General features: G+C 53.1%; 63 protein-coding genes, 2 pseudogenes and 1 riboswitch (1 of these 66 running past the window's edge). Of the genes and pseudogenes, 17 read left to right on the forward strand and 48 right to left on the reverse strand.

What is annotated here, in order from left to right; translation table 11 throughout:
* From JMF85_RS19920 to JMF85_RS19995, 16 genes and pseudogenes are all read right to left on the reverse strand, one after another.
* On the reverse strand, positions 1–387 hold a 387-nt coding region (locus JMF85_RS19920), incomplete at its 3' end, for a nucleoside recognition domain-containing protein (RefSeq protein ID WP_305781549.1).
* A 53-nt stretch (positions 388–440) separates the two neighbouring features.
* Complete coding sequence (locus JMF85_RS19925; protein ID WP_372812969.1) at positions 441–1,616, reverse strand: D-alanyl-D-alanine carboxypeptidase family protein; 1,176 nt, start codon at positions 1,614–1,616, stop codon at positions 441–443.
* A 192-nt stretch (positions 1,617–1,808) separates the two neighbouring features.
* A complete protein-coding gene (locus JMF85_RS19930; RefSeq protein ID WP_054798541.1) occupies positions 1,809–2,495 on the reverse strand; it encodes an SOS response-associated peptidase in 687 nt (228 codons plus the stop codon).
* Positions 2,496–2,695: 200 nt separating this feature from the next.
* Positions 2,696–3,187, reverse strand: a complete 492-nt coding sequence (gene ytfJ / locus JMF85_RS19935; RefSeq protein WP_127607931.1) for a GerW family sporulation protein — start codon at positions 3,185–3,187, stop codon at positions 2,696–2,698.
* A gap of 108 nt (positions 3,188–3,295) precedes the next feature.
* Complete coding sequence (locus JMF85_RS19940) at positions 3,296–3,973, reverse strand: DUF2953 domain-containing protein (protein WP_164751816.1); 678 nt, start codon at positions 3,971–3,973, stop codon at positions 3,296–3,298.
* 121 nt (positions 3,974–4,094) lie between these two features.
* The gene (gene scpB, locus JMF85_RS19945) at positions 4,095–4,712 is read right to left on the reverse strand and encodes an SMC-Scp complex subunit ScpB (protein ID WP_054798543.1); all 618 of its coding nucleotides are present in this window, start codon (positions 4,710–4,712) and stop codon (positions 4,095–4,097) included.
* Positions 4,681–5,466 carry a segregation and condensation protein A gene (locus tag JMF85_RS19950; protein WP_201318788.1) on the reverse strand — a complete coding sequence of 262 codons (786 nt, stop codon included), beginning with the start codon at positions 5,464–5,466 and terminating at the stop codon, positions 4,681–4,683. The genes scpB and JMF85_RS19950 overlap by 32 nt, the downstream gene beginning before the upstream one ends.
* Before the next feature lie 82 nt (positions 5,467–5,548).
* On the reverse strand, positions 5,549–6,016 hold the full coding sequence (gene ribH / locus JMF85_RS19955; protein ID WP_054798535.1) for a 6,7-dimethyl-8-ribityllumazine synthase: 468 nt from the start codon (positions 6,014–6,016) through the stop codon (positions 5,549–5,551).
* 59 nt (positions 6,017–6,075) lie between these two features.
* The gene (locus JMF85_RS19960) at positions 6,076–7,293 is read right to left on the reverse strand and encodes a bifunctional 3,4-dihydroxy-2-butanone-4-phosphate synthase/GTP cyclohydrolase II (RefSeq protein ID WP_127607928.1); all 1,218 of its coding nucleotides are present in this window, start codon (positions 7,291–7,293) and stop codon (positions 6,076–6,078) included.
* A gap of 26 nt (positions 7,294–7,319) precedes the next feature.
* A complete protein-coding gene (ribE, locus tag JMF85_RS19965) occupies positions 7,320–7,988 on the reverse strand; it encodes a riboflavin synthase (RefSeq protein WP_127607927.1) in 669 nt (222 codons plus the stop codon).
* A 4-nt stretch (positions 7,989–7,992) separates the two neighbouring features.
* Positions 7,993–9,111 carry a bifunctional diaminohydroxyphosphoribosylaminopyrimidine deaminase/5-amino-6-(5-phosphoribosylamino)uracil reductase RibD gene (gene ribD, locus JMF85_RS19970; protein WP_201318789.1) on the reverse strand — a complete coding sequence of 373 codons (1,119 nt, stop codon included), beginning with the start codon at positions 9,109–9,111 and terminating at the stop codon, positions 7,993–7,995.
* Between the two features lie 365 nt (positions 9,112–9,476).
* Positions 9,477–9,633: riboswitch (FMN riboswitch) on the reverse strand.
* Between the two features lie 73 nt (positions 9,634–9,706).
* On the reverse strand, positions 9,707–10,138 hold the full coding sequence (locus JMF85_RS19975) for a peptidylprolyl isomerase (RefSeq protein WP_054795164.1): 432 nt from the start codon (positions 10,136–10,138) through the stop codon (positions 9,707–9,709).
* 327 nt (positions 10,139–10,465) lie between these two features.
* The gene (gene lysA, locus JMF85_RS19980; protein ID WP_054795165.1) at positions 10,466–11,797 is read right to left on the reverse strand and encodes a diaminopimelate decarboxylase; all 1,332 of its coding nucleotides are present in this window, start codon (positions 11,795–11,797) and stop codon (positions 10,466–10,468) included.
* 167 nt (positions 11,798–11,964) lie between these two features.
* A complete protein-coding gene (locus JMF85_RS19985) occupies positions 11,965–13,764 on the reverse strand; it encodes a spore germination protein (RefSeq protein WP_201318790.1) in 1,800 nt (599 codons plus the stop codon).
* 63 nt (positions 13,765–13,827) lie between these two features.
* Positions 13,828–14,253 (reverse strand): stage V sporulation protein AB, encoded by a 426-nt coding sequence (locus tag JMF85_RS19990; protein ID WP_201318791.1) that lies wholly within the window; start codon positions 14,251–14,253, stop codon positions 13,828–13,830.
* Positions 14,250–14,905: pseudogene (locus tag JMF85_RS19995) on the reverse strand (stage V sporulation protein AA). Before JMF85_RS19995 ends, JMF85_RS19990 begins: the two are co-directional and overlap by 4 nt.
* Before the next feature lie 183 nt (positions 14,906–15,088).
* On the opposite strand from JMF85_RS19995, the gene JMF85_RS20000 reads away from it, so the two are divergent.
* Positions 15,089–15,301 (forward strand): DUF378 domain-containing protein, encoded by a 213-nt coding sequence (locus tag JMF85_RS20000; RefSeq protein ID WP_054795166.1) that lies wholly within the window; start codon positions 15,089–15,091, stop codon positions 15,299–15,301.
* Positions 15,302–15,728: 427 nt separating this feature from the next.
* Here the strand turns inward: JMF85_RS20000 and JMF85_RS20005 are convergent, their stop codons facing one another.
* A complete protein-coding gene (locus JMF85_RS20005) occupies positions 15,729–17,687 on the reverse strand; it encodes a sigma-54-dependent Fis family transcriptional regulator (protein ID WP_201318792.1) in 1,959 nt (652 codons plus the stop codon).
* 522 nt (positions 17,688–18,209) lie between these two features.
* Between JMF85_RS20005 and JMF85_RS20010 the strand changes: the two genes are divergently transcribed.
* The 3 genes from JMF85_RS20010 to JMF85_RS20020 are packed head-to-tail and all read left to right on the forward strand — an operon-like array spanning position 18,210 to position 20,476.
* Positions 18,210–18,761, forward strand: coding sequence for a DJ-1/PfpI family protein (locus JMF85_RS20010; RefSeq protein ID WP_127605422.1), 552 nt, complete (start codon positions 18,210–18,212; stop codon positions 18,759–18,761).
* Positions 18,762–18,811: 50 nt separating this feature from the next.
* Positions 18,812–19,837, forward strand: a complete 1,026-nt coding sequence (locus JMF85_RS20015) for an amidohydrolase family protein (RefSeq protein ID WP_127605424.1) — start codon at positions 18,812–18,814, stop codon at positions 19,835–19,837.
* A 15-nt stretch (positions 19,838–19,852) separates the two neighbouring features.
* Positions 19,853–20,476: an iron-sulfur cluster assembly protein gene (locus JMF85_RS20020; protein WP_201318793.1), complete on the forward strand. Its 624-nt coding sequence runs from the start codon at positions 19,853–19,855 to the stop codon at positions 20,474–20,476.
* A 145-nt stretch (positions 20,477–20,621) separates the two neighbouring features.
* Here the strand turns inward: JMF85_RS20020 and sigF are convergent, their stop codons facing one another.
* The 17 genes from sigF to JMF85_RS20105 form a co-directional block, all read right to left on the reverse strand.
* Positions 20,622–21,377, reverse strand: coding sequence for an RNA polymerase sporulation sigma factor SigF (sigF, locus tag JMF85_RS20025; protein ID WP_054795171.1), 756 nt, complete (start codon positions 21,375–21,377; stop codon positions 20,622–20,624).
* Positions 21,378–21,389: 12 nt separating this feature from the next.
* Positions 21,390–21,836, reverse strand: coding sequence for an anti-sigma F factor (gene spoIIAB / locus JMF85_RS20030; protein ID WP_127605428.1), 447 nt, complete (start codon positions 21,834–21,836; stop codon positions 21,390–21,392).
* A complete protein-coding gene (gene spoIIAA, locus JMF85_RS20035) occupies positions 21,833–22,186 on the reverse strand; it encodes an anti-sigma F factor antagonist (RefSeq protein ID WP_054795173.1) in 354 nt (117 codons plus the stop codon). Before spoIIAA ends, spoIIAB begins: the two co-directional genes overlap by 4 nt.
* Positions 22,187–22,380: 194 nt before the next feature.
* Positions 22,381–23,559 carry a D-alanyl-D-alanine carboxypeptidase family protein gene (locus tag JMF85_RS20040; RefSeq protein WP_127605430.1) on the reverse strand — a complete coding sequence of 393 codons (1,179 nt, stop codon included), beginning with the start codon at positions 23,557–23,559 and terminating at the stop codon, positions 22,381–22,383.
* Positions 23,560–23,755: 196 nt separating this feature from the next.
* Positions 23,756–25,087 (reverse strand): pyrimidine-nucleoside phosphorylase, encoded by a 1,332-nt coding sequence (locus JMF85_RS20045; RefSeq protein WP_155614823.1) that lies wholly within the window; start codon positions 25,085–25,087, stop codon positions 23,756–23,758.
* A gap of 129 nt (positions 25,088–25,216) precedes the next feature.
* Positions 25,217–25,594 (reverse strand): cupredoxin domain-containing protein, encoded by a 378-nt coding sequence (locus JMF85_RS20050; RefSeq protein ID WP_054795174.1) that lies wholly within the window; start codon positions 25,592–25,594, stop codon positions 25,217–25,219.
* 239 nt (positions 25,595–25,833) lie between these two features.
* Positions 25,834–26,241: a flagellar protein gene (locus JMF85_RS20055; RefSeq protein ID WP_201318794.1), complete on the reverse strand. Its 408-nt coding sequence runs from the start codon at positions 26,239–26,241 to the stop codon at positions 25,834–25,836.
* 394 nt (positions 26,242–26,635) lie between these two features.
* Entirely contained in the window at positions 26,636–27,490 is an 855-nt protein-coding gene (locus tag JMF85_RS20060; protein WP_201318795.1) for a purine-nucleoside phosphorylase, read from the reverse strand.
* Positions 27,491–27,534: 44 nt separating this feature from the next.
* Positions 27,535–28,362: a purine-nucleoside phosphorylase gene (locus JMF85_RS20065; protein WP_127605438.1), complete on the reverse strand. Its 828-nt coding sequence runs from the start codon at positions 28,360–28,362 to the stop codon at positions 27,535–27,537.
* A gap of 49 nt (positions 28,363–28,411) precedes the next feature.
* Positions 28,412–29,587: a phosphopentomutase gene (gene deoB / locus JMF85_RS20070; RefSeq protein ID WP_054795177.1), complete on the reverse strand. Its 1,176-nt coding sequence runs from the start codon at positions 29,585–29,587 to the stop codon at positions 28,412–28,414.
* 118 nt (positions 29,588–29,705) lie between these two features.
* A complete protein-coding gene (gene xerD / locus JMF85_RS20075; protein ID WP_201318797.1) occupies positions 29,706–30,605 on the reverse strand; it encodes a site-specific tyrosine recombinase XerD in 900 nt (299 codons plus the stop codon).
* Positions 30,606–30,779: 174 nt separating this feature from the next.
* Positions 30,780–31,022 carry a DUF4227 family protein gene (locus tag JMF85_RS20080; protein WP_127605444.1) on the reverse strand — a complete coding sequence of 81 codons (243 nt, stop codon included), beginning with the start codon at positions 31,020–31,022 and terminating at the stop codon, positions 30,780–30,782.
* A 121-nt stretch (positions 31,023–31,143) separates the two neighbouring features.
* Entirely contained in the window at positions 31,144–32,268 is a 1,125-nt protein-coding gene (gene ald / locus JMF85_RS20085) for an alanine dehydrogenase (protein ID WP_201318798.1), read from the reverse strand.
* A gap of 120 nt (positions 32,269–32,388) precedes the next feature.
* Complete coding sequence (gene fur, locus JMF85_RS20090) at positions 32,389–32,838, reverse strand: ferric iron uptake transcriptional regulator (protein ID WP_127605449.1); 450 nt, start codon at positions 32,836–32,838, stop codon at positions 32,389–32,391.
* Positions 32,839–32,957: 119 nt separating this feature from the next.
* On the reverse strand, positions 32,958–33,605 hold the full coding sequence (gene spoIIM, locus JMF85_RS20095; protein ID WP_127605451.1) for a stage II sporulation protein M: 648 nt from the start codon (positions 33,603–33,605) through the stop codon (positions 32,958–32,960).
* Between the two features lie 62 nt (positions 33,606–33,667).
* A complete protein-coding gene (locus tag JMF85_RS20100) occupies positions 33,668–34,852 on the reverse strand; it encodes an endonuclease Q family protein (protein WP_141333977.1) in 1,185 nt (394 codons plus the stop codon).
* 1 nt (position 34,853) lies between these two features.
* Entirely contained in the window at positions 34,854–35,420 is a 567-nt protein-coding gene (locus JMF85_RS20105; protein WP_201318840.1) for an NUDIX hydrolase, read from the reverse strand.
* Between the two features lie 152 nt (positions 35,421–35,572).
* Here JMF85_RS20105 and mciZ point away from each other — a divergent pair, with 152 nt between their 5' ends.
* The gene (gene mciZ, locus JMF85_RS20110) at positions 35,573–35,791 is read left to right on the forward strand and encodes a Z-ring formation inhibitor MciZ (protein ID WP_201318799.1); all 219 of its coding nucleotides are present in this window, start codon (positions 35,573–35,575) and stop codon (positions 35,789–35,791) included.
* A 122-nt stretch (positions 35,792–35,913) separates the two neighbouring features.
* Here mciZ and JMF85_RS20115 read toward each other — a convergent pair whose 3' ends face one another.
* Positions 35,914–37,050 (reverse strand): M20/M25/M40 family metallo-hydrolase, encoded by a 1,137-nt coding sequence (locus JMF85_RS20115; RefSeq protein ID WP_201318800.1) that lies wholly within the window; start codon positions 37,048–37,050, stop codon positions 35,914–35,916.
* Positions 37,051–37,122: 72 nt separating this feature from the next.
* Here JMF85_RS20115 and prli42 point away from each other — a divergent pair, with 72 nt between their 5' ends.
* Positions 37,123–37,218 (forward strand): stressosome-associated protein Prli42, encoded by a 96-nt coding sequence (gene prli42, locus JMF85_RS20120; protein ID WP_155614814.1) that lies wholly within the window; start codon positions 37,123–37,125, stop codon positions 37,216–37,218.
* 3 nt (positions 37,219–37,221) lie between these two features.
* Here prli42 and JMF85_RS20125 read toward each other — a convergent pair whose 3' ends face one another.
* The 4 genes and pseudogenes from JMF85_RS20125 to lpdA form a co-directional block, all read right to left on the reverse strand.
* A complete protein-coding gene (locus tag JMF85_RS20125) occupies positions 37,222–38,604 on the reverse strand; it encodes a dihydrolipoamide acetyltransferase family protein (RefSeq protein ID WP_201318801.1) in 1,383 nt (460 codons plus the stop codon).
* A 72-nt stretch (positions 38,605–38,676) separates the two neighbouring features.
* On the reverse strand, positions 38,677–39,657 hold the full coding sequence (locus tag JMF85_RS20130) for an alpha-ketoacid dehydrogenase subunit beta (protein WP_201318802.1): 981 nt from the start codon (positions 39,655–39,657) through the stop codon (positions 38,677–38,679).
* Positions 39,657–40,670 carry a thiamine pyrophosphate-dependent dehydrogenase E1 component subunit alpha gene (locus JMF85_RS20135; RefSeq protein WP_054795182.1) on the reverse strand — a complete coding sequence of 338 codons (1,014 nt, stop codon included), beginning with the start codon at positions 40,668–40,670 and terminating at the stop codon, positions 39,657–39,659. Before JMF85_RS20135 ends, JMF85_RS20130 begins: the two co-directional genes overlap by 1 nt.
* Before the next feature lie 140 nt (positions 40,671–40,810).
* Positions 40,811–42,231 (reverse strand): annotated as a pseudogene (gene lpdA, locus JMF85_RS20140) (dihydrolipoyl dehydrogenase).
* Positions 42,232–42,376: 145 nt separating this feature from the next.
* On the opposite strand from lpdA, the gene JMF85_RS20145 reads away from it, so the two are divergent.
* Entirely contained in the window at positions 42,377–42,646 is a 270-nt protein-coding gene (locus JMF85_RS20145) for a DUF2627 domain-containing protein (protein ID WP_127605467.1), read from the forward strand.
* A 133-nt stretch (positions 42,647–42,779) separates the two neighbouring features.
* On the opposite strand, the gene JMF85_RS20150 is transcribed toward JMF85_RS20145, so the two are convergent.
* Positions 42,780–43,136, reverse strand: coding sequence for a carboxymuconolactone decarboxylase family protein (locus JMF85_RS20150; protein WP_054795183.1), 357 nt, complete (start codon positions 43,134–43,136; stop codon positions 42,780–42,782).
* A 213-nt stretch (positions 43,137–43,349) separates the two neighbouring features.
* Between JMF85_RS20150 and JMF85_RS20155 the strand changes: the two genes are divergently transcribed.
* Both JMF85_RS20155 and JMF85_RS20160 read left to right on the forward strand, forming a co-directional pair.
* Positions 43,350–43,679, forward strand: coding sequence for a hypothetical protein (locus JMF85_RS20155; RefSeq protein WP_127605469.1), 330 nt, complete (start codon positions 43,350–43,352; stop codon positions 43,677–43,679).
* 90 nt (positions 43,680–43,769) lie between these two features.
* Positions 43,770–43,955 (forward strand): hypothetical protein, encoded by a 186-nt coding sequence (locus JMF85_RS20160; RefSeq protein WP_054799655.1) that lies wholly within the window; start codon positions 43,770–43,772, stop codon positions 43,953–43,955.
* A 295-nt stretch (positions 43,956–44,250) separates the two neighbouring features.
* Here the strand turns inward: JMF85_RS20160 and JMF85_RS20165 are convergent, their stop codons facing one another.
* The gene (locus tag JMF85_RS20165) at positions 44,251–44,727 is read right to left on the reverse strand and encodes an S-layer homology domain-containing protein (protein WP_127605471.1); all 477 of its coding nucleotides are present in this window, start codon (positions 44,725–44,727) and stop codon (positions 44,251–44,253) included.
* A 236-nt stretch (positions 44,728–44,963) separates the two neighbouring features.
* Here JMF85_RS20165 and JMF85_RS20170 point away from each other — a divergent pair, with 236 nt between their 5' ends.
* The 7 genes from JMF85_RS20170 (at position 44,964) to JMF85_RS20200 (ending at position 48,988) form a co-directional block, all read left to right on the forward strand.
* On the forward strand, positions 44,964–45,500 hold the full coding sequence (locus JMF85_RS20170) for a GNAT family N-acetyltransferase (RefSeq protein ID WP_127605473.1): 537 nt from the start codon (positions 44,964–44,966) through the stop codon (positions 45,498–45,500).
* A gap of 293 nt (positions 45,501–45,793) precedes the next feature.
* Complete coding sequence (locus tag JMF85_RS20175) at positions 45,794–46,165, forward strand: iron chaperone (RefSeq protein WP_201318803.1); 372 nt, start codon at positions 45,794–45,796, stop codon at positions 46,163–46,165.
* Positions 46,166–46,428: 263 nt separating this feature from the next.
* Positions 46,429–46,812 (forward strand): VOC family protein, encoded by a 384-nt coding sequence (locus JMF85_RS20180; RefSeq protein WP_062495003.1) that lies wholly within the window; start codon positions 46,429–46,431, stop codon positions 46,810–46,812.
* A 420-nt stretch (positions 46,813–47,232) separates the two neighbouring features.
* Positions 47,233–47,769, forward strand: coding sequence for a dihydrofolate reductase family protein (locus tag JMF85_RS20185; protein ID WP_054795186.1), 537 nt, complete (start codon positions 47,233–47,235; stop codon positions 47,767–47,769).
* Positions 47,770–47,933: 164 nt separating this feature from the next.
* Positions 47,934–48,215, forward strand: a complete 282-nt coding sequence (locus JMF85_RS20190; RefSeq protein WP_201318804.1) for a GrpB family protein — start codon at positions 47,934–47,936, stop codon at positions 48,213–48,215.
* A gap of 55 nt (positions 48,216–48,270) precedes the next feature.
* Positions 48,271–48,753, forward strand: coding sequence for a DUF2975 domain-containing protein (locus tag JMF85_RS20195; RefSeq protein WP_201318805.1), 483 nt, complete (start codon positions 48,271–48,273; stop codon positions 48,751–48,753).
* 10 nt (positions 48,754–48,763) lie between these two features.
* Positions 48,764–48,988 (forward strand): helix-turn-helix domain-containing protein, encoded by a 225-nt coding sequence (locus JMF85_RS20200; RefSeq protein ID WP_201318806.1) that lies wholly within the window; start codon positions 48,764–48,766, stop codon positions 48,986–48,988.
* 491 nt (positions 48,989–49,479) lie between these two features.
* Here the strand turns inward: JMF85_RS20200 and JMF85_RS20205 are convergent, their stop codons facing one another.
* On the reverse strand, positions 49,480–49,695 hold the full coding sequence (locus tag JMF85_RS20205; RefSeq protein ID WP_236595934.1) for a cold-inducible protein YdjO-related protein: 216 nt from the start codon (positions 49,693–49,695) through the stop codon (positions 49,480–49,482).
* A gap of 229 nt (positions 49,696–49,924) precedes the next feature.
* Between JMF85_RS20205 and JMF85_RS20210 the strand changes: the two genes are divergently transcribed.
* On the forward strand, positions 49,925–50,140 hold the full coding sequence (locus tag JMF85_RS20210) for a hypothetical protein (RefSeq protein WP_201318807.1): 216 nt from the start codon (positions 49,925–49,927) through the stop codon (positions 50,138–50,140).
* Between the two features lie 191 nt (positions 50,141–50,331).
* Here JMF85_RS20210 and spo0A read toward each other — a convergent pair whose 3' ends face one another.
* The 6 genes from spo0A to JMF85_RS20240 all read right to left on the reverse strand — a co-directional run.
* Entirely contained in the window at positions 50,332–51,135 is an 804-nt protein-coding gene (gene spo0A / locus JMF85_RS20215) for a sporulation transcription factor Spo0A (RefSeq protein WP_127605485.1), read from the reverse strand.
* Between the two features lie 263 nt (positions 51,136–51,398).
* Positions 51,399–52,757 carry a SpoIVB peptidase gene (gene spoIVB, locus JMF85_RS20220; RefSeq protein ID WP_155614863.1) on the reverse strand — a complete coding sequence of 453 codons (1,359 nt, stop codon included), beginning with the start codon at positions 52,755–52,757 and terminating at the stop codon, positions 51,399–51,401.
* A 187-nt stretch (positions 52,758–52,944) separates the two neighbouring features.
* Complete coding sequence (recN, locus tag JMF85_RS20225; protein WP_127605489.1) at positions 52,945–54,645, reverse strand: DNA repair protein RecN; 1,701 nt, start codon at positions 54,643–54,645, stop codon at positions 52,945–52,947.
* 22 nt (positions 54,646–54,667) lie between these two features.
* On the reverse strand, positions 54,668–55,117 hold the full coding sequence (gene ahrC / locus JMF85_RS20230; RefSeq protein WP_054795192.1) for a transcriptional regulator AhrC/ArgR: 450 nt from the start codon (positions 55,115–55,117) through the stop codon (positions 54,668–54,670).
* A gap of 40 nt (positions 55,118–55,157) precedes the next feature.
* The gene (locus JMF85_RS20235; RefSeq protein WP_054795193.1) at positions 55,158–55,634 is read right to left on the reverse strand and encodes a hypothetical protein; all 477 of its coding nucleotides are present in this window, start codon (positions 55,632–55,634) and stop codon (positions 55,158–55,160) included.
* A 138-nt stretch (positions 55,635–55,772) separates the two neighbouring features.
* Positions 55,773–56,549, reverse strand: the 3' portion of a protein-coding gene (locus tag JMF85_RS20240) for a TlyA family RNA methyltransferase (RefSeq protein WP_127605491.1). It continues 66 nt past the right edge of the window; only the last 777 of its 843 coding nucleotides appear in the window; the start codon falls outside the window, past its right edge — the gene reads right to left on this strand; its stop codon occupies positions 55,773–55,775.

Genomic DNA, 56,549 nt, shown 5'->3' on the forward strand with positions numbered 1-56,549 from the left:
ACTTGCGATTTCCTTGTGCGGATTCAGCTTCTGCAGCTCCTGCATCGCTTTGATGCCCATCGGCGTAGCCGCATTCCCGAGTCCGAAAATGTTCGCGCTCATGTTCGACATGATGTATCCGAGCGCCGGATGATCCTTCGGGACACCGGGAAACAGCATGCGGACGACGGGGCTGAGCAGTCTGGCCATCGTTCGCAGCAGGCCTGCATCCTCGGCGATCCGCATCATCCCGAGCCAGAACACCATGATGCTGATCAGGCCGAAACAAACGGTGACGCCGCTTTTCGCGCCTTCAAAAACGGCCTCGGTCACCAAATCGATTCTTCCCTGAAATGCGGCGACGATGAATCCGGCAACGATAAAGAACAACCAAATAAAGTTGACCATAACTAGGCATGCCCCTTCCCTCCCATGATCGGACTGGAACCCTTGTCGTACGATTAATCGGTTTGTCCTGTGAACATCACCCGGGTGAATGCGCTTAAAATGTATAACCATCTATCCGAAAGCCGCCAACCGTCCGCATCCGACTCGGAGAATGCGAACGTTGACCGGTCCGTTGCGGAAAGCCGGGGACTATCCTTGGCTACAAGCGGTACGTTACCGATGGCTCTGCCGTTCAACGTAAACTCGATCCGTCCCTTCAAGCCCAGCTTGTAATCAGTGGAAGTGACGTCGTTCAATATCAGCTTGCGCTCGAATTTTCCGTTCTCCGCCTGCTCGGCCGGATATCGGAAAGGTGCCCCAGCCACGAATTCCGTGCCTTCAACCGGCTCCGCTTTGCCGATCAGCGTCGTGAGCGGGTAGTGCTCGAAGCCGTAATCGAGCAGCTGCGTATGATCGATCCAGTCATTCGGATCGTTCAGCGTGACAACGGCTAATTGTTGCCCGCCCCGCGTCGCGGAAGAGACCAGGCAGCGCTTGGCCAGCTTCGTGTACCCGGTCTTCACGCCGTCCGCCCCGTCGTACAGCGACAGCATTTTATTTTTATTGACCCAAGAGTAATCCCAGGATTCATTCGGATTCGGCACTTTTTTGACTTTCGTTTTGACGATTTCCTGGAAGACCGGGTTTTTCAATGCATAAGCAGTCAGTTTGGCCATATCGCTCGCCGTAGAGTAATGGCCTTCTTCATCCAAGCCGGACGGGTTTTTGAAGCTGGAGCGCGTCATTCCGATCATTCTCGCCTTCTCATTCATCATATAGGCGAAGCCCTCGACGCTGCCCCCCACATGCTCCGCTATCGTGGTTGCGGCGTCGTTGCCGGAACGAAGCATAAGTCCGTACAGCAAGTCTTTCAAATTCATCTCTTCATTCAGCTTTAAATAAATCGAGGAGCCTTCTTTGCCGAAGGCGTTCTTGCTGACTTTCGCCAAATCCGTCAGCTTGCCGTTCTCGATGGCCACGATCGCCGTCATGATCTTCGTCAAGCTGGCGATACGCATCTGTTTGTCCCCTTTGACGCTGTACAGCAGCCTGCCTGAGGTGACGTCGATCAGCGCCGCGCCTTCCGCGCTGGTGCTTATTCCCGGAGCCGCCTGCGCGGTCGGAATACCGCCGAAGCCGGCGGCGACAAGCCATAAGGCCAACAACAGAAACCATAGTCTTCTCATCATGATCCTCCCACCAAAACGTTCCTGTATCACCGGCGGACGAATTGCCCCGACACAAACAAACGATCGAAGGACAAGTTCGGCCTACTTGTACATGTATATGCGAATCGGACCTGGTTATGTATGCATGCGGACGGTACACAAAAAACCGGCAAGGCGCAAATTCACCTTGACGGTCTTCGTTCTTGCAAGCTTTTAGGCTAATGGCCGGATGCAGTCCGGCTCGTCATAGGCAACGCGCCCGACTTCGGGCCGCACCTCGTAATAATCCATCCGCTCCGCCGGGAACGGTTCGAGCAGCGGCAGCAGCTCCGCCTGTTCGCGGACGCTGCGGTCGAGCCACACCTTCTCCCGCTCCCGGGTCAAAATGACCGGCATCCGTTCGTGGACTTCCGCAACTAATCCGTTGGCCGCAGTCGTCACAATCGTGCACGTATGCAGCTTGTCGCCGTCCTCCCCGACCCACGTATCGTAAAGCGCCGCCATCCCGAATAAGCCTCCGTCTTTCAGCACGAATCGCACCGGCTGTTTCCCCCCGCCGGTCTTCTTCCATTCGTAGAAGCCATCGGCAGGAATGAGGCAGCGCTTACGCGACAGCAGCGTTCGGAACGACGGCTTCTCCGCAACCGTTTCGGCTCTTGCGTTCATCATGCGCGCACCCGACTTGGCGTCTTGCGCCCATGAAGGTACAAGCCCCCAGCGGAGCTCCCCGAGACGGTTCGCCGCACGTTCGCCAAAGCCCGGTTCGCCGCCGAGAATCGCGGGGATCCACTGGCCGGGGGCGGCATTGTACCGCGGCTGGTATTTACCCGGTCTTCCATCCAGCAAAAAGCGCATCATCAGCTCATCCCACGAAACCGTAATCGTATACCGTCCGCACACGAGGCATAACTCCTTACTTATTGTTCCATTCGTCGCCTTTGCCGCAAAGCAAGCAAAAGCAGTCTACATCAACTATATTCCTTAGACCCGGAAAGAGCAATACCGCTTGATGGAACATGCAGCGGGGGTTATCCTTTTTCGAGCGGACAGCGGAATCGCATAAAGAAAGCTGCCCTGGACCGGGCAGCTTCTCGATAAAGTTAAACGATGAAATTTTGGTTCTCGATGTTGTTCGTTACGGATGTCGACTCTGTCTCCATAGTGGAGCCGGCTTTGCCGCCGTTTTTGATCATCGATTGAATGCGGTCGACCACTTGCGGCGCTGAATCGATAATTCGTTCCAGCAAGTGCGTTTGATTGTCGAGCGGCACGATCTTGACCCCTTGTTTGCCGACAACCAAAAATGCGATCGGGGTAATCGACACCCCGCCGCCGCTGCCTCCGCCGAACGGAAGCGCAACCGAAGCGTTCATCGCATCATGGCGGTTACCGCCGTTCCCATTCGCATGCTCTTCCGCCGTGACGAACTCGCTGCCCCCTGCCGCGAAGCCAAAACCGACTTTGCTGATCGGCATAATGATGCTGCCGTCCGGCGTTTCGACCGGGTCGCCTACAATCGTATTGACGTCGACCATTTCTTTAATATTTTCCATGGCCGTCTTCATTAACCCTTGAATCGGATGCTCTGCCAACGTGGAAACCTCCTGTCTGAAGTCGGATTAAAGAACAGTTTTAGCTTAACCGGAGTACCTCCAGACTATGTAGGGGAAACAGAATCCGAAGTCGCGTCGCTTCGTTATTCAGGACGTCGGCATCAGCACACGGCGCCAAGCTTGCAGGCCGCCTTCCGTCTTGCGGATGCGCATCAGGAGCTGAACGCCTCCGGAAAGCAAATGCCAGATCCGGATACGAATCGTACAATCCCCTTCGGTCAAGAACATCATTTGATTAAAAACCGGCGTCACCTGCAGCTGCGGCTGGGTTTCCAAACGAATGTACCGGCATACAAACCCGAGCAGCGACGACTTCACCCCCCAGAGCGTCCCGACCAGAAAGGCTGTCTCAGGCGCATCCCCAATGCCGACCGACGTTTTCCAATTCAGCTTCGTACAATGGACATGCCGAAGCATCCGGCTCAGCCACTCGTTGAAATCGAAACAATGCGTCAGCAGTATCCGTACATCCTCGAACATCTGCTTGATTTTATCCGCGTTGATCGTTTCTTTCCGATCGGCAATCAAGCGCCCTGCCCCGGCGTTGACTTGTTCGGATTTCACTTCCAGCCCGGCGCGAAGACCCTTGAAACGGAGGGTCGGCACTTCATAGCGAAAACGGACGAGACCTAGCAGCGCCCTGACTTCAACGGAAATCTCGTCGTTCTTATCCTGATGGGTGAAGGCGAGTCGAATGTTCACCCGGCTTCCCAAGAGGAGAAGCAGCACGAAGAGCAGTCCCGCGGCCATCCAAACCCAAACCATGCTAATCTCCTCCCGCACGGCAAAATTCTGGGGAAAACACAAAAAACTCCCGGTACCGGAAGCTTGCCGCTTCATTTCCTCAGGAGTTAGTATGGCTTTACCTTGGTAAAACATGCACGTTTCAGAAGTCGTTCGACTTCGAAGACACGTCTTCGAACGTCATTTGCTCCCCTTCCAGCTTCTCGAACAACAAGCGCGTTTCCTCTTCCAGGTTGTCGTCGTTCTCGAACAAACTCGTTTCCGGCAAATCGGTCAAACTGCCCAATCCAAAATAGTCGAGAAACGATTTGGTCGTCCCGTATAAAATCGGTCTTCCCGGCGCATCCGCCCGGTCCACCTCTTGAATCAAATCCTTGGCCACCAGCGTCTGCAGCGCCCGGTCCGCCTTCACGCCGCGGATTTCCTCGATCTCGATACGCGTAATCGGCTGCCGATACGCAACAATCGCGAGCGTCTCCAGAGCCGCTTGCGAAAGCGACGTTCGAGAAGGGGAATACGCCAAGCGTTCGAAGAACGGCGCATGCTCCGGCACCGTGGACAACTGATACGTCCCCGCCAGCTCCACGATTTGAATGCCCCGCCCTTGCCGCTTCAATTCGCTTTGCAGGTCCAGCACGAGGTCGGTGACAAAAGCGGCATCTTGCTCCAGCACTTCGGCCAGCTGCTTGGCGTCGAGCCCTTCGTCTCCCGCCACGAACAGCAAACCCTCAATAACTGATTTCATCTGCCCAGAATCCATCTGCCGTTCCATCCTCCCGCACCTTTATCACGATATCGTCGAATAATTGATGTTGAAAACATACGATCTTCTTCACCTTCATCAGTTCCAGCAATGCCAGGAAGGTGACCACGATTGAATCCCTTGTCCGCTCCTGATCCAGGAGTTTGGAGAACAGAAGCTTCCCTCCGTGCTGCTCGAGCGCGCCAATGACCTGAAACATCCGATCCTTGACGGAAATTTCGTCTTTGCGGATTTTGGCAACCGCATTGCGGCTCTGCATCCGGCGCATCGCTTTGCGGAACGCCTGAACCAGATCGGAGACATGCAGACCTTTGACCGGATTATCCACAACGACGGGGACATAAGGCGTCAAGTCCTCGGGTTCGCGCGTATAAATCAAGCTGCGCTCCACTTCCTTGTCACGCAGATGATCGGCGATCGCTTTGTATTTGCGGTATTCGATCAGTTTGGCCACAAGCTCGGCACGCGGATCGTATTCTTCGTCCATCAAATAATCGTCGAAATCCAGATCAAGGACCGGAGGTTTCGGCAGCAGCATCTTGCTTTTGATCGAAAGCAGCGTCGCCGCCATCACCAAAAACTCGCTCGTGAATTCGAGCTCCAGCTCCGTCATGGCGTCCAGGTATTCCATGTATTGATCCGTAATGTCTTTAATCGGAATATCATAGATATCGACTTCCGCTTTATCGATCAAGTGAAGCAGCAAATCAAGGGGGCCTTCAAACGTTTCGAGCTTTACCGTGACCTTCATGTCGCTTGTTCCCCCTTGTTCCCCACTTCCCGCTAGTTTCTGCCCGCCCGCTGTAGATCTTAGCTGTATGGTTCGTTATTGTTTATTTAAACTGCTTAACCAGATTGGCCATCTCGATCGCTGTAACCGCGGCTTCCCAGCCTTTGTTGCCCGCCTTCGTGCCTGCCCGCTCGACCGCTTGCTCGATCGAATCGGTCGTCAGAACGCCGAACACCGTCGGCACGCCCGTTTTCAGCCCGACTGCAGCCACTCCTTTGGCCGCTTCGTTGCACACGTAGTCGAAATGCGGCGTTGATCCGCGGATGACCGCCCCCAGCGTAATGACTGCGTCGTAACGGCCGCTCTCTGCCATTTTCTGGGCGATCAATGAAATTTCAAAAGCGCCCGGCACCCAAGCCAGCTCGATCTCGTCTTCTTCCACGCCGTGACGTTTCAACGCATCCAGTGCGCCTCCGACCAGCTTGCTCGTAATAAATTCATTAAAACGGCCTGCTACGATCCCGTATTTCAGACCTTTCGACACTAAATGACCTTCGTATACTTTCGCCATAATCTCACAACTTCCTTCCGAATTCAATATTTTTTTTGATGCGGCCAAGCCCGCCATGCTTAATCTTGTGCAAAATTGAGCAAATGACCGAGCTTCGCTTGTTTCGTATGCAAATAGTGGGTGTTGTCTTCGTTCTCATCCATCTGAATCGGTATGCGTTCGATGACCTCCAGCCCGTAGCCTTCGAGTCCGCGAATTTTACGCGGATTGTTCGTGAGCAAACGGATTTTCCTGATGCCGAGATCCTTCAATATTTGCGCTCCAATGCCGTAGTCGCGCAGATCCGCGTCGAAGCCGAGCTTCAGGTTCGCATCGACCGTATCGAATCCCTCTTCCTGCAGCTTATACGCCTTCAGCTTGTTGATCAAGCCGATGCCGCGGCCTTCCTGACGCATATAGAGCAGCACGCCGGAGCCCGCTTCATCGATCTGCTTCAGCGCCGCGGCGAGCTGCGGACCGCAATCGCAGCGGTGCGAATGAAACACGTCGCCGGTCAAGCATTCCGAGTGAACGCGCACCAGCGTCGGCGTGTCGGTGTCGATGTTCCCTTTGACAAGCGCCACATGCTCCTTCTGGTCGACGACATTCGAATACGCAATGGCCGTGAAGCTGCCGAAGTCGGTCGGCATCCGCACTTCCACTTCGCGGTTAATGAGTTTTTCTTTATAATTGCGGTATTTGATCATATCTTGAATCGTGATAATTTTCAAATCATGCTTTTGCGCGATTTCCATCAGGTCCGGCACACGCGCCATTTCCCCGTCTTCCTTAATGACCTCGCAGATGACGGCAGCCGGATACGCGCCGCACATCCGGGCTAAATCGACGGCCGCTTCCGTATGGCCCGCTCTGCGGAGCACGCCGCCCTTTTTCGCGATCAACGGAAAAATGTGGCCCGGCCGGCGGAATTGATGCGCCCTCGTCTTCGGATCAATCAACGCCTGAACCGTGCGGGAGCGCTCCGAAGCCGAGATGCCGGTCGTCGTTTCCGCATGATCGACGGAAACCGTGAAGGCCGTGCCGTGATAATCGGTGTTGCGCACGACCATCGGCGGTAAATCGAGCTCCTGAGCCCGCTCCTCGGTAATCGGTACGCATACGAGTCCGCGCCCTTCCTTGATCATGAAATTGATGATCTCCGGCGTCGCTTTCTCCGCCAAGGCAATGAAGTCGCCTTCGTTCTCCCGGTCCTCGTCATCAACGGCGATGATCACTTTGCCCAGCATCAGGTCGTAAATCGCCTCTTCGATCGAATGAAATTGAATCGGTGCCGTCATGTTCTCTCGCCTCCCACTAGTTTGGGTTACATAAACCCGTGCTCCGTCAAAAATGAAGCTGTCAGCCGGCTCTGCGGCTTGCCTTGTCCTTCCGGACCCGCGCCGCGGAAGCCCAGCAATCGCTCGATATATTTACCCAGCACATCGGCCTCGAGGTTTACTTCGTCTCCGGCCTTCTTGTGCTCCAGTATCGTCTCTGCCAGCGTATGCGGAATGATCGAAACGGTAAAATGCGCTTCCCCCGACTCGACGACCGTTAAGCTGATGCCGTCGATCGTAATCGAGCCGTGCGGAATGACGTATTTCATCATCCCCGCATCTCTCGGCTCCACCCGGAACACGACGGCGTTCTCTTCCGGCGTTCGACTCGTGATGATGCCCGTCGAGTCGACATGACCTTGTACGATATGACCGCCGAAGCGGCCGTTCGCCGCCATCGCCCGCTCCAGATTCACCCGAGCGCCGGTTTGCAGCCGTTCCAGGTTCGTTCGGCGGAAGGTCTCCGGCATCACATCGACGGTAAAACTTGACTCGTCGTAAGCGACGACGGTTAAGCACACGCCGTTCACCGCAATGCTGTCCCCCAGCTTCACGTCTTCCAGTATACGTTTCGCGCCGATGGTGAGCACCATGGCTTGGCCTTGTTTGGCGATGCGGCGCATCGTGCCGATTTCTTCGATAATGCCCGTAAACATCTTGTCATTCCTCGCTTTCGTACCGCGGATAACCGGACAAGCACACGTCCTCGCCGCAGCGTTCCACCTGAAGCCGTTCGAGCTTGATCGCCCGGCTCATCGTCTCGAAGCCGGGAAAATCGAAGTTGCCGGGTGCCAATGCTCCGCCGCCGATGATTTTCGGCGCCAGGAACAGCACCAGCTTATCGACGAGCCCGGCCGCCAGCAGGGCTCCGCTCAGCTTGCCGCCGCCTTCGACGAGCAGCGAGCCGATCTCGAGCTCGCCGAGCCGCCTCATGGCGGCGTTCAGGTCGACGGCCGGCCCCGGGCCGCAGTCGACCATGCGCACGCCGCGCGCTTCGAGAGCGCGGCGGCGTTCCTGCGGCGCCCGCTCCGTCGTCAGCACGACGACGGGCGCCGCCCCGTCCCGCACGAGCCGGGCGTCGGGCGGCAGCCTCAGCGTCGAGTCGGCGACGACGCGAATCGGGTTCAGACCCGGCACCTCGAGCCGGGTCGTCAGGGCGGGGTCATCGGCCAGCACGGTGCCGATGCCGACCAGGATCGCCTGGTGACGGTGGCGCAGCAGGTGGCCCTGGGCACGCGAAGCGTCGCCCGTAATCCACTTGCTGTCGCCCGTCTTCGCGGCGACTTTGCCGTCCAGCGTGCTGGCGCTCTTGACGGTTACGAAGGGCCGGCCCGTCGCGATGTATTTGTTGAACGCCTCGTTCAACGCCCGCGCCTCTGCGGCAAGCACGCCGGTCGTCACCTCGATGCCGTGCGCAGCCAAGCGCGCAAGCCCCGAGCCCGCGACGAGCGGGTTATCGTCGGTCGCGGCGACCACGACGCGCTTCACCTTATCGCGGATGAGCCGGTCGCTGCAGGGCGGCGTCTTGCCGTGATGGCTGCACGGCTCCAGCGTCACGTATGCGGTCGCGCCCTCGGCTTCCGCCCCGGCCATGTTAAGCGCGTGCACCTCGGCGTGGGCTTCGCCCCGTTTCAGATGGGCGCCCATGCCGACGATGCGTCCGTCTTTGACGAGCACGCAGCCGACGACCGGATTAATGCCGGTCTGGCCGGAAGCGGCCCCCGCCAGCTGCAGCGCCAGCCGCATATAGTATTCGTCATTCAATAGCGCGGCCGTCATCGCAGATCTCCTTTCCTGACTTGCAAAGGCCGAACATGCAAAAAAGCCTCTTTTTGCATGGCAAAATGGCAAAAAGGGGCTTGTGAGAAGCGGATTGCTAAGTTTGGACACGGGAACTTGATTCGGATATCCACCCTGCGACTTCAAACCGCCGCAATGAGGTTATACGCTACAGCCTGCGTTTCAGCCGGATGTGCAAATGCAACGAAGCGCGCCGCGTACGCGAACAAGGCCAAGTTTATCGCAGGCCGAATGCGGCGTACGTACAAGGTCTGAAACGCTCTCGCATCCATCGTGAATAAATGTTCGCATCCCGCGCTTGTGAAAGAAAGCGCATGGCAAACGCAGCATCGAATGATTCCCGCTATCCCCTTCTCCCATCCAGACTATACTGTCGGTCTCGGAATTACACCGAGTCCACCGGCTCTTCAGACGAAGAACACGGGTCACGGACTGAGGCAGCGGCCGAAGCCGCCGCACATCACCGCCGGTAGGGAATTTCACCCTGCCCCGAAGGTTCAGCTATGCAGTTTTAGTTTTAAGTGTCAGTATAACCGTTGAAGCAGGATTTGTCTAGACTTGGTTGGACAAGAGCCTATATCTCGACAACTTGGACGCTTTCCATTTTCTCGCGGCCTTTAAAGCTGTCCACATGCTCCATACCGGAAACCACTTTACCGAAGACGGTATGCTGGCCGTCCAAATGCGGCTGCGGCTGGTAGCAAATGTAGAACTGGCTGCCTCCGGTGTTGCGTCCCGCATGCGCCATTGCGAGCGTTCCGCGCTCATGTTTGTTCGGGTTAATCTCACAATTGATGGTGTAACCAGGGCCGCCGGTGCCTGTTCCGTTCGGGCAACCGCCTTGCGCGACGAAGCCGGGGATCACGCGGTGAAACACCGTGCCGTTATAAAAGCCGGAATTGGCCAGTTTCTCAAAGTTAGCTACCGTATTCGGGGCGTCCTTGTCGAAAAGATCGAGTACTATTTCGTTACCATCGGTTAATTTAATGATTGCTTGTTTAGCCATGAGAAGTTCGCTCCTTTGTTTGCTGTATCGTTTCATGCCGAATGATCGATACCCGCCTACACCGCGCGGGCACGAGTCTCCACTATTTTACTACATCGACATGCGAAAGGAAAATGTCTGCATATAATCTGCATATAAATCGAGGATGCCTATTCGAGCTTTCCCGGATATCGCCGGCATCAAACGATAATTCGACAAAAAAACTACCGGAGTTCCACCGTTTGCTTCGAGCCGTCCTAAAACCGGCAAATGACGCGCCGACGCTCGTCGATAGCTGTTCACTGCATCGCAAAAAGCCGCTCGGCCGCAACGCCGAACGGCCCCTTCTTATCTTGTCTTCGTGACCGGCTTCATGCGGGACGGCACGACGTCGTTCTGAATCAGATGGTCGTACGATTCGCGCTCCACGACAACGTCCGCTTGACCGTCCTTCACGAACACGACCGCCGGACGGCGGATGCGGTTGTAATTGCTGGCCATCGCGTAGTTGTAGGCGCCCGTGCAGGCAACGGCCAGCAAGTCGCCGGTGCGCACTTGCGGCAAGCGGACGTCCCAGATGAGCATATCGCCGCTTTCGCAGCATTTGCCCGCGATCGATACGACTTCCTCGCTCGCTTCATTCCCGCGGTTGGCGAGCATCGCTTCGTATTCCGCCTGATACAACGCCGGACGAGGATTGTCCGTCATACCGCCGTCTACGGCCACATATTTGCGCACGCCCGGAATGTCCTTGTACGTGCCCACTGTGTACAGCGTAGTCCCCGCATCGCCAACGATGCTCCGGCCCGGCTCCGTCCAAATTTCCGGCAGCGGATAGCCGTGCTTGCCGAACTCGTCGCGTACCGTTTCGGTGATCGCCCGCACGTACTCCGCCACCGGCAGGGGCGTATCGCCTTCCATGTAGCGAATGCCGAAGCCGCCGCCCAAATTGAGCACGCTGAAAACAACACCCAGCTCGTCGCGCATTTGGACGGCGAAGCCGGTCATTTTCTCCACGGCCAGCTTGAAGCCCCCGACCTCGAAAATTTGCGAACCGATATGCGAATGAACGCCCAGCAGCTCGACGTTCGGCAATGCGGCCGCTTCCTTCACCGCCTGCTTGGCGGAACCGTTCTGCAAGTCGAAGCCGAATTTCGAATCTGTTTGACCGGTAGAAATGTACTCGTGCGTATGCGCGTCGACCCCCGGTGTGATGCGGAGCAAAATGTTCGCCTTATGACGCTTCTCGCCGGCAATCGCATTGAGCATATGCAGCTCGACGAAGTTATCGACGACAAAGCAGCCGATGCCCGCATCGATCGCCATCTCGATTTCATGCGGCGTCTTGTTGTTGCCGTGAAAATGTATACGATGAGCCGGGAAACCCGCTTGTAGCGCCGTATATAATTCGCCGTCCGAAACGACGTCCAAAGACATGCCCTCTTCTTCCACAATCCGGCACATGGCCATCACGCAGAACGCTTTGCTTGCGTAGGCCACTTGAAACGGCAGTCCCGAAGCCCGGAACGCCTCGACAAATTCGCGGCAGCGCTTGCGGATAAGCGTCTCGTCCATGACGTACAGCGGCGTACCGAACTTGCCGGCCAGGTCGACCGTATCGCAGCCTCCTATTTCGAGATGACCTTGTCCGTTAATCGTACTCGTGCCGTGTAAATACATCGCGTATGACTCCCTCTTTCCCCAGATAAACGGCTGCGCCGTCTTGCTTCCTACCTTTAAAGTATCATAATACGCTCTAAATAGACAACATGCAAAAAAAGCCCGCCGCGGGCTTCTGCCCGGGCGAGCCTGAATAACGCGTTTCATCCCTTCGAATGCGTCACACTTCAAGATTGCGGCTGCCGCGTGCCGTCCTTCGTTTTCGTCAGGCTCATCCTCGTTCTCATAGAGAGGAAAGGCCGGCGCACCATGATGTCGTACATCGCTTTGCCGTTAAACGGCAAGAACGGCCATAAATACGGCGTGTTGTAGGAACGCTGCATCGCGAGCATGGCGATCAGCAGGGTCGAAGCGATGACGAGCCCCGGCACCTTGAAGATGGCGGCGGAGACGAGCAGCACGAGACGAGCCAGCCGATTCGCAAGACTTAGCTCATAGCTCGGCGTCGCGAACGTCCCGACGGCCGCTACCGCCAGATACAAGATGACCTCGTTCACGAACAGCCCGGTTTTGACAGCGATGTCGCCGATCAGGATCGCGGCCACCAGCCCCATCGCCGTAGCCAGCGGCGTCGGCGTATGGACAGCGGCCATCCGCATCAGATCGATCCCGAGTTCGGCAATGAGAAACTGCAGGATCAACGGGATTTTTGCCGTTTCTTGCGGTCCGATGAAATCCAATCCGGCCGGCTTCAGCTGCGGCGAGGTGACGATCAGGAACCAGAGCGGAAGCAGGAACAAGGATGCGGCGATTCCCATGAAACGCACCCAGCGCAAGTAGGAGCCGACGAGCGGAGTCTGCCGGTATTCTTCCGCGTGCTGCACGTGATGGAAGAAGGTCGTCGGCAAGATCATAACCGACGGCGACGTATCCACGAAGACGACCATGTGCCCTTCCAGCATATGCGCGGCGACGACGTCCGGACGCTCGGAGTATCGCACCATCGGATACGGATTCCAGCCTTTGCCGATAATCGCTTCCTCCAGCTGTTTTTCCGCAAGCGGCAAGCCGTCCACATTCACGGATTTGATCTTGTCGCGAACCGACTCCACCAAATCCATATCGCATATATCCTGAATATATCCGATACAAACATCGGTTTGCGTCCGATTGCCGACTTGCGTAATCTCCAGCTTCAGACGCGGGTCGCGCAGCCTTCTCCGCACCAGCGTCACGTTCGTCAGCAGCGTCTCGACAAACCCGTCCCGCGACCCGCGTACGACGCGTTCCAGGTCCGGTTCCTCCGTGGAGCGGACCGGAAAGTTCTTCGCATCGACGAGCACCGCTTCGTTCTCCCCTTCGAAGAAAAACGCCGTGCCGCCCATCATGACATTGTCGACGGCTTCTTTCAGGTCCCGGGTCTTCTTGACCTGAATATGCGGAATTAGCGCATGATCGAACAGTTCGATGACGTTCAGTTTCTCCGGGCCGCCGCGCTCATCCTTCTGGGCATCCGTTTCCGGCGCATCGTCGCGGCGCGTGCTCCGTTTCTCGTACTTCCCCGCTTCGCCCTCCCGGTGAGATTCGCCGGCATAAGACAAACGCGTCAAAATGTCTGTTAACACCGTGTCCTTGGCGAAGCCGTTGTAGTAAAAAATGCCCGTCTTCTGGCCGCCGAATACCATCTCTCGAAACACCACGTCGAAGCTTTTGTTTAAGCCGACCCGCTCTTCGAGCTGCCGCTTCAAGCGGTCGAAATCTTGGGAGATGTTCGTATCCTCTTTCAGCTCGCGTTCTTCATCGGACATCTTGATTTCCGCCTCGTACCCGCCGTCCGTTCCGGACGAGCCCGGTTTTCCAGCAGATGGCCCCGATTCTTGTACATATCCGATGATGCTGCCTTCTTCATCGATCACCAGCTTCGGATCGCGCGCATCCGTTTTTTTGTCGTCCTGTTCCGGCCGATTCGAGCCGGTCGGGCTTCCCTTCATCAATCTCGCTCTTTTGAATCCCTTGTGACGAACCATAGCGGCTTCACCCTCCTGTTTCCACATGAATACGTTGCGGAACCGGCCTGTCGGCCGTTTCTTCTAATTCAGTACGCCGATCCAATCGATGATCGAACCGAGCACTTTCCCGAAAATCATCGCCATCAGCAGCCATATCATATAGGCTTCCATCCCGATGCGTTTTGCCAAAATCGGGAGCACATTAATGACTTCCGTCAAAGCGGCGGCCAGCATACCGACGAAACAACCGGCGAACAAGCCGAAGAAGGCTGCGGCCATCGGGAACAACCCATAGGTCCATTCGAAGAAATCCGTGAATGTAAAAAACAAGGAACCGATCACAACCGCTCCTTCATATCGCCTCATATGCCGATAGGAACGCGTAATTTGGGCCAGTCGCGGAATGATGTCGAGCACAACGAGAAACGCGACCATCCCGCTTCCGACGGCAAGTCCCCCGGCTAAGCCGATGAAAGCAAGTACAAGCCCCCCTGCCCATTCGGTCATGGCTTATCCGCCTTGGATACGTCATCCTTCGCCTCACGATTCAGCTTGGCGTATTCTTCCGTGATGATGTATTGGTTGACGTTCTCCTGATACATGAACATCTCTACTTCAAGCGGACTCGGTTCTTCGTTGAATTTTTTTTGAACAAATGATTAAAAAACACGATCATCCCGATCCCGATCCCAATGGAATATGGAATTTGCAGCAGCAGCGGGTGAACGTTCTCTTTGCCCGTCAGCAGCTTGTAAATATGGCGGTGAACTTCCGCCATGCTGACGTCCGCATGAAAATTCATAATCGCCAACCCCGATCCGATGAACAGCAGCAGCCATACCAAAATAATAAGCAGCATGCTTGGAGCTTTCGTTTTGTCGCGCACCTCCACTAACGTATGAGGCTCGCCGAAATGCTCGACTTGCATCCAGGGATATAACTCCTTCACTTTCCTGACGATCAGCATCATATCGATCAGCACAAGGCTTCCGTCGTACTCTTTCGGTCGATACAGTTCCAATTTCAGCAGCTGTTGTTCGTATTCGGGAGGCGCCAACAGCTGAGCGACCTGCCCGAGCAGAACCGACTGCTCCCTGCTGATGCGCAGCGATCGGCGCAGCCGGATATAGAGAGATGGCGGAGAAGTACGCTGTAGCATCGCATTTGGACCTCCCTTGGACCATATACGGATAGTATGAATAGGAAATCCTTCCGGTAATCACCTCTCCGATTGGAAAAAAATCCCCCGTCTCTTGATGTATACCTAGCCGGATTCCTAGGAAAAGTAAGATCAGGAGCTAGCTACAGCACACACATGACTTCACTAAGGATGGTGTTGAATATGACAAAAACGGCACTGACACTCGTCATTATCGGAGCGTTGAACTGGCTGTTGGTAGGATTATTCGAATGGGATCTGGTAACGGCCCTGCTGGGGGGAGACGTTCATCGCGAGTCTTCCGGCTTGAGCCGAATCGTGTATACGCTTGTCGGATTGTCGGGGTTGTACTGCATCGGACTGCTGTTCCGCGACGACATTCGATCCCGAGCATAGAAAGTCGAGGTTTCTTTGAAGAACGTCCATACCGGGCGAATAAACGAAGAAGGACCTGACGGTTTTCCGCCAGGTCCTTCATTGTGCAAACTAAGATAAGTCCGGGCAAGTATGGCACCCTGCAAGATACAGTTGGAATGATCTTCGATACATGCTGAATTCCGGTCGCCTTGTATCGTTATTTCCGTCTTGGCATGTTCGGTTTGAAGCTAAATAATCCCATCACCGCCAGTCCAATCAGGTCGGAATGCGAACGGAAGTTTCAATACGCCCTTTGTTCCCGCCACTTCAAAGTTCATTTCGCATCGCCATTTCGGAGCTGCAGTCCACGGACGATTTGACTTCGCCAATCAAGCCGTCTCGAATCAGTTGTTTGGCTTTGACATGCTGGGGATGTAACTTACTTTGCTCATCGTCATAGGTTTTCTCACTGCGAGGAACCATGGTTCAGATCCCGACCGAGTTTTCGATAAATGGTGCTTCGGTGAATGCCTAGCTTTGCCGCTGTTTTCGATACGTTTCCATTGAACTCTTCAAGCGTTGAACGAATAAGCTCTATTTCCTGATTTCTCCCGATACGCCTTAAATTCGAAAAGCCTTGTTTACCTGAAGTCAGGTTCATCCTGCCTCCGATAACTTCCTCCGGTAAATGCGACACATGCACGACGCTGCCTGCAGATCGGGCAGCTATCCGGTAAGCTACATTTCGCAATTCGCGAACGTTGCCGGGCCATGGGTAATTCTCCAAAGCCCGCATCGCCTCCTCATCGACCTGAACCGGCAATTGCCCGATCTCCTGACAGGCCTTGTGCAGGAAATGTTTCAACAGCGTCGATATATCCCCCTCCCTTTCACGTAAAGGAGGCACCCGCAGCGACAAGACATGTAAACGATAGTACAGATCCCGGCGGAACTTGCCGCTCTCAACATCCGCATATAGATTTCGATTCGTGGCGGCAATAATTCGCACATTGACTTGAATCGGCTGCTTACCGCCCAAGCGGACAATTTCCCGCTCCTCTAAAACCCGCAGCAAAAGAGTCTGTAAATCGAGCGGCAATTCCCCTATCTCATCGAGAAAAATCGTGCCGCCGTCGGCTTGTTCGAATTTCCCCGCCCGCCCTTCTTTGGCTGCTCCGGTAAACGTACCGCTCTCATAACCAAAAAACTCGCTGGCGGCCAGCTCTTTAGGGATAGCGCCGCAATTCACAGCAACGAAGGGCCCTTCTGCCCGATAGCTCCCCCCATGGATGGACTGCGCCAATAATTCTTTGCCTGTTCCGCTTTCTCCTTCAATTAACACCGGAAAATCGCTTCTTGCAGCATTCTTCGCTTCCATTACGGCAGCAAGAAATTTAGGCGAAGAGCCGATGATGGAATGAAATGAATATTTGGTTGAAATGGCCTTGGCGGCACGCCCTTTATGGCTTGGCGGTACAGCCTGAACGATGGCTCCGATAGTTCGGCCTTGATGGATACAGGGACGAAGCGTAAAAAGCCAATTTCCGTCTTTTCCTTCGGCTTCCCAGCTCCATTCCGAAGCCAGCCTGTTTAAGGATTTGACCGGACTGCCCACCATACGATTGCCGGAGTCAATCCAACCGCACTCAACCATTTTGGGAGATGCTTTAATCACGTTCCCCCCTCGATCCAGAGCAACGATATACGTATTGCGGCTGTGAGATATCACATCCAGGCCGTATTCCATGACTTTAGCCCGTTCGGATTCCAGCTTGTGCCGCAACCGTTCTTCAACGACCCGCGAGGCTGCAACAACCGCAGAAAGCGTATGGGGATTGGCAAACTGCCACGGTCCTGTCAAATCGAGAATCGCAAGAATTTGCCGGGAGGCCGGATCGCGGATCGGCGCTGCGGAGCAAGTCCACCGATGCACATCGCTGCAGTAATGCTCGGCGGCAAATATTTGTACAGGGCTCTGACTTATGAGGGATACGCCGATAGCGCAAGTGCCCGCACTATCCTCCGCCCAAGACGATCCGATAACGAAATTCATTTTTTCAGCTTCATCTCTTAATTGCGCGTCCCCGTCAATTTTTACAATCGTTCCTTGCGGGTCGGTCAACACCACTAAATGTCCACAATCGTTCGCCAGTTCCTTTAATTCGCTCAATATGGGATCGATTTCGAAGATCAGCGGATCATTTAACAAATATTGTTGAATATGACCCTCAGATAAACGAATGGATGATTTGGATTGGAAAGGATGGAGACCCTTGGTATGGCACCGGCGCCATGAATCGATAACCAAAGGCCGAATATCCAGGTTCAAAGGCTCCTGGATCATAAAACTGTTCCATGCCGACTCCAGTTTCGATCTTGTGAAATCCGGAGAAGACCATGCATTTAAAGAAAGATGGGGATTCATGATACCAAACACCTCCAGAGCCATGGAATAAAGTTTCCTCAGATGGATGTCGTACAGCGGCGGGGGATTTTCAATCTATTATTGTAATCGCTTTCTTATTTACCTAAAAAATAACGAATACCAGCCAATGGGCAAAACAGCACAAGAGCCTGCCAATGATTTAGACAAAGTATAAATATAAAATAAACCAGCTGCAGCGTATATGTCAATCTGTCCGGGCGCATGACCAGGAAACCGCTGAACGCACTGTCGCAATACTGTCGCTTTCTTGCAACAGTCGCATTTCTTTGCGACATTTGCGACTGGCCGAAGCTCTCGATCAACCTGTGCATGACCCCTGATTCGATGGATAAAAAACGTATACGTCCCCTCTTTTTATTTAGAAATTATTAAAAATTGAGGAGTGGACTTTGTTTTGGCATGATTTTTGCTAAGAATATCGATGTCGGATCGTACCATCCTCAACAGAGGCTCGTCCGAACCAAATAAGATTGATTCATGTGAAAAGGGAGGATTTAAGAAGTGGCGAAGAACGTGTTGATTCTCACAGGAGATATGGCAGAAGCGTTAGAGGTGCTGTATCCGCTGCATCGTCTTAAGGAGGAAGGCTACACTGTTGACATTGCGGCACCAACCCAAAAATTGATCCAAACCGTCGTCCATGATTTTGAACCCGGCATCGATACGTTTACTGAAAAATACGGGTATCGGGTGCAGGCTGATTTTGCGTTTAGTGAAATCGACCCTTCGCGCTACGATGGCGCCGTTATACCCGGCGGACGCGCACCTGAGCATATCCGAAATGACAGTGCATTCATTCCGTTGGTGAATCATTTTGTGGAAACCCGTAAACCGTTAGCGTTTGAATGTCATGCCGCCTTGGCCCTCCTTCCGCTCGGTCACTTGAAAGGGCGTCGATGCGCTGCCTTTTGGTCATTGAAGCCTGATCTGATCGCGGCCGGAGCTACATTTGTAGATGAAGAGGTTGTCGTGGACGGCAATTTCGTAACGTCCCGCGCCTGGATCGATCATCCTGGTTATATGAGGGAATTTATTCGTTTGCTTCGAGGGTAAACCGATAGCCGGCTCTTGTTTGACCATTTCATTCCTGGAGGTTGATAAGCATGATTAAAGCAGCAAACGGTGAAGAAATTTTCGTTATTGACAGTCACATTGCGCTGTGGAACGGAAGTACAGAAAACCAGCGGAACAGACACGGCGCTGAGTTTATCAATTGCTTTTATGACTACCACAAGAAACATAGTCCGGTCGAGTATCGATGGCCGAAGGAAAAATTCCAGAAATACGATGCCGATACGCTGATTCAGGATATGTTTGTGAAAGGTCATGTAGACATGGCGATTTTTCAGCCGGTTTATTTAACCGATTTTTATAAAGAACCATTCGGCGATATTGAGAAAAACGCGTTGCTCGCCAAGCAATACGACGGGCGCTTTATCAGCAACGGTTCTTTTGACCCGCGCGATGGGGAACGGGGACTTGAGTATCTTGATTATTTAGTTGAAACCCACGGCATCATTGGAGCGAAATTATATACAGCCGAATGGCGGGGTACTTCCAAAGGCTACAAACTAACGGATCCCTGGACAGAACGGTACCTGGAAAAATGCGAGAAGCTTGGCATTGTCAATATTCACATTCACAAAGGGCCTACGATTACCCCGCTTAACAAAGACGCGTTTGATGTGGCGGATATCGATGAAGCGGCTTCTAACTTCCAAGGTTTAAATTTTATCGTAGAACACTGCGGTCTTCCGCGAATCGAGGATTTTTGTTGGATCGCCACACAAGAATCCAATGTTTACGCGGGTTTAGCCGTCATCATGCCATTCCTTCATTCCCGCCCCCGGTATTTTGCGGAAATCATCAGTGAACTGCTCTTCTGGGTTGGTGAGGACAGAATCTTATTTGGAAGCGACTATGCGCTTTGGGAACCGGGCTGGCTCGTTGAGAAATTCATGGACTTTGAACTTCCGGAAGATCTTCAGAAAGAAACCGGTGCTCAGTTAAGTCTTGCGGTCAAAAAGAAAATTTTGGCCGAGAACACCGCCCGATTATACGGTATCGATATTGAAGCTATGAAAGCCAAACTATCGAATGACCAGTTCGCTGTGCACAGCTCATCGTGATGAGGAGGAGCAGTTATGCAGCAGAAAGAAGAAGTCTTTGCCAAGTTAGCCTTAGTCATTGACCCGGAACTTGATCAATCGCTGCCCGAGCTAGGCTTTATCAACGAAGTAATCATTGAGGAATCTCATGTCAAAGTGTCATTCCGTCTGCCCACCTATTGGTGTTCGACGAACTTCGCTTATATGATGGCGGAAGACATCCGCGACCGGGTCGGAGAGCTTCCTCGGGTCAAATCCATCATCGTCAGCCTTGAAGACCATTGCGCCTCGGCCGAAGTCAACGACGGGGTGAATACGGGCAAATCGTTCGCTGAAGCGTTCCCGGATATGGCAACGGGAGAACTGGACGGACTGCGCAGAACGTTTCGCGTTAAAGCTTTCATCGTCCGTCAAGAAAAGCTGCTCCAGCACTTCATTCGAGAAGGATTCGATCATCAAGCGATTCTGAATTTGACCCTTCGCGACGTAGCGGACCATCTTGCTTTGAAGTCGGATAAGAAGGCGCTGGCCGAACGCTATTTTAGCATTCGTGAGGAATTCGGGTATGTCAACGAGCCGGAGGACTCTACCATTGAAAGCAGCGCGGTATCCGTATCGTCGGCAGCCTGGTCGGAAACTACAACGAGCTGTATCCGTTAAGGGAGCTCCATGCCCGCGGGAAAGTCATCCTCCACTCCATGACGTACTCAAACTGCTTCATCAAGGAAAGATCACCGGACGCGCCATCTTGGTTCCCCAAACGAAAGGAGCGGCTCATGCCGCTCCTTTTTTGCTGCGCGCTTCGCTACTGGGCGATCTGATTTTTGATCGATTGCAATATTTTCTTCTCCAGGCGCGATACCTGCACCTGCGAGATGCCCAGCCTGCTTGCCACTTCCGATTGGGTTTGATCGCGGAAATAGCGCAAATATACAATCAACCGTTCCCGCTCGCTCAACAGCCCGATCGCTTCGTTCAAGGCCAGCTTGTCGAACCACTTCTCCTGGCCCTCGTCGGCGATCTGATCCATCAGCGTAATCGGATCCCCGTCGTTCTCGAACACCGTTTCATGAATCGAAGAAAGCGGCTTGTTGGCCTCTTGTGCGAACACGACGTCCTCCGGCGAAATGCCCAGCTCTTCGGCGACTTCCTTGATCGTCGGCAGACGGCCGTTGCGCTTGGCCAATTCATCCTTCGTCTTGCGGATTTTGTTCGCCAGTTCCTTCAGCGAGCGGCTTACCTTCAATGTGCCGTCGTCGCGCAAGAACCGTTGAATTTCGCCGATGATCATCGGCACCGCGTAGGTAGAAAATTTCACGTCATACGATAAATCAAATTTGTCGACCGACTTCAACAATCCGATGCAGCCGATTTGAAACAGATCTTCGGCTTCATAACCCCGGTTCAAGAAGCGTTGAACGACGGACCAGACGAGCCTAATGTTGCAATTGACAAGCGTCTCCCGCGCGAGCGCATCGCCGGATTGACTCAACGCGATCAGACGCTTGACTTCGGAATCGTCCAAATAGCTGTGGGAGGCATGCTTCAAATCTACATCCATATCATCAGACCCCTAATTGAACAATGCTTTTTTCGACTCGATTCGCTTCTTCATCCGGATAGACGTGCCGGCGCCTAGCTCGCTTGTGATCTCGACTTCGTCCATAAAGTTTTCCATTATCGTGAATCCCATGCCCGAGCGCTCGAGCTCCGGCTTGGATGTATATAACGGCTGCTTGGCCAAATCCAAATCTTCAATGCCGGCCCCTTGGTCTTCGACGGAGATGAACACCGTGTCACCGTCGATCTGGGCTGTAATCGTTACCGTACCGTCCGGGCGATTGTCATATCCGTGAATAATCGAATTCGTCACCGCTTCGGAGATGACGGTTTTAATATCGGTCAGCTCCTCCAGAGTCGGATCCAACTGGGAGACGAAAGCGGCGACTGTGACGCGGGCGAACGATTCGTTCTCAGAGCGGCTGGCAAACTGCAGTTTCATGAAATTGCGTTCACTCATGATACGACCTCCAAACTTTGGATCGCTTGTCTTTCATTTTCCTGGATGGACAAAATTTTGAAAAGACCCGACATTTCAAACAAACGATACACCGACGCATTGACGTCGCAGACGACCATCTTGCCGCCCCGGCCCGTAATCTGCTTGTACCGTCCCAAGATGACCCCAAGTCCGGAGCTGTCCATGAATGTCAAGTTCTTCAGGCTAAGGATGATATGGGCGCTGTGACCTCTTAGAATCGCTTCCTCCATCCTCGCTTTTACCGTATCGGCGGTGTGATGATCCAGTTCACCGGTAAGCCGGACAATCAAAGCGTTGCGGTAATGCTCCAGTTCGATTTGTAAGCTCACGCTGTTCACTCCTTCCCGTTCATAACCTCTCTTTTCTACGCGGAGGAAACCATTTCCTTCCCCCCCGACAAAACTAGAAGAAATACGTCAGAACTAGTAGTAAAGCGACAGAAAGTGCACCGATGTAAACAAAATCCCCGCCGGCATCTATCTGCTCCTTGTGCGGGGATTCTCGTTGAAGGTTTCGTTAATCGTTAATCGAAGAAAAACAATCGTTTGGCCGTACGTTTAGTCAGCGTCCACCATCCCGCTTTATTGACCGCGACCGGTGATTCGAGCTCAAATTCTTTCAGGATCCGGTCGCCTTTGTACACGACCAGCTTGCCGATCGGTTGTCCGACGGTAATCGGCGCCTTCAGCTGCGGGAGCAGCTGCACTTCATGACGGATGCCGTCCGCCGCCTCGCCCTTCTTCAGCAGCAGGGAGTACGAATGCTTGGCCGTCAGCGGGATCACCGGCGTTTCGCCTTTGGCGATTTTCATTTCGCCGATCGTATCGCCCGTTTTGTAAATCGGCAGATTCGTATACTGCGAGAACGCAAAGTCGAACAGCTTCGTGACTTCCGCATTCCGCGTTTTGGTGTTCGGTTCGCCCATGACGACCGATATGACGCGCAGATTGTCTCTTTTGGCCGTAGCCGACAAACAAAATTTCGCCTCGCTCGTATACCCGGTTTTCAAACCGTCCGCCCCGGTATAAAATCGAACGAGCTTGTTTGTATTTACGAGCCAGAACGGCTTCGGCGTCTCTTTGCGCAAGTAATCCTGATACTGACCGGTAAATTGCGTGATTTCCTCATGCTTCAGCAGCTCTTGCGACATTAAGGCAATGTCGTAAGCCGAGGAGTAATGATTATCCGCAGGCAATCCGTTCGGATTGACGAAGTGCGTGTTGTTCATACCTAGCTCTTTCGCCCTGGCATTCATCATCTGTACGAACGCTTCTTCGGAACCGCCGATTTTCTCGGCCATGGCCACGGAGGCGTCATTGCCGGAAGCCATCGCGATCCCCTTGAGCATGTCCTGAACGGTCATCTCTTCGCCCGGCTCAAGGAAAATTTGCGATCCGCCCATGGAGGCCGCATATTCACTCGTCCGTACTTTTTCGTCCATTTTAATTTTTCCTTGATCCAGCGCTTCCATGATGAGCAGCATCGTCATAATTTTCGTAATGCTGGCCGGGGGAAGCTTGGCGTCTTTGTTTTTATCGAATATAACCGTACCCGTATCGACGTCGATCAGAACGGCGGAAGCAGCGTTCGGCGCCAAGTCCACCGGCTTCTCGGCAGGTTTCTCTTCGGCCCATGCCGTCGGCACAGCCAGCATCAGCATCAACAAGGTGCTGATGACCATTTTGAACCATTTGCTCGTCATAACCTGTTCTACCCCTCCTGAAGGAAGCAAATTTTGAAAGTGCTGGTAATCATTGTTGACTTTATTTCGGAGAAATATTCCATGAACGAACAAAAAAGCCCGGCAAAATCAGCCCGGACTCTTAAAGAACCCATTTTCTGTTGTGGAATCGGGATGTACCCTGCCGATGAGCCGGAACCGGCCCCGGAGTTTCCCCTTACAAATAACGCACGCCATCCTTCGTAACCACGGCATAAATCAGCTTCAAGCGGTCTACCGGCGCTTCCGAGAAGGCGAACGCCGATACGGTGCGCTCGGACATCCGCCGCGTCTCCTCCGGCTCGCTGCGGTTCATATACAGCTCGGCGATAGGCTCGCCCGCTTTCACCCGGTCGCCGACGCGCTTGAACAGCTTTATGCCGACGGCCAAGTCGATCCGGTCCTCCTTGGTGGCACGACCGGCGCCGAGCATCATCGCCGTCACGCCGAGCGATTCAGCATCGATTCGCGCCACATAGCCGTCCTGCGGGGCCGGCACCGCGACGCGGTAAGCCGCTTGCGGCAGCCGCTGCGGCTCATCCACCACGGCAGCGTCCCCGCCTTGAACGGCAATGAACTGCCGCAGCTTCTCCAAGGCGGCGCCGCTGTGCAGCAGCCGCTCCACCGTGTCCTTCGCTTCCGCGAACGAAGACGCTTGGCCTCCAAGCACAATCATATGCGCGGCCAGCACTAAACACAGCTCCGTTAATTCCGCAGGACCTTCGCCGCGCAGCGTCTCGATCGCTTCCAGCACTTCAAGCGCATTGCCGATCGACGGTCCGAGCGGTTCGTCCATATTCGTAATGACAGCCAAGGTATCCCGCCCGATTTCCGTGCCGATATCGACCATCGCCTGTGCCAGGACGATCGAATCGTCCAACGTTTTCATGAATGCCCCCCGGCCCGTTTTCACGTCCAGTACGATGCGATCGGCGCCGGAGGCGATTTTTTTGCTCATGATGGAGCTTGCAATCAAGGGGACCGAATCTACCGTCGCCGTCACGTCCCGCAGTCCGTACAGCTTCTTATCCGCCGGGGTCATATTGCCGGATTGACCGACGACCGCAAGGCCGATGTCGCGCACCTGCTGCAGAAACTGCTCCTTCGTCCGCTCGACCGCAAAGCCCGGGATCGCCTCCAGCTTATCGACCGTCCCGCCCGTATGCCCGAGGCCGCGGCCCGACATCTTCGCCACCGGCACGCCGGCCGCAGCCACTAGCGGGGCTACGATTAAGGTCGTCGTGTCGCCCACACCGCCTGTGCTGTGCTTGTCGACTTTAAGGCCCGGTATGCCGCTCAGATCGACCTGATCGCCCGAACGGGTCATCGCCATCGTTAAATCCGCCGTTTCCCGCGCGCTCATCCCTTGAAAATAAACGGCCATCGCCCAAGCCGATACCTGATAATCCGGGATGTCGCCTTGCACATACCCGGCAATCAGAAAATCGATTTCTTCACGCGACAAGGCTTCCCCGTTTCTTTTCTTATGTATGATATCGACTGTCCTCATTGACCAGCACCCCTTCGCCAAATCGAATCGTTTTCCCTGTATTATAGGCCGCGCGGCAAAAAAAGAAAAGGAAGCCCGGCCGTGGCCGCAAGCTTCCTCTTTCCTGATAAGCGGTTGATCGTAAGCGGATTACTCCACGATCAATTTGGTTTTCATGTCGGCGTGACCCGGACCGCACGGCAGCGTGCAGTGTACTTCGTACTCGCCTGGCTTGTCGAACGTGAATTCCATCGACTTGGTGTTGTTATCGAGCTTCACGCTTGTACCCACGACTTCCATCGCGTGCAGACCTTCCTTATTCAACAAGGAGACAGTCACTTTCTCGCCGGCTTTCACTTTGTATTCCGCTTGGTCGAACTTGTAGTTCGTAGCCACGAATTTCAAAGTAGGACCGGCTGCTTCTTCCTTCGCCATCTCCGCTTGACGCACCGAAATATTTTGGAACAATACTCCCGTACCGAGGAGACAGGCGACGATGAACAGTGAAAACATGATCCACTTTTGCATAGGTATTCCCCCCTTACTTTAAGACCGTTATGACATATAGGCTTATTGTACATAATCCGTACCGCTTTACACATGCCTTTTGACGACCTTCAGGTGAAAAATTTGTGACAAAATTATTCCTGTTGGACGCTCATCCGGCTCCTTAGACATTTTAGCACATCTTGCACAAAACGACAAAGTGCTCCGAACAGCAACAAAAAACTCTGTCCGGGGACAGAGCGTGTTCGATTGTTATTCAGCTAGACCCGGGAAAATCGTTCGCGAATTTGGAACCCGGCACCCCGTTCTCTGGCTCTTGCCTCCCGATTCTCCAAATCCTTCACGTCGGAGATGATCCGAACCCGGCACGGCGTGCACATCTTCTGCTGACGAATCGGCGAACCGCAAGATTTGCAAGGATAGGTCAGGCCCGGGTAAAAAGAAACCGGCAGCCGGTTGTCTTGAATAAACGTGTAAATACGCTGCACGGGAACGCCTGTCGCTTCGCTGAGCGCCTCTGTCGAAGCTTTCCGGTTATCCCGCAGGTAGGCGCTGCATTGATCAAACTCGCTGTCTAATTCGCGCTGGCAGCCTTGGCAGAGGCTTCGCAAATTCATTTGAAACACTTTACCGCATTTGGGGCAGTTCGCAACTTTTAACATGGTCATATCCCGGCATCCTTCCCCTGGTTGGCGTCACACTTCCGTACTAAGATCAATATATACAATAATAGTTCTTTATTCCTAATAATAGCACATACGACCTAATTTAAATAGAGGTTTTTCCCGTTTATATAGAAAAAAACGCTCTTTTCGAATAAAACGGCAAGCGAAACGCATAATACGAATGCTGCTGAACCAGCACATCGCCTGAGGAGGTGTTTTCCCGATGTCCGACAAGCAACAAGGTCACGCCAATCAGAACACGACGACCCGCACCAGCGATAAAGGCTCCAAAAAATCAAAGTAACGGCGAACGCGCCGCACGACAAACACCCGATTCCCGCAGTATCGCAGGAATCGGGTGTTTTTTTGTCCTATGTGCTGAATTCGTTAGCGCGGCTTAAGACAGCTCGACTTCTTTCACAAACCGCTTCACCAGTTCAATGAACACCGGCTTCGTCCGGTTGGCCACGGCTACTACCTGCTCATGCGTCAACGGCTCCAGCTCCTCGCCGATCGCCATGTCGGTGATGCACGAGATGCCGAGCACGCGCAACCCCGCGTGACTGGCCGCGATCACTTCGCCGACGGTCGACATGCCGATCGCGTCGCCTCCGAGCTTCGCGAGCATCATTAACTCGGCAGGGGGCAAATAGTTCGGTCCGCTGATGCCGGCGTATACGCCTTCCTGCAGCCGTATCGGCTCGCCCCGCTCCGCGCTCAACTGCTCGCCGATACGTTTAGCGAGCTGGCGGTATTCGCGGTTGTAGGCTTGCGACATGTCGGGGAAGCGAACCCCCAGCTCCGGGTGATGGATGCCGATTAACGGATTATCACCCGTCATATTTAAGTGATCGGAAATCAGCATCAAATCCCCCGCCGCGAACTCACGGTTCATTCCCCCCGCCGCATTCGTGATAATCAGCGATCGCACGCCGAGCTGCTTCATCACATAGATCGGGAAAACGACCTTCTTCATCGAATAGCCTTCGTAATAATGAAAACGGCCCTGCATGACGATGACCGATTTTCCTTCCAATTGACCGATCACGAATTGACCGGCATGACCTTCCACGGTCGATACCGGGAAATGCGGAATCCGGTCATACGGAATCGTCACCGGATGCTCGACCTGATGCGCCAAATCCCCTAGCCCGGAACCTAACACCATCCCGATATCAAGCGGACGCCGATCGATTTGATCGCTGATCCATTGTGCGGCTTCCTGAATGTGCTGAACATAATCCGAGTCCATGCTCTCCACTCCTTTTCGAATTTTGTCGCGAGCCTAACCGGAACTCACATCTTCGGGATAATGCCCATGATCAGCTTCAAAAAGGTTTGTTTTACGCGTTCCGTCGTTTCGATTACTTCTTCGTGCGACAGCGGCTGGTCGAGAATGCCTGCGGCCATGTTGCTGATGCATGAGAAACCCAGCACCTCAATGCCTGCATGACGCGCCACCAGCACTTCCGACACCGTCGACATGCCGACGGCGTCTCCGCCGAGCGTCCGGATCATGCGAATTTCAGCCGGCGTCTCATAGGAAGGGCCAAGCAGGCCGAGGTATACGCCCTCCTGCAGCGTAAGCCCCTGCTCGGCGGCAACGCTCTTCGCCACTTCGCGAAGTCTGCGGCTGTACGCCTCGGACATATCCGGGAACCGAACGCCAAGCTCCCCGAAGTTCGGTCCGATCAGCGGGTTGCGGAACGTGAAGTTGATATGATCGCGAATGATCATCAAGTCGCCCGGGCTATAAGACGTGTTCACGCCCCCCGCCGCATTCGTGACAAGCAGCTTCTGCACGCCGAGCTCCTTCATGACGCGCACCGGGAACGATACGGTGTCCACGCCGTATCCTTCGTACATATGAAACCGGCCCTTCATGAGCAGTACATGCCGTCCGCCGATCGTGCCCAGCAGCAGCTCCCCGGCATGTCCTTCCACCGTAGACACCGGAAAATTCGGGATTTCTTCATACGGGATCGTAACCGCATCCTCGACAAGATCGGCCAATACGCCGAGACCCGAACCGAGAATAAGGGCGACCTCGGGCGTCACCGGGTATTTCTCGCGGATGTAAGCCGCGGCCTCTTTAATATTTTGCAGCAAAGGTATTTGTTGCACGATGAATCGGCTCCCTTCATAAATAACCCTGAATAACCCTGTTTTTGAATCAACGCAGCTGTTGCAAGAAGCTTTGTCCGTTCCCTGTCGGCGGTACCCCGAAGTTATCGGCGACCGTTGCGCCGACATCGGCGAACGTAGCGCGCACGCCGAGCGAATCCGGCTGCTTGAACGCCGGACTGTACACCAGCAACGGCACGTATTCCCGCGTATGATCCGTACCGGGATGAATTGGATCGTTCCCGTGATCCGCCGTCAGGATGAGCAGATCCTCTTCCCCGATTTGCTCCATAATCCTGGGCAGCCATTCGTCGAATTCGTTCAGCGCGCTCGCATAACCGATCGGATCGCGCCGGTGTCCGTACAACGAATCGAAATCGACCAGGTTCGTAAATAACAAGCCTCGGAACGGCTCCAGCAAACGTTCGATCGTCTTCTGGATGCCGTCGAGATTGCTCTTCGTCGACTGCGCGGACGTCACGCCCTCACCCGAGTATATATCGTTGATTTTACCGACGGCGATCACGTCGAGCCCGGCTTCCTTCAGCCGGTTCATAACCGTCGGCGCCGGCGGCTTCACCGCATAGTCGTGCCGGTTCGGCGTACGTTTGAACGCGCCGGGCTCGCCGATGTACGGACGGGCGATGACGCGTCCGACGGCATATGGATCTTCCAGCGTAAGGCGGCGGGCGATCTCGCAAGCGCGATATAGCTCGTCCAGCGGGATAACCTCTTCGTGAGCGGCAAGCTGGAAGACGCTGTCCGCCGACGTGTAAACGATCCAAGCGCCGGTTTCCATTTGCTCGGCGCCAAGCTCGTCCAATATTTCCGTGCCGGAGGCCGGCTTGTTGCCGATCACCTTACGGCCGGTTTCCTGCTCGAATCGTTCGATCAATTCGGGAGGGAATCCGTCCGGAAAGACGTTGAACGGAATGTCGACTTTCAATCCCATAATTTCCCAATGACCGGTCATCGTATCTTTGCCGACGGACACCTCGGCCATTTTGCCGAAATAGCCTTGCGGCGTATGGGTTGGCTCTATGCCGGTAAGTTCGGCGATATTGCCGAGTCCGAGCTTGCGCATATGCGGCAGGTGTAACGTGGGAACCCGCTCCGCGATATGGCCGAGCGTATGTGCACCGCTATCTTGAAACCGCGGCGCATCAGGCAGTTCTCCTATGCCGACGCTGTCGAGTACGATTAGGCAAATCCGTTTGAATGTCAATGGCAGCACCTCCCAGTATCGCTACAAGCCTACGGCTATTATCGCAAAACGCTGCTGCTTTTGCAAAGCGCGAAACCGACAAGAAACCCGTTCTTCGGTCTGAGAGAACGGGTGACGATCAGGATTCGATTTTCGCTCTGGGATGCGTCCGGTCGTAAACTTCTTTCATCTTCCCCCGCGTCACTTGCGCGTAAATTTGGGTGGACGAGATGTCGGCGTGCCCGAGCATTTCTTGCACGGAGCGAAGATCGGCCCCGTTCTCCAGCAGATGGGTTGCAAAGGAATGACGCAGCGTATGAGGCGTTATTTCCTGCTCGATCCCCGCTTCCTGCGCGTAACGCTTCATAATTTTCCAGAACCCTTGCCGGGTCATACGGCTTCCGAGGTGACTGATGAACAGCGCCTCTTCGACTTTGGACGGCTTCAGCAGCTTCGGCCGCATCGAGTCGATATAAGCCTGAACATAATCGGAGGCGATGCGGCCGAGCGGAACGATCCGTTCCTTGCTTGTACCGACGCAGCGGATGAAACCCAAGCCCGGATTCACGCTGGCCACATCCAGCGAAATCAGCTCGGAAACGCGGATTCCCGTCGCATACAGCACCTCCAGCATCGCCTTATCGCGCATCCCGCTCGGGGAGCCCGTTTGCGGAGCATCGAGCAGCCTGCCGATCTCCTGCACCGTCAACACTTTAGGCACCCTTTTCTCCAGCTTCGGCGTCTCCAGATGGAGCGAAGGATCGTGGTCGATGCGCCGTTCCCGCACCAAAAATTGATAGAAGGCGCGAATCGAAATGATGCTGCGGGTTTGCGTTGCGGCGGCTCTCCCTTTTTGCTTTAAGCGCAGCATATAGCCGGATAAGTTCGTCTTGCCGGTTTCGGCAAGCGAACCGACCCCGGACTCTTCCAAATAGTCCAGGTACTGCATAATGTCGCGCTCGTATGAATCCAGCGTGTTGGGCGCCAGTCCCCGCTCGTCGCACAAAAAACGAATGAATGACTGCAATTGCTCTCTCATGCCTGCAAATCCCCTTTTATGTGTTGATAAGGACGCATAAGTACGGGCTTATACGGCGTATCAACCTTGACAAACGCTTTGTCCTTATTCATACAAGGACGGCGTGGCCGTTTATCCTCGTGCGCCAATGGCGATTGTTACTAATTTCAACGCAAAAGGGGCGTTTTCCTGCCTTTATTCACCGATCCAATAAAAAAGCTTCAATCTGTCCCCCATGCCCTCCGGCTTGACGGCAACCGCGGAGTCGCTTTGAAACACCTTGACCGCTCGTCCTACGGGCTCCTTGTATTTCGGCATAGGCTCCATCACCTGCGTGACGATCAGCAGCAGATGATACAGCGCAAACGTAAACACGACAAAAAGCAGCCCGAAGCGCAGCCGCTCGATCCACTTGCCGATACGAAAATGAAAGATCACAGCGTTCCCTCCTTCTGAAGACGGTTGTCCGGCTTCGCAAGCCGAAAGACGCCTCCTAAGAGTAGGCTATGATCTTTCGTCGTCATTTATGTCGAACCGGCGGCCGAAACGGGCCACTCGCTTAACTGATCGGCAGCAGCGCGTCCAGCCCGGTATAAGGCAGGCCTACGGCTTCGGCCACCGCCGCATAGGTCACATGCCCCTGATAGGTGTTTACGCCATGCTTAAGCGGCGGATTGGCGTAGAGGGCGCGCATGACGCCTTTGGTGGCGATCTCCATCGCATAGGCAATCGTCACGTTGGTCAGCGCCAGCGTCGACGTCCGCGGCACCGCTCCCGGCATATTCGCGACTGCGTAGTGGATCACGCCGTGCTTCTCGTAGGTCGGCTCGCTATGAGTCGTCACCCGGTCCACCGTCGCGATCGATCCGCCCTGATCGACAGCCACATCGACGATAACAGCGCCGGGCTTCATCGTTCTGACCATGTCTTCTGTCACAAGCTTCGGCGCCTTCGCGCCAGGTATCAAGACGGCGCCGATCAACAAATCGGCTTTCTGGACGGCATTGGCAATATTGTAAGGGTTCGACATCAGCGTCCGGATGCGGCCGTGGAAGACGTCATCCAAGTAGCGCAGACGTTCCGCGCTCCGTTCGATCACAACGACGTTCGCTCCCATCCCGAGCGCAATTTTGGCGGCGTTCGTGCCGACGATGCCGCCACCCAGTATGATCACATCCGCCGGCGGCACGCCCGGCACGCCGCCGAGCAGGATGCCCCTGCCGCCGTAAAACTGCTCCAAAAATTGCGCGCCGACCTGCACCGACATGCGTCCGGCCACTTCGCTCATCGGGGTCAGCAGCGGTAAGCCGCCGTTCGGCAGTTGGATGGTTTCGTAAGCGATCGACGTCATTTTGCTTTGGACGAGCGCCTCCGTCAAGCGAGGCTCGGCCGCCAAATGCAAGTACGTGAACAGCGTTAAGCCTTCGCGGAAATACCCGAACTCACTCGGAAGCGGTTCCTTGACCTTCATGATCATATCGGCGCGACCCCAGACGTCCGCCGTCTCCGGAACGATCTCGGCTCCTTCCTTGGCGTAATCGTCGTCCGAGAAGCCGCTCCCTGCGCCTGCGCCCGCTTCTATCAACACTTGATGGCCGTTTGCCGTCAGCATCGCCGCCCCTCCGGGCGTCAGGGCGACCCGGTTTTCGTTATTTTTTATCTCTTTCGGAACTCCGATGATCATCTCCATCGCCTCCCGCATTAGTCTATCCCAGGTTTAGCGTGTGCCAAAGATCGCATATTCATGAAACAAGCATGCAAAAAAACCTCCGCTTGCTGATAATCAAGCCGAAGGTTTGTTTGTTTACGATTTGTTTTTGCCCTTGCACCGGTGACAAATACCTTGAAAGTCAAGCCGGTGATCCAGCACCTGGAAGCCGTAATCCCGCTCAAGCCGCTCTTCCAGCTCCCCGAGCCAGTCTTCCATAATCTCGTCCACCGTTCCGCATTGCACGCAAATCAAATGGTGATGATGATGATGAGTGCTTTCATTGCGCAGATCGTAACGGGCAACTCCGTCCCCGAAGTTCATTTTCTCCACGACATGCAATTCGCTGAGCAACTCCAACGTGCGGTAAACGGTGGCAAGACCGATCTCGGGAGCTTTATCTTTGACGAGCATAAAGACATCCTCGGCGCTTAGATGATCCTCTTCGTTCTCAAGTAAAACCCGTACCGTCGCTTCGCGTTGAGGTGTCAATTTATAGCCCTGCGATTGCAGTTGTTGTTTGATTTTTTCAATGCGAGATTCCATGCTCCTCCCCCTACGGCTGCCATCAATCCGCTTAGGCTGCCTTCCAATGGCGCGGATTCGCTAATGATAACGTTATGCTTACATTATAGGAGGAGAAATACAGGAAAGTCAAACGTCTTTTAGCCCGCACCCACCGTCACGAGCATCGGAGTGACCCACTGCATCATAGCCGGTGACAGATAGGCCTCGAACAGTGCAACGCCGACCATCAGCACCCCGGATGCCGCAGCAACGCTGGTGAAGCGCAGCAGCGGCTCGAACAGCGCCCCTTTTTTCTGAATGAACCGGTTCTTCACCAGACGAACGGAGAACGCGATCGCGGTTACGCTGCATACGATAAGGACCGGAATGACGATCAGGTTTTGCGGAACGACGGAGACGAGCGCGAACAGCAGTCCGTGCCACGACAGGGTACCGACCATATACCCGACGGTGAAGCCGATCAATACGCCCTTCAGGAAGTCCAGGATGAGGATCAGCGGCAGCCCGATGACCGACATGCCCAGCAGCCAGATGATCAGCACCCACTTCATATGCAAAGACAGTGTCTCTCTGAACGAGTTCGGCGCTTCGCCGACCAGCATCCCTTGATCCACGATCGAGAAAAAGTTGCTTAAATATCGCGTAATCTCCTGCTTCTGCTCCAGCGACAGCGCGTTCACCATGACGGCGCCGAACACAACCCCGGTTACAAATATGACGCCAACGAAAATGTAGAGCGACAAATGTTCCTTCATATAGTGCTCGAGCGAGCGATTCCGCGTCATGCTGCCAAGCCCCCCTTGTCCGAATAGTACAACCTATGCGCAAAGGAAGGGCTTTATGCCGTTCATTCGGTTTTTACTTTGCCGTATTTCCCGCCGCCGCCCGTCTCGAGCTCAAGCTCTCCGGTCCGGGCTGCAAGCAAATAGCCGGCGATCGATTCGCCGGCCGCTTCGGCCAGCTCTTGGTAGGAGGTGCGGTGCAGCATGTTCATCTCCGTCCCGAACCGGTCAAGAAGCTTGGCGAGCGTCTTGGGGCCGAGTCCAGGGATGTATTCAAGCGGCACTTGGTAGATATAGGGCGGACGGCCGGACGGTACAAGGGGCGTTTCACGGTCCGCGATCGCAAGTATTCGGTCCATAACGCCGCGAACGATCTTCGTGCTGCCGCAATAGATGCAGCGCTCGACCACAGACTCACCCCGCTCGTCGATGATCGACTCGCAGCTGCCGCAGTAAGTCCGGTGATATTTCCCGAGCCGGGGATTCAGCCCGTAATTGGCCAGCACCCGGCGGCCGTTCAAGCCTTCAAGAGCCTGCCGAAACTCCGTGAACGTAGGCTCCGCAAGCTGAAGCTTGTTGTACTCCCGGCCGATCTTGGGTAAGGAATGCGCGTCCGAGTTCGTCAGGAACGTGTACCGGTCGAGTTCCCCGATGTGAGCCGCCATCGTCGTGTCGGCGCTCAGCCCAAGCTCGACGGCGGCAATGCCGTCCGGGTCGAGCAGCTCGTTCAGACGCGCGCAGCAGCTGCCGTAGACGCTTTTGTGCGGGGTGAAAATGTGTGCCGGCACGAGCAGCCCGCCGCGGTCGATCACTTCCCGCTGCAGCTCCCGGGCGGGAACGTAGAGGCGCTGCGAGCTGAGCTGCACGTTCTTCATATGCTTGCGCAGCCAGGCGGTGAACGCCTGCATGTCCGACAGGGCGGGAAAGTAAGCGATCAGATGAGCGGCTTTCATCCCGGGATCCCGCACCTCCAGCTCGCAGCCCAGCAGAATCGTCGTCTGATGGTAACGAATGCCGCCTTCCTTCAGCTCTTCCATATCCCCTTTGTCCAGATAATGCAGCATCTCCGCCTGCACCCCCGGCGAGTGGCAATCGATGATGCCGACCACATCCATGCCTTTGCGAGCCGACGCCTCGCGTGCGATGTTATAGAAAGTCAGGTTGTTCGCCGCGCTGATCTTTACTGCTTGACCGGCTTCCGTCCTGCCGATGTGAATATGAAGATCGGCGTAGTACGCGTTCAGGCTCATCTTATTGAAACTTCCCGGTCAGCTTGTACAAATGCCAAGCGTAAACGGCCAATATCGTCTTGGCGTCGCTGATTCGCCCCTCGCGGATATATTGCTGTGCTTCCTCCAGCGTAACCGCCTCCATCTCAAGGAACTCGTCCTCGTCCGGCTTGGCTTCTCCGGTCACGAGCTGCTCCGCCACGTACAGATGCAGGATTTCGTCGGCAAAACCGGGCGACGTGTAGAAGGATGCTACATGTCGAAGCGAGCCTGCGGTATAACCCGTTTCTTCCTCCAGTTCGCGTCCCGCCGCCGTCAGCGGGTCCTCGCCGCCGTCCAGCTTGCCGGCCGGTATTTCCACCTGGCTCTTCTCCAGCGGCTTGCGGTACTGCTCAACGACGACCATGCGATCGTCCGGCGTAATGGCGAGTACGGCTACCGCCCCGGGGTGCCTGACGATTTCACGCGTCGATTCGCCGCCGTCCGGCAGCCGTACCGTATCGACCTGCAGCGAGATGATTTTTCCTTGAAAAATCGGCTTGGTGGACAGGGTGACTTCTTCAAATTTTTTGGGGAAGGATGATGTCATCGGATCGATTCCTCTCTTTTCATTCAGGGTAATGATTCGCATACGTCCAATGTACCCCATGTTAACTCCTCCGGTCAAAAAAGACCCGGTCATATTCGCTGAAAGCTTCGCATAGGTTGTACTATAAAACTATGAAAGCCAGGTGAATCTCTATGAAAATATATGCGGCAGACGGGCACCTTCGACTTGTGGGTAAAGGCTGGGAAATTCGGCGTTACTTGAAAACGTTGCTGGAACGCTCCGGCACATCGGCGACGCTGCACGAATTTCTCGGCGGGAACGTCGTGAAGACGGGTCGTAAACGGAGCCTGAAAGCCCGCCGATGGTCCAATCTGTCTACGAACCTCACGCTCGTTGGCAAAGCGAGATAATCTCATCCCATCGGCCTGTTCACTGGCAGCAAAAAAAATCGCCGTCATACCGAGGTATGCGGCGATTTCATGTACTTTCATTTACTGAACGAGCAGTCCGTTACAGGCTTCCCTTATCCCTGCTAACCGCGGCCGGCCACTTCCCGTACGATGGCGACGACCGCCTCGGTCGTTTTGACCAAATCGCTGATCGCGATGCGTTCCTTCGTCGTATGAATGTCCAGGTAGCCGACGGCCAGGTTCACGGTCGGAATGCCGAAGCCGTTGAACACGTTGGCGTCGCTGCCGCCGCCGGAATGAAACGTTCTCGGTGTGCAACCGACTTTGGACAACGCCGACATGGCAAGCTTCACGACCGGCGCCGTTTCGTCATACTTGTACGCGGGATAGATGACCTCGCTCTGGAAATCGAGCTTCGCGCCCATCTCGTCGGCGGCGCTTTGGCAGGCGGCGCGCATGCTCTCGACCTGCTCGTTCATCCGCTCCTGCGTTAAGCTTCGCGCTTCCGCCTCCAGTTTCACCCGCTCAACGACGATATTCGTTGCGCCCTCAACACCGCCCTCGAAACGGCCGATGTTCGCGGTCGTTTCTTTATCGATACGGCCGAGCTTCATACGCGAAATGGCTTTGCTTGCGACCGTAATCGCGCTCACCCCGTCCTCCGGGTTCACGCCCGCATGCGCCGAACGGCCCCAAAAGGTGATGTTAATTTTCGCCTGCGTCGGCGCCGCTACCGCGATATCGCCGATCGTCCCGTTCGAATCCAGCGCGTAGCCGAAATCCGCATCCAGGTACTTCGGATCCATAGCGCGCGAGCCTTTAAGCCCCGCCTCTTCGCCCGCCGTAATAACAAACTGGATTTGCCCGTGCTCGATGCTGTTCTCTTTCAGCACGCGAATCGTCTCCAGCATTGCGGCCAGTCCGGCTTTATCGTCGGCTCCGAGGATCGTCGTCCCGTCGCTCCGGATGTAGCCGTCTTCCCCGATTTGCGGCTTAATGCCTCGACCTGGCGTCACTGTATCCATATGAGAAGTGAAGAACAGCTTCGGCAGAGGCTTGCTCGAAGTCGCAGCCAGTGTAAAGAACAAGTTATTCGAGCCGTGGCCGGTCTTGGCCGCCGAGTCGTCTTCCTTCACGGTCAACCCGTAAGAGGTAAACTTTTGCTTCAGCACCTTGCTGATTTCCTGCTCATGCCGCGTCTCGCTGTCGATTTGCACCAATTCCAAAAACTCCGCAACCAACCGGTTTTGCTGTATCATATCTTTCCTCCATTGTGCGAAATGAGTTAAAATGGTTAGGATGAGTATTCCCATAAAGAGGAGCTGAGACGCTTGCAGAATAAGTTAATTTTCAAAATCGTCATTTATGTAACCTTGATCACTATGGTATTGTCCACCGTGCTCCTGACGATCAGCAGCTTTCTTTAAATCCTAATACACTTTCGTGTCCTGGTTGTAGCCTTCCAGGTTCTCTTTCACGCGCTGCAGGAAACGGCCGCAAATGATGCCGTCCAAAATACGGTGGTCGAGCGACAAGCATAAGTTCACCATCGAACGGACGGCGATCATGTCTTGAATGACCACGGGCCTCTTGACGATCGATTCGAACGATAGGATAGCCGCTTGCGGATAATTGATAACCGGATACGACATGATCGAACCGAACGAGCCCGTATTGTTCACCGTAAACGTACCGCCTTGCATTTCGTCGAGCGACAGCTTGCCGGTTCTCGCCCGGCGGGTCAGCCCGTCGATCTCGCGGGCGAGGCCGGCGATGTTCATCTGATCGGCCTTCTTGATGACCGGCGTCACGAGGAAATCTTCGGTACCGACGGCAAGCGAAATGTTGATGTCGCGTTTGACGATGATTTTATCAGTCGCCCACACGGAGTTGATAATCGGATAGTCCTTAATCGCATTGACGACAGCTTTTATCAGGAAGGCCAGGTACGTCAGGTTGATGCCTTCCTGTTTCATGAACTCATCCTTCAGCTTGTTGCGCAGCAGGACGAGATTCGTCACGTCTACCTCGATCATCATCCAGGCGTGCGGAATTTCCGTCTTGCTTTGCCGCATCTTGCTCGCGATAGCGCTGCGAATCGGCGTCACGTCGATTAAATATTCGCCGCGGCCTTTCAGCTTCTGGCCTTCGACCTCGATGTTCGGCAGCGGCGGATTTTCCGATAAATGCAGGCCCGAAGAGCGGACCGAAACCTTCGGAGGCGTTGCCATGAAGACGCCGTCCATCGCCGCGGCCGCAGCCGCAGCCCGGTTCACTTCGGCCTCTGTCGCTGGAGGCGCCGGGGTTCTTTCGTTCTGCCTCGGCGCGCCTTGTGCGCCGCCGGCCGCTGCGAAAGCTTCAACGTCCTTACGGGTAATACGGCCGCCAAGGCCGGTTCCCTGCACTTGCGTCAGGTCAATCCGGTGTTCGCCCGCCAGCTTCAGCACTGCAGGGGAGTAACGACCACTCATCCCCGAGCCGGTCGGACCGCTCGCGCTTGCCGTGCTCACAGCCGCTTGACCTTGCGAAGGTGCTGCGCTTCCCGCTGCGCCGGCTGCCGCTGGCTCCTCAATAATGCAAATCGGCGCACCGACAGCCGCCGTGGCGCCATTGTCCACAAGCAGCCGGACGAGTGTCCCTTCGACCGGAGACGGCATCTCCACCGTTACCTTCTCCGTAATCAATTCGCACAACACATCGTATTGCTCGATATAATCGCCCGGTTTTTTCAACCATTTGCCGACCGTCGCCGAGACCAGGCTTTCCGCCAAATGGGGAACGGTCACTTCGGTCCCCTTCCGATTCTCTTGCATGCTGCTTCCCCCCAAAGCTTCGGCGGCCGTTGGCTTAGAAGCCCGGCCGCCCGTCATTTCGGCCATTCCGCGCTAGAACAAGGCCAATTTTCGCATAGCGTCTTTGATTTTATCCGTATTGAGCAAGAAAAACTTCTCCATCGGCGGGTTCATGCCAACCGCCGGCACATCCGGGCCGCATAACCGCATGATCGGCGCATCGAGCTCGAACAACAGCTCTTCGGCGATCAACGCGGATACTTCCGCTCCGACGCCGCCGGTCTTGTTGTCTTCGTGCACAATCAGCACCTTGCCCGTGCGGCTTGCCGCCTGCAGCACCGCTTCCTTATCGAGCGGCTGCAGCGTCCGCAGATCGAGCACGTGCGCGCTGATCCCCTCTTTCGCCAGCTCCTCGGCGGCCCGCAGCGCATACTGCACGGTAATCCCGTACGAAATGACCGTAATATCGGTCCCTTCGCGCTTCACCTTCGCTTTGCCGATCGGCACGATATAATCGTCCTCCGGCACTTCACCCGTAATGCCCAGGTAACACTTCTTATGTTCAAAATATAAGACCGGATCGGCATCGCGGATCGCCGCTTTCAATAAACCCTTCGCATCGTACGGATCGGACGGGGCAACGATTTTCAACCCCGGTATGCCGAAGAACACGCCCTCGGGACATTGCGAGTGATACAGCGCGCCCCCGCCCGTAGCCCCGTAGGGTGCCCGGATCACGACCGGACAGTTCCAATCGTTGTTCGAACGGTAACGAATAAGCGCCGCCTCGCTAATAATCTGGTTTGTAGCCGGGAAGATGAAGTCGGCGTACTGCATCTCCGCAACCGGCTTCAAGCCGTACATGGCCGCGCCGATCGCCACGCCCGCTATCGCCGATTCGGCCAGCGGGGTATCCATCACCCGCTCTTCGCCGAATTGATCGCGGAGCCCTTTGGTCGCGTTCATAACACCGCCCTTGCCGACGTCTTCGCCGAGCACGAACACGTTGTCGTCGCGCTCCATCTCTTCCTTCATCGCCGTCCGGATCGCTTCCAGATAAGTAATAACCGCCATTATGCTTCGCCTCCCTGTTCGCCGTATACGTGCCGCAGCGTATCTTCGGGTTGCGGATAAGGCGCCTGCTCGGCATAGTTCGTCGCTTCGACCAGCTCTTTCTTAATCTCTTCCGCAAGCGCGGCTTCCTGCTCTTCGGACCACACGCCACAATTGACCAAGTATTGCCGGAATCTCGGCAAACCGTCCTGCGCCCGGTTCATATCCACTTCTTCCTGGGTACGGTACAGCAGATCGTTATCCGACGTCGAATGCGGCGGGATGCGGTACATGACCGCTTCGATCAAGGTCGGCCCTTCGCCGCGCAGCGCCCGCTCCCTCGCTTCTTTCACGACGCGGTACACCTCAAGCGCATCCCGGCCGTCCACCTTGACGCCGGGGAATCCGTAGCCCGCGGCACGTTCCGCAATGCTGCCTGCGGTTTGCTTGTGCAGCGGCACGGAAATCGCATATTGGTTGTTCTCGCACATGAAGATGACCGGCAGCTTGTTAACGCCCGCAAAGTTGCAGCCTTCATGGAAGTCGCCCTGATTGCTCGATCCGTCTCCGAATGTCACGAACGAGACGAACGATTTGCGTTTCATCTTCGCCGCCAAGGCAAACCCGACCGCGTGCGGCACTTGCGTCGTCACGGGACTGGACCCGGTCACGATGTTCAGCTTCTTATGGCTGAAGTGCCCCGGCATTTGCCGGCCGCCGCTGTTCGGGTCCTCGGCTTTGGCGAAGACGGACAGCAGCAGCTCCCGCAGCGTCATGCCCGCCGTTAACACGAAGCCGTAATCGCGGTAATACGGGAGGAAATAATCCGTCCCCCGCTCCAAGGCGTAAGCAGCCGCCACCTGCGCCGTCTCTTGACCGATGCCGGAAACGTGGAACGCGATTTTCCCGGAGCGCTGCAGCAGAAACCCGCGCTCGTCGAACATGCGCGCTTTCAGCATGTATGTATACATCTCGATGACTTGTTGATCCGTCAAGCCGAGCTGTCGGTGTTTCGTCATTTGTCCGATGGACATGGGGCAAACGCCTCCTCCGTTATCGAATGCATATAGGCGTCATCAACTGCGATCAGCAGCTATTATTATAACCAGGTGCTAATACTTGACGCTATATTTATATTATAAACGGATTGGAATATGAACACAATTTTTCCGCGTTAAAAACTGATCGATTTGCCGTCAACGGCAAGCATCGCTTCCCCTAAAATTTCGGACAATGTCGGATGTGGATGAATCGTCTGCCCCACTTCCCAAGGCGTTGCATTCAGCAATTGCGCCAGCGCCGCCTCCGCGATGTAATCGGTCACGTGGGCGCCAATCATATGCACGCCGACGATATCGCCGCTTTCCTCGTCGGCCACGACCTTCACGAATCCGTCCGTTTCGCCGAGCACCCGTGCCTTGCCGAGCCCTTGAAAATACAGCTTCGCTGTCTTCACCTGACGCCCCTGCTCTCGCGCTTCCCGTTCGGTATAGCCAATGCTGGCGATCTCCGGACGCGAATACACACAGCGCGGCACTTGATGCGGGGCGTAAGCATGCGTGGGCAGTCCTGCCCCGTGCTCCGCTGCGGCAATGCCTTCGTGCGCAGCGGCATGGGCCAGCTGCAGCCCGCCGATACAATCGCCGACGGCGTAAATATGAAGTTCGGCCGTTTGCATGTCTTCATTGACTTTAATGAAGCCGTTCTCTACCTTGACATCCGTATTCTGAAGTCCGATGCCTTCGATATTCGCCTGCCGGCCTACGCATACGAGCGCCAACTGTGCCGTCAGCTCCTGCGTAGTTTCCCGCTGCTCGATGCTGATGGTCACCTGCTTGGCTCCTCGAACGACCGATTCCGTCTGCACCTTCGCACCCGTATAGATCGTAACGCCGCGCTTCTTCAAAAGCTTCTCCAGTTCGCGCGACGCGTCTTCATCCTCGGAAGGCAGCAATCTCGGCGCGTATTCGACAATCGTCACCTCGACCCCGAAGTCGCTCAGCATCGATGCCCATTCTACGCCGATGACTCCTCCGCCGATAATGATCGCCGAGGCCGGCAAAGCTTCGAGCTGCAGCGCTTCGTCGCTGTTCAGCACGGTAACGCCGTCCGTTTCGAGTCCCGGCAGCGTACGCGGTCGTGAGCCCGTGGCGATGATCAGCTTATCCGGAACAAGATTCAAAATCTCGCCATCTTCCTGCTCCACGGAAACGGTGCCGCTGCGCGGAGAGAAAATGGAAGGTCCGATAATGCGGCCTTTCCCATTAAAAACCGTAATCTTATTTTTTTCATTAGAAATTGCAGACCTTGATACAGTTGATCCACAATTGAATTTTTTCTATCGGATATTTTCGCATAATCGAGCCGGACGGCTTCGGCTTGAATGCCGAAACGATCGCTTTCCTTCATGAGCGCGTACACTTCCGCGCTGCGCAGCAGCGCTTTGCTTGGGATGCAGCCGCGGTGCAAGCACGTTCCCCCCAGCTTGTCCTGCTCAACGATCGCCACCGTCTTTCCCAGTTGAGACGCCCGAATGGCCGCGGAGTACCCGCCGATCCCGCCACCGAGAACGATCGTATCAAAAACTTGCGACATCTCGATACCTCCCAAATCTATGATTCTTATATTTTAACCTTATTTTACCGAAGAAATATAGTCCAATTTGTGAATTGACATGAATTGTTGCACGAAATGTGATAACGTAAGGGTAAACGCGTATTACCGATTGAAGGAGCTGCAAATGAACGCCGTATTTCAACGATTTATTGCCATTCTCTTGCTTGTCATTCCCGGGTTCATGGCAACGTACGGATTTTTGGCCATGAAAGACGCTTGGTTCGCTCAATTCGACGTCAATGACGGCGATGCGGGTATCCTGTGGTGGAAATTGGCCCTCGGGTTTATTTTATTCGGTCTGGGCGTCGCTTTTATCGGCGGTTGGATTTTTTTCCGCGATCGTAAACGCAATTATGTCGCCCCCCGTTTCCGGCAAAAACGCAAAAAGAGATAGGCGCGCGCCTATCTACACCGGATAAAGCTCTCCGTTCTTGGGAGAGCTTTATTTATTTACCTTCAGCTCCTGGCCTACCGGACAACAGCCGGCGAATGGCTTGAACAGCTCACGCCTTCTCGCCGGAGCAAATTTATTGCGTACCCGCCGTTAACGTCTCCAGCGCCTGCTGTACCCTTGTCGCGCCCTGCGATAGCGTATGACCGCTGCCCACCGCCGAAGCGACCGCCATCGCCTCCATAACTTCTTGCTGTGAAGCTCCCGAGGCAATCGCTTCCTGCACATGATAATACGTGCATACTTCGTTGTTGGCGAACAGGCTGATGCCCAGTGCTATCAATTGTTTATGCTTCGCTTCAAGCGCGCCCGGATCGAAACAGATCCCGGTGAAATTATGGTATGCCTCGACCATCGTCGGCATCAGTTCCTGTATGCGGCCTACTCCGATTTTATACGAATCCACTTTTGGGTCTGAATGGGCTTGCTCCATTGTGCTCGTCAGCCTCCCTACCTCGCATACTTGCGCCGAGTCCGTTCGACGCCAATTGTCATAAACACCACTTTTGTTACATTGCCCAGGTTAAAAGGCCCGTATACCCTCTGAATGAATGGATAAAAAAAGAAAATACTTACAAAATTGTACACCTTCCGAGCAATTCCGTATGGTATAATGAAATTTATTCCAGCTCAAGGAGTAGATTCAATGCAAAAGATATGCCAAAAAATTGTTCGTGTTCAGAACGGTCTGATTACGGAAATTTATGATGGCTTGATCTACCGCGACTTCAACGATAATGATCGCGCAATCAAGGAACTGTTGATGGAAGATGTCGGCATGGATTTCGATGCGATGTTACAAACTTATGAGAAGTTGATTTATGACTTAGCTTCTTCCAACATAGACAACCCAGATATGCAAGCAATGATCAAGAACCGTTTGCCCGAAGGCTGGTTGGACTGGGCCGAAACCATCTACCGGGAAGAAGGAAGACAAGAGCAATCGCTTCAGCAGAAGAGTCATCCGATCCTGTAATTGCCTGCGCTTCGCAGGCATAGCCGGCCTCGCGCTGTTCCATACTAAAGTCGTCACTTACGATGTTCGAGGATGGAGGTTACTATCTGTATGTTGAATCAGCTTGAGAGCTCCTACAATTGTGCCAATGCCGGTCAAGATCTTCACGAGCTTCAGCAGGAACTTGAATCGCTTCAGCAAACTTCCGGTAACCCGGATCAAGAGACAACCGATACGATCAACAGGCTGGAAAATCAAATTCGCTTTATCAAAAATAAATGCGAAATTCGCCCGTAATTCGTTAACGAAAGCCTACGCTCCAGATATCGAGAAAGCACACTTTTCATCCCTCTCGCTTCTTTATATAGAAAGAAGCCGGGAGGGCTTATTTGTACGCCGAGACATTTCCCAACAACCGGGCCACTAAGCGAGCTGGTCACCGGTCCCATTAAATAAAGGATGTCATCAAGCCCTTCTTGACCACCCGATATACAGCGTCAGCCGTTGTTCAGGACGTCTCTCTTAAGATCCCTTGCTCGGCGAACACGAAAAAGACATGGAGAGTTTATTCCTCCATGTCTTTCGTAAATATTTATGGCGTCGTCGTCGTTCCGCCTGGCGTCGTCGTCGTCCCGCCCGGTGTTGTCGTCGTGCCCCCTGGCGTTGTCCCAGATGGAATAACGATATAGCCCTTATCTGCTAAAGACTTAATAACTTTGATGACTTCCGCTCTTGTCATTGATTTGTCAGGTTGAAAAGTTCCATCCGGATACCCGTCGATGATTCCCAAATTAGAGCTCCATTGAACGCTTTCTGCGTACCATTCTCCACTCGGAACATCGCTAAACTTGTGTTGTGCCGTATCTGTTGGCGTAGTGGTTGTATCGGTATTTCCTGGCGTAGTTGCTGCATCTAGAGGTCGAACAAGCCCTCTATTTTGGTTAACCATGTTATGATGGCGGTAATTCGTCGATTGCGACCTTACATTATTCGTGCCATTCGCATTGCAACCCACCAATAAAGATACGGAAACCACAACCGCAGTTAAAGATAAGCTGACTTTGTTCACGTCTTATCACTCCTTTCGTGGATTCGCCCTTATGATTTACAGAACCGAATAAAAATAAATCACTCAAGCGAAGCGAAAGTATGGGAATACAGACAAAATAATCACGCCCTCGAACGTGCAAAATCACATTTTCACCCGTAACCGTAGGACAACTTTTTCGTCAATGGTTAACCATGCCATAAGATTATACATGTGAGCATAAAATAAAATAGATCAAGGACGGAGGATGAACCGCAATGGAACATTGGTATATTTGGCAGCCGAAAGTCACTAATGCTCTGAAAACCATAAATGACCAATTATATCATAAATTAGCTGCCGATTTCTCTTTAATTATGGGAGCGGAAGTTTTCGTATCGATCCTTAAGCATGAGGATAGTTGGAAGATTTGCTATCAAGCGCCGCATAGTGAAAGTGACTTGTTTACGTTTATTTTCAGCTTATATGATCCGGCTAAGAAGGAATACTTGTACAGCGGATTTGAAATCGAGGAACCGACCATCGATATTCACAAGCTGCTCGTACTTCCTCAGGGACAAGGTCTGGCCACACAGATCATGTATAAATTTTTGGAGAAAATGACCGAAATGCAATCGTTCTCGAGAATTGTTCTTCGAGCGGAGAGCAAGGACGAGGCAAAATTTTGGCAGCGTTTCGGGTTTCAATTCAAAGCAAGAACAAGTCCCTATTTGCCTGCGATGAGTTTAGATCTAAAACCGGATATCGGCAAATCCAAAAGCTTGCATGTAAATATCCGGTATAAATCGATATAAATGAGCGTACGGGGAATCATTAAGGAACCCTATGGGTGATAAGACTACAGGGATTACAAAGGGATGCTCTCTGGTATTTGAATATTTCAATGCCAGAGAGCCATTAGGTTAATGAGTTAGAGCCACCGTGTTAATAAAATGGAGCCATCATGTTATTGTACAGAGCCAGTTTGGGACTAAACTAACGGGCAGGATAGTCGAATGGCAATCGCATGTTTTATGGTATATTAAAGGAAGTTTAAACCGTGAAGTGATTCAGTTGAACGTTGAACATAATTTTGGGAGGGAACAACATGGAAGTTTTTGCAGAATATTTAGCGCGTATTGATAATCCCGACCACCGCGATCGAGCAGAGGAAGTTTTGGTGTGGGTTGCTAATAATTTCCCAAATTTGGAACCGCAAATCAAGTGGAATACGCCAATGTTTTCCTATCACGGCACATTTATCATCGGCTTTTCCACAGCAAAGTATCATTTGAGCGTTTCACCCGAAGAAGTAGGCATTACGCACTTTGCCGATGACATTGCACAAGCTGGTTACAGCGCTACCAAAGGCTTGTTTAGAATTCCGTGGAATGAGCCGGTAAATTACGAATTACTTGAGAAAATGATTGAGTTTATTATTTTGGATAAGGCAGACTGTTCAACTTTTTGGCGGAAATAAAAAATAGGATGGACCTTAGAGACTAAGGGCTTTTGGGTTCGTTTTTACATGCCCAACACTCTTGTTGGGGATGCCTTGACATGGCTAATGTCAAAGTTTGGGCTGCGCCCTTTTAAAGAGGTGTGGTTTGAGCATGTTTTCTAATGCAGATTTATTGTTTTACTCCCAGCAGGTAAAGTGAGCCATATTGAATTTGGGTATTGCACTTGGACAAGCGTTAGCAGAGCAGCAACGTCGCAAATATCAAAGGAGGCAAAAACATAATGAAAATCATTGTTACCAGTATATTCGTTCAAGATCAAGACAAGGCATTGGAGTTTTATACAGAAACGCTTGGCTTTGTAAAAAAGCATGACGTTCCCGTCGGAGAATTTAGGTGGATAACGCTTGTTTCTCCCGATGAGCAAGACGGTACCGAGCTTTTACTCGAACCGAATGACCATCCTGCCGCTAAAGAGTATCAAAAGAAGATATTTGCCGATGGCATCCCAGCAACAATGTTTGGCGTTGCAGATATTAATAAAGAGTACAAACGATTATTGGAAAACGGCGTGAATTTTACTATGGAACCGACAAAAATGGGCGAACTCACAATAGCGGTCTTCGACGATACATGCGGCAACCTTATTCAGATTGTGCAGAAGTAACTTTATGACGAAATCTCGGTACTTAAAAGAAAAAAGGAGTAGAAGTAACCGATATTTCAGATGGTGGCCATGGTAGTTTTGAATTTTGGGATCCCGAGGGTTACAAGCTGCTCACAATGGCGATATAAGTTGGTTAAACTAACGAGGAACGAGAGTGGAGGAGCGGCTATGGCTGGTTCTCTTTTTTATTGAAGTAACTGGCAGGATAGTTGAATCTCATCGATGAACTATTAGGGAATGTTTGAAAGGATAGAAGATGATCAGTCTGCCTTCGGTCGGGCCAGGACTGTGCACATTAGCAATCCATGAGAAACCGGCCATGCTGTTGTATGATAAAATGTAGACATAAAGGAGGCTGCATATGGGACGTGTAATCCTGATGATGAATGTGTGAGAAAACCAGGGAGGAGAGTCAGTCGAATGGCAAAGATCGTTTTCGCATTGAACCAGTCTCTGGACGGGTTCGTCGACCACGACCACACGGCATTCCAGCCCGACCCCGTGCTATTCCGTCATTTCATCGACGACGTGCGCGGCCTGGCGGGCAGCCTGTACGGGCGCCGCATGTACGAGACCATGCGGTATTGGGACGGAGACCATATTGAATGGGATGCGCCGGAACGGGAATACGCAGCGGCGTGGCAAAGCAAACCGAAGTGGGTGGTGTCGAGGACGTTAAAGTCCGTCGGTCCGAACGCTTCTCTGATCGAGGGCGACCTCGCAGCGGCCATACGTGGGCTGAAGGCTCAGCATGAAGGGGAGATTGAAGTTGCCGGGCCGGAGTTGGCGCACAGTCTAACGGAGCTCGGTCTCGTTGATGAGTATCGACTCTATCTCCATCCAGTCGTGCTGGGTCACGGCAAACCGTTCTTCGCCGGTCCACGGCCGCCGCTGCGCCTCGTGGCAAGCGATCGAATTGGCGAGCAGGTGATCAGGTTGACCTACGTTCCAGCTTAGTTGTGCGGTTGACCCTGCGACCTTAAGGATACAATAGTAGAGGAGCTCCTTCGTGGCAGCTCCTTTTCGTTTGTTGAAGTAACGGACAGTTTAGCGAAACAAGCCCTTGGATTTAAAAACAGTATAGACAAAATTACTATGGTATAAGAAAGCGAGGGAATTACATGGAGTCAGTGAATTTTTATTGTAATCATTCGGTAAATGACAAAGCGCATCAATTATTTATTGAGCAACGAGAAAGAATTAAACAAGTTGTACCAGATGGGGATATTCAACACGCAGGAAGTACAGCAATCCCTGACACTTTGACCAAAGGTGACCTCGATATTCAAGTCCGTGTTTCACAAGAAAATTTCGAGAAATCAGTTGAGGCACTTTCAAGAGCATTTCTTTGTAATGAGAAATGCTTTTTGTTTTTATCAAAAACGATATTATTTTATTGTTAAACGATAAAATATGTGGTAAATTAAAAACTGACATTAAATAAGTGAGGTGCACTTTATGAAACGAGGAACAACACTCTTTTTGAAGATGGCTGTTATTCTTATTGGAATCCCAATTCTCGCTTTGTGCATATTTTTAGTGCCTAAGATTGGGAATTTTGCTGGAGAATTGTATCCAGAAATGGCTTATATGAAATCTCTCGTTTTAATCGATATGTACGCAGCAGCGATTCCTTTTTACTTTGCTCTGTATCAAGCTTTTAAACTTTTAAGCTATATTGATAAGAATCAAGCGTTCTCGGAATTATCGGTAAAAGCTTTAAAGAATATAAAATACTGTGCCATCACAATCAGTACCTTGTACCTACTAGGTATGCCACTCTACTATTTCATGGGGAAGAGAGTTGACCCTCCAAGTTTCATACCAATGGGATTAGTCATTATTTTCGCCTCTATGGTGATCGCCGTTTTTGCTGCTGTTCTCCAAAGACTTTTACAAGAAGCTATTAATATAAAATCAGAAAATGATTTAACGGTCTGAGGTGGAGCATATGGCAATTATTATTAATATTGATGTGATGTTAGCAAAACGAAAAATGAGCGTAACGGAGCTTTCGGAGAGGGTTGGAATTACTATGGCGAATCTTTCCATTCTGAAAAATGGGAAAGCAAAAGCGGTTCGTTTTTCAACATTAGAAGCGATATGTAAGACTTTGGATTGTCAGCCAGGTGATATTTTGGAGTACAAAAGCGACGAAGACACTCAACAAATATAGACAACAAATTTATTAAACTAACTAACGGGATACGATAGTTAAATATTGTAAACAGGGGAGCCATCATTTTCCGATGGCTCTCCTCATTAACATAGTGGCTCTATTTGATTAACAACGTAGCTCTCACTCATTAACCAAGCGGCTCTGCCGCACCAAAATATTCAGTATTAACAAAAAAACCAGAGAGCATTTCCATAACGTTCACCCTCCAAATGTAATAGATAGTTATATTTCCCTCCTTCCCTTCCCCATCGACTATTCCCTTCAGTCTTTTAATACGATCTTCTATTGGATACCCGCTTGACTGCAACAAAAAAAACGGCATCACCTAGATACCGTTTCAAACGAATATCGTATCTTCTAATTGGAAATAATGATTCAACGACGCTTTTTGCCTTACTCATTTTTTTTGAGGTCATATGCCTAAAACCCCCGAGTCAATTTCGGAGGTAATCGTAGCATCAAAGCTCACCGTTAGGGCGGGCTTCCGGTTATGATCTTCTTTTGCCCATAAAAAAGGTTTTATTTACTTTCTTAACGGCAAGCGGTACAAGCTTATAACTTTGTACCATCGGACTTTTACATAAAGGACAGCCAGGCGATTCTTCGTGTACAAACTCTTCGCGTACCCATGCATTGCAATTCGTATCTTCGCACTTCCAGATCCGTAATTCCTGTTTCTGTTCTGCCAACGTCGGCGTTTCCAATCGATTTCCCCCCTGCATTATCATGACAATTTATTATAATACGGTTGAGGAAAATTATGCAGCCTTTATCCGCTCAAAATTTAAAATTTTTTATTAGGGCTTTCAAGCCTGCGAAAATAGCTTCAAAGATCGTAATATAGCAATAATCACGGGGCTTGAATGATTAAGCAATAATTAGACCATATTAACTTTGCTGTAAAGCACAAAACTCATTTAGGAGGTGTATTCGATGGCTGACCAACAATCCGGCCAACAAAATCAGGATGCCGAGATCCAAGCCCATAATGCCGTGAAACATGCACTAAGTGAATTGAATCAAGCCCTGGATAATAACACGGATCGACGACATGACATTCAGGCTGCCCAAGAACAGCTTGATCAAGCCCACTTACAATTAGCACAAGCACGAAATGCGGATTCCGATAACCCGAGCACATCCTCGTAATTGAAGCTGCCCCTCCATTTATGGAGGGGTTCTCTTTTTATACAAAATACAAAACCCAATAAATCAAATTCGATTTATCGGGTAGATGAGGTAAGTTTATCGGTTCCAAAGCGGTTTATCGGCTTTCATAAACAGACTGCACACAGTTTCCATCCTCCGAAACCCGCATCATTGCGCCACTAATTATCCTTTCACGACACCTTATGCTCGATCCGAAGCTTATCCGCCACCATCGCGATGAATTCGCTGTTTGTCGGCTTGGACTTACTTATATTGATCGTATAACCGAACAGGTGGCTGATGCTGTCGATGTTGCCGCGCGTCCAGGCGACTTCAATCGCGTGGCGGATGGCACGTTCGACGCGGCTCGGCGTCGTTTTGTATTTTTCGGCGATAGCCGGATAGAGCGTTTTCGTAATGGCGCCCAGAATCTCGATATTGTTGTAAACCATCGTAATCGCTTCACGCAAATATTGATAGCCTTTAATATGCGCCGGAACGCCGATCTCATGGATGATCGTTGTAATGTTGGCGTCCAGATTCTTGCCCTTTGGCAGTTGGACGACATTCGCTTTCATCGGCGATGGCGACGACATCATCGGCATCGACTGTGAACTATTCACCAGCTGGCGTATGCGATTCGTAAGAATTTCCATATCGAACGGTTTCAAAATATAATAGGAAGCGCCCAATTGAACCGCTTTCTGCGTTATATTCTCTTGACCGAATGCGGTGAGCATGATGATCTTGGGCTGCGGGTTCAAATCCATTTCGCGAAGTTTCTCAAGAACGCCCAAACCGTCCAGGTGCGGCATAATAATATCCAGAATTAATACATCGGGCACCTGACCGCTTTGCTCAATTAAACGAAGTACATCATTCCCGTTATAGGCAACGCCGGAAACGCGCATATCCTCTTGCTCGTCAATAAATTCGGATAATAGGTTCGTAAATTCACGGTTATCATCTGCTAAAAGAACTTCAATAGTTTGCAACGTTATACTCCTCCTTCATTTGCGGCAATTAACTTTAGCATTATTTACCTAAGTATATTATTTCGACAGATAGCCTAAAATTCCTTCTGTCGAATATTATTTTTCTGGATTTTTTTTCTGATATCTATTATAATTAAAAATTTAATTCATTAAAATACAATTATCGACAAAAGCAGAGGGAATCCCCTCTATTTTCTCTAGGTTAGACGGGTTGCACGCGAAATTTGTTTCAATCAACATCAAGACAAAAAAACTGAAGACCGTTAACTGGCCTTCAGTTGTTGTTCGGGCTTCGACTCCGATTCCGTTATCGTACCGGGCGCTCTTAGCATGATGCCTGCATCCTGCAGCATCCATTCGATAAAACAACCGTATCCGCTCGTCGGATCGTTCACGAAGACATGGGTGACGGCGCCGACGACTTTACCGCTCTGAATGATCGGGCTGCCGCTCATGCCCTGCACGATGCCGCCTGTCTTATCCAACAACCGGGGGTCGGTAATCTTGATGACCATCCCTTTCGTTGCCGGGAACTCCTGTTTCGCGACGTGGACGACTTCGATATCGAATTTCTCGACTTTCTGACCGTTCACCACCGTATAAATTTGCGCTGGCCCTTCGCGCACTTCTTCGGCAAAAGCGACAGGCATTGCTTTATCATATAAACTGTGATCCGGGGCATTGAACATTTTACCGAAAATGCCGAACTGCGTATTTTTCTCAATGTTGCCAATCGACTTGCTTTCCTTCGAAAACTGAGCCCGCTTCTCCCCCGGTTCCCCATTCTGACTTTTCGAGATGGAGGTGACGTTGGAGTGCACGATATCGCCCCCGCCGACTACAATTGGCGTTTGTGTATCCATATCGGTAATTACATGTCCAAGGGCGCCGTATACGCCCTGATCCGGCGCATAGAACGTCAATGTGCCCACACCTGCCGCCGAATCCCGAATATAGAGGCCGAGCCGATAAGCTTTATCGACCGCATCGTATGCCGGCGTTATCGGGATCTCTAAGGTTTCGTTGTTTCGCACAATCGTAAGCACAATCGGTTTCTTGCTTTCGCCGGCCGCTTTGACAAGCTCAGCCACTTTACTTACGTCCTGGATCGGCTTACCGTTCATTTTGACAATGAGATCGCCCAGCTGTACCTTCGCTTCCTCACCGGGAGACGACCTTTTATCCTCGGCAACCGAGACGAGATGATGGCCTACGACCATGATACCCGCCGATTTCAGCTTAACGCCGATCGTCTGGCCGCCGGGAATCACTTTCAAATCCGGAACAACGTTTACTTTCACGGTTTTGAGCGGAATCGCACCGAATAATTTCAGTTTCATTTCCGCTTTTCCTGCCCGGTAGGACTCTAAGGAGATCGGCTGATGAAGATCAACGCGGAAGGAATGCTCCGTGGAACCATTAACTTTAATGATTTCGGGATGATTGACCGTTACTTGTGCGCTGACCGGCATGACCAAATTCAAATGAGCCTCTTGACCGGAAAATAATCGAAGTTCCTCGGGGAATGAGGCAAAGCTGCGGAATGGGGTGGTCAAGCTACCCAAACAAACGAAGAGGACGAGCAGTAATCCAATCAATCTTTTTCTCTGGTTGGAACTCAATTCGCTCACGCTCCCTTGCTTCCTTTGCTTAGCGGCACCAAGCTCTACGATGGCTTCAAAAAGCTGGCGTCACACCTGCAATCCATGACCTTACTTGCACTTAGATCACTTGGCAGCACCGCCGTTTGTGTACCTTTAAGGTAACCCCGCGCTCCCGCTTTTATAACTCCAAAATGCTCCCACCCCGTCAGAGCATCTTTGCTTTTTTATCATTGGCTAAGGCTAACATTTCCTGCGCATGCTCGATCGTTTTGTCCGTTACTTCAACCCCGCCGAGCATCCGCGCAAGCTCATGCGCCCGGTCGCTTCCGTGTAAATCCTCGATCCGCGTGTACGTCCGATCTTCATCGGTCGTCTTGCGGATAAGATAATGCACATCGGCCATGCAGGCCACCTGCGGCAGGTGGGTGATCGAGAAAACCTGGCAGCTTCGCGACAGCTTGGACATGCGTTCGGCGATCGCTTGCGCCGCGCGCCCGCTTACCCCGGTATCCACCTCATCGAACACGAGTACGGGAATACGGTCAACGCGGGCGAATATTGATTTCAGCGCCAGCATCACGCGCGAAATTTCCCCGCCTGAGGCAATTTTGCTTAACGAGCGGAGCGGTTCTCCGGGGTTTGCCGAAATAAGAAACTCCACTTGATCCGCACCCTCGGGCGTAAACTTGCGCTCGCCTTCCGCCGCGAAGTGCACTTTAAATTGCGTTCGTTCCATATGTAATTCGCGAAGCTCAACCACGATCTCCCCGGACAGCCGTTCCGCGACAGCCATCCGTTTCAGCGTCAAGTCGGAAGCTAAGCGCCCGAGCAGCTCGACAGCCTGCCGTTCCTCCCGCTGCAGCTCCTGCAGCCGTTCGTCCTTATGTTCGATGAGGTGGAGCTCCGCCTCGATTTTGTCCGCATAGGTCAGAATATCTGCTACGTTATCTCCATATTTTCTCCGAAGTGTGGAAATCGTATCCAGTCTTTGTTCGATAAAATCGAGCCGCGCCGGGTTGAATTCGATCTCGTCGCGATAATCGCGAATTTGATACGCGGCGTCCTCCAGCTGATAGAACGCCGATTGAACTTGCTCTGCTAACGGCTGCAGCCTGACCGTATCGTAAGACGCAATGTCTTGCAGCTTCTGGACGGCTCGTCCGATCGCATCAAGCCCCTTGCTTCCGCCGTATATAAGCTCGTAGGCGTCCGCCGCGTTCTGATACAGCTTCTCGGCGTTGGACAGCTTCCGCTTCTCTTCCTGCAGCGCCTCGTCTTCGCCCGGCTTCAGCTTGGCCGAACGGATTTCTTCCACTTGGAATTTGTATAAATCGGCCATCTGAAGGGCCTGCTGGCTCGTTTCCTGAAGCTCGCGCACCTGCTTGCGGATCGATTGGTAAGCGGCATAAGCCTGGCGGTATTCCCGTTTGACCGGACCGATCTCCGCTTCACCGAACATATCCAGCAGGCGGATGTGCTCCTCCGTCTTAAAGAGCGACTGATGCTCATGCTGTCCGTGAATGTTAACGAGCCATTCCCCGATCTCTTTCAGCATCGCCAAATTCACCAGCTGACCGTTCACCCGGCTCGTGCTTTTGCCCTGTGCCGAAATTTCTCTGCGTATAATAAGATGCTCTTCTGAAACGCCTTCTATGCCTAACCGGGATAACGCTTCCCGTACCGGATGATCGGCCCCGACTTGGAACAAAGCTTCGATCGAAGCTTTATCGCTCCCGTACCTCACCAAATCGGAGGAGCTCCTGCCGCCCGCAATCAAGCTTAAGGCGTCGATAATAATCGATTTGCCGGCTCCGGTTTCCCCGGTCAGAACGTGAAAGCCGGATTTGCAATGGAGCTCCACATGCTCGATCACGGCTAAATGACGAATGGACAATTCCAACAGCATAAGCGCACCTCTTCCCCTGCGATTAACTTAGCATTCCGAGAATTTGATTGACCACATGGACGCTCTGATCCTTCGTCCGGCAAATGATCAAGATCGTATCGTCGCCGCAAATAGTCCCCATAATCTCATTCCATTCCAGACTGTCGATCAGGGCGCCGATCGCATTCGCCGTGCCGGGCAAGCTCTTCAGCACGACCAGATTCTCCGAGTAATCGATATGGACGAAGTGGTCGTTCAGCGCGCGGCGGAGCCGCTGCAGCGGATTGTATCTTTGATCCGCCGGCATCGAATATTTATATCGTCCGTCGTCGAGCGGTACTTTGATCAGATGCATTTCTTTGATATCCCGCGAAATGGTCGCCTGGGTGACGTGAAAACCGCCGTTGCGCAGCTGCTCCACCAGTTCATCCTGCGTTTCGATTTCGTTGTTCGTAATAATTTCGCGAATTTTCACATGTCGTTGGCCCTTCATAGGTTCCTCCCTGAGGTATGTGATCGGCTATGTGTGAACATTAAAGTTCCTCTTCATCCGGTTCGGTTAAGCTGAACCGGTAACAATCGATAAGCTTGTCCTGCAGATGCACGTAAAGGACGCCGGCGGTTTGCGCATCCAACAGTTGGTAGACGAACAACCGGTCGCGGACCGCGCTGCCTGTTTTCTCAAGCGGCTTACGATCCTTGGCCAGCTTAACGGCGTAATATTCCCCGTCCCGCTCCGCCATATAATCGATAAACAACCGGCTTTGCAGCGACTCCGAATCGTTCACCAAAATATATACGGGCACGCGCCGTTTGCCGCTCAACACCCGGTATCCGTATTCCCCGAGTAATAGTGTCGCTTCATCCTCGGGAACGGCTTCTTCCGTTAACCACTCCAAGGGCGGCACTTGCTCCACCGTTTCGCGCATTTTTCCCCGAAGGTACTTATACAGCCAGAAAATGAGCACGACGATGAGGAGAATCACAATGAAACCGTCTCCGCTTTGCATGGCATCACCTCGGGTAGTACTATTCGAGGAAAATGCGCCAATCTCCTCTATAATTGGCAAAAAAACTCATCCCGGTTACGTCGGACAGACGTTGCCGTCCGTCCTCCAATAACGCGCAGGCCAAGCGAAATTACCGCTTCAACCCTGGGATGAGTCCTGCATGCTTTGCGACTCCTGCACGACAGCCCGAATGAGAGCATCCAGCTCCGGCTCCGGGATGACGCCTTGTATGGATTTTTGTAAATAAGCTAAAAATTCGATGTTCCCTTCGCCGCCCTTGATCGGAGAGAACGTTAACCCGCGCAGGGCGAAACCGTTCTGCTGGGCGAAGCGCAGCACCGTCTCCAGCACTTCCCGGTGTACGGCCGGCTCGCGGACGACGCCCGTCTTCGGCACCTTCTCCCGGCCAGCCTCAAACTGAGGCTTTACGAGCGCCACAACCGTCCCATCGTCGGCTAACAAGCCGTGGAGGGCCGGTAATATAAGCTTCAGCGAGATGAACGACACGTCGATCGACGCGAAAGTCGGCTGAGGCCCTTGAAGATCCCCGGGCTGCATGAAACGGAAATTTGTGCGTTCCATCACGCACACCCGCGGATCCTTACGCAGCGACCAATCCAATTGATTGTATCCGACGTCGACGGCGTAAACGTAGGCCGCGCCATGCTGCAAGGCGCAGTCCGTGAAGCCGCCGGTCGACGCCCCGATATCGAGCATCGTCACACCGCTCACGTCGATCTCGAACTTGCGGAGCGCCTTCTCCAGCTTCAATCCCCCACGGCTGACGTAGGGGTGCAGCGCGCCCTTGACGACAATCGCTGCGGCTTTGGGCACTTTCGTGCCCGCCTTGTCGACCGGTTCGCCCGCTACGGAGACGAGCCCCGCCATAATGGCGGATTTCGCCTTCTCGCGCGT

Source organism: Paenibacillus sp. EPM92 (assembly GCF_016586185.1).
GTDB classification, from domain to species: domain Bacteria; phylum Bacillota; class Bacilli; order Paenibacillales; family NBRC-103111; genus Paenibacillus_G; species Paenibacillus_G validus.

Bases quoted from the DNA above. Each gene is read 5' to 3' on its own strand.
- JMF85_RS20195 (WP_201318805.1), top strand. From the start codon at position 48,271: ATGAAACGAGGAACAACACTCTTTTTGAAGATGGCTGTTATTCTTATT.
- JMF85_RS20150 (WP_054795183.1), bottom strand. From the start codon at position 43,136: ATGGAGCAAGCCCATTCAGACCCAAAAGTGGATTCGTATAAAATCGGA.
- ald (WP_201318798.1), bottom strand. From the start codon at position 32,268: ATGATCATCGGAGTTCCGAAAGAGATAAAAAATAACGAAAACCGGGTC.
- JMF85_RS20125 (WP_201318801.1), bottom strand. From the start codon at position 38,604: ATGCAAGAGAATCGGAAGGGGACCGAAGTGACCGTTCCCCATTTGGCG.
- JMF85_RS20170 (WP_127605473.1), top strand. From the start codon at position 44,964: ATGGAACATTGGTATATTTGGCAGCCGAAAGTCACTAATGCTCTGAAA.
- JMF85_RS19990 (WP_201318791.1), bottom strand. From the start codon at position 14,253: ATGACCGAATGGGCAGGGGGGCTTGTACTTGCTTTCATCGGCTTAGCC.
- JMF85_RS19960 (WP_127607928.1), bottom strand. From the start codon at position 7,293: ATGACGGCACCGATTCAATTTCATTCGATCGAAGAGGCGATTTACGAC.
- xerD (WP_201318797.1), bottom strand. From the start codon at position 30,605: ATGAGAGAGCAATTGCAGTCATTCATTCGTTTTTTGTGCGACGAGCGG.
- JMF85_RS20200 (WP_201318806.1), top strand. From the start codon at position 48,764: ATGGCAATTATTATTAATATTGATGTGATGTTAGCAAAACGAAAAATG.
- sigF (WP_054795171.1), bottom strand. From the start codon at position 21,377: ATGGATGTAGATTTGAAGCATGCCTCCCACAGCTATTTGGACGATTCC.
- JMF85_RS19940 (WP_164751816.1), bottom strand. From the start codon at position 3,973: ATGGTTTGGGTTTGGATGGCCGCGGGACTGCTCTTCGTGCTGCTTCTC.
- JMF85_RS20020 (WP_201318793.1), top strand. From the start codon at position 19,853: ATGCAGCAGAAAGAAGAAGTCTTTGCCAAGTTAGCCTTAGTCATTGAC.
- JMF85_RS19975 (WP_054795164.1), bottom strand. From the start codon at position 10,138: ATGGCTAAACAAGCAATCATTAAATTAACCGATGGTAACGAAATAGTA.
- ribE (WP_127607927.1), bottom strand. From the start codon at position 7,988: ATGTTTACGGGCATTATCGAAGAAATCGGCACGATGCGCCGCATCGCC.
- JMF85_RS20135 (WP_054795182.1), bottom strand. From the start codon at position 40,670: ATGTCCATCGGACAAATGACGAAACACCGACAGCTCGGCTTGACGGAT.
- JMF85_RS20060 (WP_201318795.1), bottom strand. From the start codon at position 27,490: ATGGACTCGGATTATGTTCAGCACATTCAGGAAGCCGCACAATGGATC.
- JMF85_RS20185 (WP_054795186.1), top strand. From the start codon at position 47,233: ATGGCAAAGATCGTTTTCGCATTGAACCAGTCTCTGGACGGGTTCGTC.
- spoIIM (WP_127605451.1), bottom strand. From the start codon at position 33,605: ATGACGCGGAATCGCTCGCTCGAGCACTATATGAAGGAACATTTGTCG.
- JMF85_RS19985 (WP_201318790.1), bottom strand. From the start codon at position 13,764: ATGGTTCGTCACAAGGGATTCAAAAGAGCGAGATTGATGAAGGGAAGC.
- JMF85_RS20180 (WP_062495003.1), top strand. From the start codon at position 46,429: ATGAAAATCATTGTTACCAGTATATTCGTTCAAGATCAAGACAAGGCA.
- JMF85_RS20145 (WP_127605467.1), top strand. From the start codon at position 42,377: ATGAACGCCGTATTTCAACGATTTATTGCCATTCTCTTGCTTGTCATT.
- recN (WP_127605489.1), bottom strand. From the start codon at position 54,645: ATGCTGTTGGAATTGTCCATTCGTCATTTAGCCGTGATCGAGCATGTG.
- JMF85_RS20050 (WP_054795174.1), bottom strand. From the start codon at position 25,594: ATGCAAAAGTGGATCATGTTTTCACTGTTCATCGTCGCCTGTCTCCTC.
- JMF85_RS20190 (WP_201318804.1), top strand. From the start codon at position 47,934: ATGGAGTCAGTGAATTTTTATTGTAATCATTCGGTAAATGACAAAGCG.
- JMF85_RS19950 (WP_201318788.1), bottom strand. From the start codon at position 5,466: ATGAAGGTCACGGTAAAGCTCGAAACGTTTGAAGGCCCCCTTGATTTG.
- ribH (WP_054798535.1), bottom strand. From the start codon at position 6,016: ATGGCGAAAGTATACGAAGGTCATTTAGTGTCGAAAGGTCTGAAATAC.
- ribD (WP_201318789.1), bottom strand. From the start codon at position 9,111: ATGACGGCCGCGCTATTGAATGACGAATACTATATGCGGCTGGCGCTG.
- JMF85_RS20005 (WP_201318792.1), bottom strand. From the start codon at position 17,687: ATGAATCCCCATCTTTCTTTAAATGCATGGTCTTCTCCGGATTTCACA.
- JMF85_RS20160 (WP_054799655.1), top strand. From the start codon at position 43,770: ATGTTGAATCAGCTTGAGAGCTCCTACAATTGTGCCAATGCCGGTCAA.
- JMF85_RS20015 (WP_127605424.1), top strand. From the start codon at position 18,812: ATGATTAAAGCAGCAAACGGTGAAGAAATTTTCGTTATTGACAGTCAC.
- JMF85_RS20000 (WP_054795166.1), top strand. From the start codon at position 15,089: ATGACAAAAACGGCACTGACACTCGTCATTATCGGAGCGTTGAACTGG.
- scpB (WP_054798543.1), bottom strand. From the start codon at position 4,712: ATGGATTCTGGGCAGATGAAATCAGTTATTGAGGGTTTGCTGTTCGTG.
- JMF85_RS20155 (WP_127605469.1), top strand. From the start codon at position 43,350: ATGCAAAAGATATGCCAAAAAATTGTTCGTGTTCAGAACGGTCTGATT.
- JMF85_RS20210 (WP_201318807.1), top strand. From the start codon at position 49,925: ATGGCTGACCAACAATCCGGCCAACAAAATCAGGATGCCGAGATCCAA.
- JMF85_RS19925 (WP_372812969.1), bottom strand. From the start codon at position 1,616: ATGATGAGAAGACTATGGTTTCTGTTGTTGGCCTTATGGCTTGTCGCC.
- lysA (WP_054795165.1), bottom strand. From the start codon at position 11,797: ATGTATTTACACGGCACGAGTACGATTAACGGACAAGGTCATCTCGAA.
- mciZ (WP_201318799.1), top strand. From the start codon at position 35,573: ATGAAAATATATGCGGCAGACGGGCACCTTCGACTTGTGGGTAAAGGC.
- JMF85_RS20045 (WP_155614823.1), bottom strand. From the start codon at position 25,087: ATGAGGACAGTCGATATCATACATAAGAAAAGAAACGGGGAAGCCTTG.
- JMF85_RS20115 (WP_201318800.1), bottom strand. From the start codon at position 37,050: ATGATACAGCAAAACCGGTTGGTTGCGGAGTTTTTGGAATTGGTGCAA.
- JMF85_RS20100 (WP_141333977.1), bottom strand. From the start codon at position 34,852: ATGAGCCTGAACGCGTACTACGCCGATCTTCATATTCACATCGGCAGG.
- JMF85_RS20040 (WP_127605430.1), bottom strand. From the start codon at position 23,559: ATGACGAGCAAATGGTTCAAAATGGTCATCAGCACCTTGTTGATGCTG.
- JMF85_RS20175 (WP_201318803.1), top strand. From the start codon at position 45,794: ATGGAAGTTTTTGCAGAATATTTAGCGCGTATTGATAATCCCGACCAC.
- JMF85_RS20235 (WP_054795193.1), bottom strand. From the start codon at position 55,634: ATGCAAAGCGGAGACGGTTTCATTGTGATTCTCCTCATCGTCGTGCTC.
- spoIIAB (WP_127605428.1), bottom strand. From the start codon at position 21,836: ATGAGTGAACGCAATTTCATGAAACTGCAGTTTGCCAGCCGCTCTGAG.
- JMF85_RS20105 (WP_201318840.1), bottom strand. From the start codon at position 35,420: ATGACATCATCCTTCCCCAAAAAATTTGAAGAAGTCACCCTGTCCACC.
- JMF85_RS20130 (WP_201318802.1), bottom strand. From the start codon at position 39,657: ATGGCGGTTATTACTTATCTGGAAGCGATCCGGACGGCGATGAAGGAA.
- JMF85_RS20055 (WP_201318794.1), bottom strand. From the start codon at position 26,241: ATGACCATGTTAAAAGTTGCGAACTGCCCCAAATGCGGTAAAGTGTTT.
- fur (WP_127605449.1), bottom strand. From the start codon at position 32,838: ATGGAATCTCGCATTGAAAAAATCAAACAACAACTGCAATCGCAGGGC.
- ahrC (WP_054795192.1), bottom strand. From the start codon at position 55,117: ATGAAGGGCCAACGACATGTGAAAATTCGCGAAATTATTACGAACAAC.